This is a genomic window from Streptomyces sp. NBC_01006 (assembly GCF_045162725.1).
GTDB lineage: Bacteria > Actinomycetota > Actinomycetes > Streptomycetales > Streptomycetaceae > Streptomyces.
Window position 1 is genome coordinate 2,316,873 of sequence record NZ_CP108700.1, and the last position, 56,564, is coordinate 2,373,436.

Consider the following 56,564-nt stretch of genomic DNA (forward strand, 5'->3'; position numbering starts at 1 on the left):
GGATCAACTGGTAGTACGCGTGCTGCCCGTTGGTGCCGGGCGTGCCCCACACCACCGGACCGGTCTGCCAGTCCACCGGATTGCCGTCCCGGTCCACGGACTTGCCGTTGGACTCCATGTCCAGCTGCTGGAGGTACGCGGTGAAGCGGGAGAGGTAGTGGCTGTACGGCAGGACCGCGTGCGACTGCGCGTCGAAGAAGGCCCCGTACCAGATCCCCAACAGGCCCATCAGGAGCGGTGCGTTCTGCTCCGGCGGGGCCGTGCGGAAGTGCTCGTCCACCGTCCGGAAGCCGCCCAGCATCTCCCGGAAGGCGTCCGGCCCGATCGCGATCATCAGCGAGAGCCCGATCGCGGAGTCGAAGGAGTAGCGCCCGCCGACCCAGTCCCAGAACCCGAACATGTTGGCCGGATCGATGCCGAACGCGGTGACCTTCTCCGCGTTGGTCGACAGCGCCACGAAGTGCCGTGCCACGGCCGCCGTGTCACCGCCCAGACCCGCCAGCAGCCACTCCCGCGCCGACTCGGCGTTGGTGATGGTCTCGATGGTGGTGAAGGTCTTGGAGGCGATGACGAACAGCGTCCGCTCCGGGTCCAGGTCCCGTACGGCCTCGTGCAGGTCGGCGCCGTCCACGTTGGACACGAACCGTACGGTCAGCGCCCGGTCGGTGAACGCGCGCAGCGCCTCGTACGCCATCGCCGGGCCCAGGTCGGAGCCGCCGATGCCGATGTTGACCACGTTCGTGATGCGCTTGCCGGTGAAACCGGTCCACTCCCCCGACCGGACCTGGTCGGAGAAGGCCGCCATCTTGTCGAGGACGGCGTGCACCTCGGGGACGACGTTCTCGCCGTCCACCTCGACCACCGCGCCCTTCGGCGCGCGCAGGGCGGTGTGCAGGACCGCCCGGTCCTCGGTCGTGTTGATCTTCTCGCCGCGGAACATCGCCTCGCGCAGCTCGGCCACGCCCGTCGCTGCCGCCAGCTCGCGCAGCAACTCCAGCGTCTGGTCGGTCACCAGGTGCTTCGAGTAGTCGATGTACAGGTCCCCGACCCGCAGCGTGTAACCCGTTCCCCGGTTCGGATCCGCCGCGAACAGCTCACGCAGGTGCGTCTGCCCCAGCTCTTCGCGGTGCTTGCCGAGTGCCATCCACTCGGGCGTCCGGTTGAGCCTCGTACGGCTGTCTGCGTTCATCTCGGACATCAACCCGTTTCTTCCGTCCTGTCGTGCCCCGCCGATCACCAACTTAAGGGATCAAAGGGGGGTGTGCCGGACAGCGCCTTCGGCGCGGGGTACGCAAAGGGGCCCGGCCCGCTGGAGAAGACTCCTGCGGGTCGGGCCCGGTGTCACACCGTCACTCTTGCGTCCGTCAGATCTCGCCGCGGAGCTTGGCGAGCGCCTCGGCGAGGATGGCCTCGCCGTCGGCGTCCGACCGCCGCTCCCGCACGTACGCCAGGTGCGTCTTGTAGGGCTCGGTGCGCGGCGGCGCGGGCGGGTTGTCCCGGTCCTGGCCGGCCGGGAACCCGCAGCGCGGGCAGTCCCAGGTGTCCGGCACCTGCGCGTCGCTGGCGAAGCTCGGCTGCGTCTCGTGCCCGTTCGAGCACCAGAAGGAGATGCGCAGGCGGGGCGCGGACTCGCCGCGCTCGGCCTCACCCATCGGCCCCGCTCCGACCCGACTGCCACGGATCGCGTTGCCACTTGCCACGGTCGTAACTCCCTGCGTGATGGTGCCGCGAAGCGTGAGTGGATTCCGCTGCGGGCGCCCCAGTCTACGTAAGGCCCAACGCACGTCCATCACATGGAGTTACTCACTCCAGGCCGTGGACGCCGTCCTCATGATAGGCGGGGTGGAGCCGACCGGTCCGGCGGAATGGCCAGAACCGTCGGCTTCGCTACTTCAGCAGAATCCCGAGCGTCATGATGCAGGCGAACCAGAGCAGACCGACCACGACGGTGATCCGGTCCAGGTTGCGCTCCGCGACCGAGGAGCCGCCGACGGAGGACTGCATGCCGCCGCCGAACATGTCGGAAAGGCCGCCGCCCTTGCCCTTGTGCATCAGCACGAGCAGCATCAGCAGGGCGCTGAAGACGATCAGGGCGATCGAGAACCCCATAATCACGGCTGATTCCTACTTTCTGGCTTTTCTGGCTGTCCGGCTCTGCTTGACGTGCGCGGGGGCCAGTGGCTGGTGGTTCAGCCTCCTGGCCCCCGCAAGGGTACGACGGATCCGTCCTACCGCATACTCACTGCGACGATCACGCAGGTCACTGGTCGCGGAAGCGGACGATCTTCACGAATTCCTCCGCGTCCAGCGCCGCGCCGCCGATCAGGGCGCCGTCGACGTCGGGCTGGGCCATGATCGCCGCGATGTTGCCGGACTTCACGGAGCCGCCGTACTGGATGCGGACCTTGTCGGCCAGCTCCTGGGAGTACAGCTCGGCGAGGCGGGTGCGGATCGCCCCGCAGACCTCCTGCGCGTCCTCGGGGGTGGCGACCTCGCCGGTCCCGATCGCCCAGACGGGCTCGTACGCGATCACGATGGACTCGACCTGCTCGGCCGGAATGTCCTTGAGGCTGCCGTCGACCTGCGCGAGCGTGTACGGGACCTGCCGGCCGGCCTTGCGGACGTCCAGGCCCTCGCCGACGCACAGGATCGGGGTGATCCCGTGCTGGTAGGCGGCCTTGACCTTGGCGTTGCAGAGCTCGTCGCTCTCGCCGTGGTACTGGCGGCGCTCGCTGTGGCCGACGGCCACGTACGTGCACTTCAGCTTCGCGAGCATCGAGCCGGAGATCTCGCCGGTGTAGGCACCGGAGTCGTGCGCCGAGATGTCCTGGGCGCCGTACTTGATCTTCAGCTTGTCGCCGTCGACCAGGGTCTGGACCGAGCGCAGGTCGACGAAGGGCGGCAGGACCGCCACCTCGACGGCGTCGTAGTCCTTGTCGGCGAGCGCGAAGGCGAGCTTCTGGACGTGCGCGATGGCCTCAAGGTGGTTGAGGTTCATCTTCCAATTGCCCGCCATCAGCGGGGTACGCGTGGTCATACGGGTTCAGACCTCCAGTGCGGCGAGGCCGGGGAGCGTCTTGCCCTCGAGGTATTCGAGGGAGGCGCCGCCACCGGTCGAGATGTGACCGAATGCGTTCTCGTCGAAGCCGAGCGTGCGCACGGCCGCGGCGGAGTCGCCGCCGCCGACCACGGTGAACGCGTTGCTGTCGACGAGGGCCTGCGCGATGGCGCGGGTGCCTCCGGCGTAGTCGGGGTGCTCGAAGACGCCCACGGGACCGTTCCAGAAGACGGTCTCCGCGTCGGCGATCTTCGACGCGTACAGCTCACGGGTCTTGGGACCGATGTCCAGACCCTCCTTGTCGGCGGGGATCTTGTCCGCGTCGACGGTGATGAACTCGGCCGGGGTCTTGCCCTTGAGGTCGGGGAAGTCCGCCGAGGCCAGGATGTCGACCGGGAGGACCAGCTCGACGCCGCTCTTCTCGGCGCGCTCCATGTACTCCTTGACGACGTCCACCTGGTCCTTCTGGAGCAGGGAGATGCCGACCTCGTAGCCCTTGGCGTAGAGGAAGGTGTACGCCATGCCGCCGCCGATGAGGATGCGGTCGGCCTTGCCGAGCAGCTGGTCGATGACGGCCAGCTTGTCGGAGACCTTGGCACCGCCGAGGACGACCACGTACGGGCGCTTGACCTCGGCGGTCAGCTTCTTCAGGACGCCGACCTCGGTGGCGATCAGGTAGCCGGCCGCGTGCGGGAGGCGCGCGGGCAGGTCGAAGACCGAGGCGTGCTTGCGGTGGACGGCGCCGAAGCCGTCGCCGACGTAGACGTCGGCGAGCTCGGCGAGCTGGTCCGCGAAGGCGCCGCGCTCGGCGTCGTCCTTCGAGGTCTCACCGGCGTTGAAGCGCAGGTTCTCGATGACGGCGACCTGGCCGTCGGCGAGGGCGGCGACGGTCTCCTTGGCGGAGGAGCCGACGGTGTCGGTGGCGAACGCGACGTCCGCACCGAGCAGTTCACCGAGTCGCTTGGCGGCCGGAGCGAGTGAGAAGGCCGGGTCCGGGGCGCCCTTGGGGCGGCCCAGGTGCGAGGCGACGATCACGCGGGCGCCGGCTTCGGCGAGCTTCGCGATGGTCGGCTGCACGGCGCGGATGCGACCGTCGTCGGTGATCGTGTCGCCCGCGAGCGGCACGTTGAGGTCGGCGCGGACGAAGACCCGCTTGCCGGCCACGCCTTCGGCGAGCAGTTCGTCGATCGTCTTCATGTGTTTCTACTCCTTATCCCCATACACGGGTTCTGCCGGTGCGGGGCCGATCGGTGGAGGCAGACGACAGGGCCCGTGCAGCGCTCCATCGCGCTGACCGGACCCTGTCCTCACATCTTGGTGCCTGGCCCTGCTACCTGAGACTTAGAGCTGACCGCCGACGAAGACGGTCAGGTCGACGAGGCGGTTGGAGTAGCCCCACTCGTTGTCGTACCAGCCGACGACCTTGACCTGCGTACCGTCCTGAACCATGGTCAGGGAGGAGTCGAAGGTGCAGGAAGCCGGCCAGTTCACGATGTCGGAGGAGACGATCGCGTCCTCGGTGTAGTCGAGGATGCCCTTGAGCTGGCCCTCGGCGGCCTTCTGGAAGGCGGCGTTGATCTCTTCCTTGGTGGTCTCGCGAGAGAGCTCCAGGACGAGGTCGGTGACCGAGCCGGTCGGGACCGGGACGCGCATGGCGATGCCGTCCAGCTTGCCCTTGAGCTGCGGGAGGACCAGAGCGGTGGCCTTGGCGGCACCCGTCGAGGTCGGGATGATGTTCTCGGCGGCGGCGCGGGCGCGGCGCAGGTCCGAGTGCGGGAAGTCCAGGATGCGCTGGTCGTTCGTGTACGCGTGGACCGTGGTCATCATGCCCTTGACGATGCCGAAGTTCTCGTCGAGAACCTTGGCCATCGGCGCCACGCAGTTGGTGGTGCAGGAGGCGTTGGAGATGACGTGGTGGTTGGCCGCGTCGTACTTGTCCTGGTTGACGCCCATCACGATGGTGATGTCCTCGTCCTTGGCCGGAGCCGAGATGAGGACCTTCTTCGCGCCCGCGGCGATGTGCTTGGCGGCGTCGGCCTTCTTCGTGAAGATGCCGGTCGACTCGATGACGATGTCCGCGCCGAGCTCGCCCCAGGGCAGGTTCGCGGGGTCACGCTCGGCGAACGTCTTGAAGGTGTTGCCGCCGACGGTGATGGTGTCGTCGGTGTGGGAGACCTCGGCCTTGAGGCGGCCCAGGATGGTGTCGTACTTGAGCAGGTGCACCAGGGTCGCGTTGTCAGTCAGGTCGTTGACACCGACGATCTCGATGTCCGCTCCCTGCTCAAGGAGCGCCCGGAAGTAGTTGCGGCCAATTCGGCCAAAACCATTGATGCCTACGCGGATCGTCACGAACCGATCTCCTCGTTGGTGCGCCGGCCTGTCCCGCCGGCGAGCTGTATGGGATGTCCCCGACCGCTTACGACCCTACCTCTCCGTGAGCTTTTGAGTGACATCGGCCGGGACCTGACACTCCCCCTGCCACACGGGAGACCGCCGCCGGAGCCCGCACCCTGCGCTCGGCACGGGACCCCGGGGACTTTGACCCCCGTCACTCAGGGTGAGCGAAGAGGGCTCGAATGATCAGCGGTGCAGCGACCTGAGCGCCTTACCGACGAGTACGGCTCGGTCCGCCGCCGCCGGCAGGTGTTCGAGGCCGAAACCGAGGAGCACCGTGTTACGCGTAGTGACCGAGGCGTACGACTTGAACAGCTCGCCGGACCGGGCCCAATCGCCGGGAACGACAGGACTTCCGGCAGGTGCGCCCTGGGCGGTCCAGCCACCCAGGGAGGTCTCGAACCCCTCCACGGCCTGGTCGGCTCCGCCGACGGAGACGCGCGCGTCGTCCGCGAACAGGCCGCGGCCGCCGGAGCCGCCGTCCGAGACGTACGAGAGGGAGACCTCGACGGTCTTGCCCGCGTACGCGCTCAGGTCGAAGGCGACCTGCTTCCAGCCGTCGGAGGATCCGGTGAAGCTGTTCCACTGGCCGCTGGTGCCGTCGGCGGTGCAGCCGGCGCTGTCGAGGGTGAGGTAGTGCTTCAGGAACGGGTGGCCGTTGACGTAGAACCCGGCCTCGCACTCCGTCGGGACGGCGGCGGCGGTCAGGCCGCCCGCCTCGGGCAGCGTGGTCCAGTCCTCGGCCCCGGTGGTGTGGGCCTCCAGGATCGCGTGGTCGTAGCCCTGCTCGGTGTTCCAGTTGAGGGCCATCTTGAGCTGCGGCCGGTCGGCGGCGGTGACCTTGGTCAGGTCGATGGTGCGGGTCAGCCGCTTCCACTCGTCGTCCTCGTGGGTGGCCGCGGCCATCCCCGCACCGGAGTAGGGGGCGTACGGGTTCACGACCCCGGCGTACTGGCCGGCCTGCGCGCTCTTGAACTGCGGGAACTGCGCCGCGGGCAGGGAGTCGGAGGTGACCGCGTAGGAGCCGGGGGCGTTGAACGGGTTGCCCGCCGCGTCGCCCAGGCCGCCCTTGGCGCCGGAGAGGGCACCCGTACCGGTGAAGCCGGTCGCGCCGCGGGCGCTCGTACGGCTGTAAGCGCCGAGGTAGTACTGGCTGAAGTCGTCCGTCACGGCGCGGCCGACCTGGGCGTTGCCGCCCGCGAGCTCGCCGGCCTCGATCAGCTTGCCGCCCTCGTTGAGGAAGTCCCGTACGGCGAGCTGGGTGTCGCCGCCGGGGGTCTTGGCGCCGGTGTAGTGGACGGCCGTACGGAAGTGGGAGAGCACGCCGAGGTGGTGCGGGGCGCCCTGCGTGGCCACGTCCCAGACCGCCGCGGACTTCCCGTTGGCGCGCAGGGCGTCGACGTACTCCTGCGCGTGCTGGGCCTTGGCCCCCTCCTCGGCGATCACCAGCACGTCGGCGCGCGGCCGCTCGGCCACCGTGTACGTGAAGTGCTCGCTGGAGACCTGCCGGCCGGAGCCGTCGCGGCCGGTGAACCAGACCTCGACCTTGTCACCCGGCTTGGCGCCGTCGACCTTCGCCCGGTACTCGTCGAACCAGTTGTTGTCGTCGCCGCCGTAGACGTCGCCGCCCTTCCAGGCCCGCAGTCCGTCGTCGTGCGTACGGCCGCCGTTGATGCGGAACTTGAGCTGCTTGTCCTTCAGCGCCTTGCGGGCGGTGACGGAGACCGTCTGGTCCTCGCCCTTGGCCACGTAGGAGGTGGCGAAGGGGTCGAGGGTGAAGTCCGCGGCGCTCAGGCCGACGGAGGACTTCGGCTGGTCCGGGTGGGCGGCGCTCTCGCCGACGGCGAGGGCGAAGGGGACGTTCTTCGCGAACTCCGCCTGGATGAGCTTCTCGTCGTCCGGGAAGTTGAAGCCGGACCGGCAGTCCTCGGGCTTCCACCGGTCGTTCGGGTCGCTCGCGGAGGCCGTCTGGCAGGTGGTCATCTCCGGCGTGAACATCATGACGCCGTTGACGTTGGCGGCGTGGCCGTCGGCCTCGCCGTTGGTGGTGTAGAGCTCGGAGGAGATCTGGGGGTAGTAGCCCGGGATCGCGGAGTTCTCCGGGGTGCCGGCGAGCGCCTTGTAGGCGACGTCGTCGGGGGTCGGCGTGGCCACCTGCCAGCCCACGCCGTAGAGCAGCAGCTCGGAGGCGGAGTGGTAGTTGATGGCGTACTTGAAACCGATGCGCTTCTCGAACTTGTCGAGGGCGACGGTCTCCGGCTCGGAGGAGGGCTTGGTGCCGCGGTAGGTCTCACTCGACTGGTTCGGCGAGGAACCTTCGTTGTCGTAGCCCCACTTGTAGGCGAAGTTCCGGTTGAGGTCGACGCCGTCACCGGTGGTGATCTTGCCGTCGCCGTTGTTGTCGCGCAGGTTCTTGCGCCACAGCCGGTCGCCGTCCGGGGAGTGCGTGTAGTCGTACCCGTCCGGGTTGGCGGAGAGCAGGAACCACAGCTCGGTGGAGTCCACCAGCTTGGTGATCCGCTGGTCCTTGCCGTAGCTGTCGAGGGTGTGGTGCATCAGCCGCCGGGTCATCTCGGGGGTGATCCACTCGCGGGCGTGCTGGTTGGACATGTAGAGCACGGACGGCTTGCCGCCGTCCTTGGTGGTGCGGGCGTTCTTGGTGACCTTCACGGCCAGGATGTCCTTGCCCTGGACGGTCTTCCCGATGGAGACCACCTTGGCGAGGCCGGGGTTGGCCTGGGCCGTCTTGAGGATCTCCTCCTGGAGCCCGCCCTTGCCGCTGTACGGGCGGAAGACCCCGTCGCCGACGGCCTCGGAACGGGCCGCGTTCGCCGGGACCTTGCGCTCGGCGAGCTTGACGCCCCGGCCGGCGAGCTCCTTGGCCTGGCCGCCGGTGAGGAACAGCTCGACCTTGGCGGTCCCGGTCTCCGGGGCGCGCTCGGTGAGCTCGTGGGCGTCCTGGCCCGCGGCGAGGAGCAGCGGTACCTGCTCCTTGGTGACGTCCGCGTCGTAGACCCGGACCTCGTCGGCGCCGGGTGAGGCGTCTGCGGCGGGCCGGGCGTGGGCCGCCGGAAGGGCGGCCAGTGTGGTTCCGAAGACGAGTGCGCTTGCGGCGAGGATCGATCTCGCGCGGTGCCTCATGTGCCCCCCTGGGCGTCGTCTGCCACGAAAGCGTTCGGACGACAGGCTCACGATCAAGCGATGCTCATGTCAATGGGGCGTGTCTCAAAGGGGCCCGCACGTGTGACGTGCGGGCCCCTTTGGGACGTACGGAGTGAGGCGTACGGAGTACGAGGCGCCGGCCGGGCGTTCCGACGGGCGTCCCGGCGCGGCTAGCCCGCCATGTTGTCGGCCAGGTCCTCGCTCAGGTTCGACTCGGTGCCCGGGATGCCCAGGTCCTGCGCCCGCTTGTCGGCCATCGCCAGCAGACGGCGGATCCGGCCCGCGACCGCGTCCTTCGTCAGCGGCGGGTCGGCGAGCGCGCCCAGCTCCTCCAGGGAGGCCTGCTTGTGCTCCATGCGCAGCCGGCCGGCCGCCGCGAGGTGCTCGGGGACCTCCTCGCCGAGGATCTCCAGCGCGCGCTGGACCCGGGCCCCGGCGGCCACCGCGGCCCGCGCCGAGCGGCGCAGGTTGGCGTCGTCGAAGTTGGCGAGGCGGTTGGCGGTGGCGCGCACCTCGCGCCGCATCCGCCGCTCCTCCCAGGCCAGCACCGACTCGTGCGCGCCGAGCCGGGTCAGCAGGGCGCCGATCGCGTCGCCGTCGCGGACCACGACCCGGTCCACGCCGCGCACCTCGCGCGCCTTGGCGGCGATGGAGAGCCGGCGGGCGGCGCCCACCAGGGCCAGGGCGGCCTCCGGACCGGGGCAGGTCACCTCCAGGGAGGAGGACCGGCCCGGCTCGGTGAGCGAGCCGTGGGCCAGGAAGGCGCCGCGCCAGGCCGCCTCCGCGTCACAGGTGGCCCCGGAGACCACCTGCGGGGGAAGGCCCCGGATGGGGCGGCCACGGCCGTCCACGAGGCCCGTCTGGCGCGCCAGCTGGTCACCGCCGGCCACGACCCGGACGACGTACCGGCTGCCGCGGCGCAGCCCGCCGGGAGCCATGACCACCAGGTCCGAGGAATGGCCGAAGATCTCCAGGATGTCCTTGCGCAGGCGCCGGGCAGCGATCCCGGTGTCCAGCTCCGCCTCGATGACGATCCGCCCGCTCACCAGGTGCAGCCCGCCCGCGAACCGAAGAATCGCCGAGACCTCCGCCTTCCTGCAGCAGGTCCGGGTGACGGGGAGCCGGGAGATCTCATCCTTCACCGCTGGCGTCATCGCCATGGGCCGATCCTTCCATGCATCCGAAAAATACGGTCGTACGCGGCGGCGAGCAGCTCCGGGTCATGCTTCGGAGAGCCGTCTTCCCTGGCCACCGGCGCCAGCTCGACCGCGGCACCGAACCGTTTTGCGGCATCGGCGAGGGACTCGCGGTCGGGCACGGCGGCCTCGTCGGCCAGCACCACGTCCAGGGCGAGTTTAGGGGCGTGTCGGGCCAAAACCTCCAAATGACGCTGCGGAGAGAAGCCCTCTGTTTCGCCGGGCTGCGGCGCGAGGTTCAGCGAGAGGACCCTGCGGGCCTTGGTCTCGATCAGCGCGTCGAGCAGTTCCGGCACCAGCAGGTGCGGGATCACGGACGAGAACCAGGACCCCGGACCGAGCACCACCCAGTCCGCGTCCAGGACCGCCGCGACGGCCTCCGGCACGGCCGGCGGATCCCCGGGCACGACCTGTACGGAGAGCACCTCGCCGGGGGTCGTGGCCACCGTGGCCTGCCCCCGGACGGTGTCGACCTCGCCCGGGCGGGCGGGATCGTGGCCGCGGACCAGCGCCTGCAGCTCCAGCGGCACAGCCGACATCGGCAGCACCCGGCCCTGCGCCCCCAGCAGCTTCCCGACCAGGTCGAGGGCCTGGACGGGGTCGCCGAGCTGTTCCCACAAGGCGACGATCAGCAGGTTGCCGACCGCGTGCTCGTGCAGGGCGCCGGCCGACTGGAAGCGGTGCTGGATGACGCGGGCCCAGGTCTGGCCCCAGTCGTCGTCGCCGCACAGCGCGGCCAGCGCCTTGCGCAGGTCCCCGGGCGGCAGCACGCCGAGCTCCTCCCGGAGCCGGCCGCTGGAACCGCCGTCGTCGGCGACGGTGACGACGGCGGTGAGCTCACCGGTGATCCGGCGCAGGGCTGCCAGGGAGGCCGACAGGCCCATGCCGCCGCCGAGGGCGACGACCTTGGGCGCGACCACCTTGGGGGCTGCGCCGCGGCGCAGCCCGGTGCGGCCCGCGCCGTCCTCGTCCCGCCCCGAGGTGAGACGGCGCAGGCGGCGCAGCCGCAGGGTACGTCCGGTCACTCGCGCCCCATGTCCCGGTGGACTACGACGGTCTCGACTCCCTCGGAGGCGAGGCGGGCAGCGAGCTTCTCGGACATGGCCACACTGCGGTGCTTGCCGCCGGTGCAGCCGACCGCGATGGTCACGTACCGCTTGCCCTCCCGGCGGTAGCCGGTGGCGATGAGCTGGAGCAGCTCGGTGTAGCGGTCGAGGAACTCCTTGGCGCCGGGCTGGCTGAACACGTAGCCCGACACCTCCGGGTTGAGGCCGGTGAAGGGCCGCAGCTCGGGCACCCAGTGCGGGTTCGGGATGAAGCGGCAGTCGACGACGAGGTCGGCGTCGACGGGGAGGCCGTACTTGTAGCCGAAGGACATGACGGTCGCCCGCAGCTCGGGCTCCTCGTCGCCCGCGAACTGGGCGTCCATCTTCGCGCGCAGCTCGTGCACGTTCAGGCTGGAGGTGTCGATGACCAGGTCGGCGTCGCCGCGCAGCTCGCGCAGCAGGTCGCGCTCGGCGGCGATGCCGTCGGTGATGCGGCCGTCGCCCTGGAGGGGGTGCGGGCGGCGGACCGACTCGAAGCGGCGGACCAGCGCGTCGTCGGAGGACTCCAGGAAGACGATGCGCCGGGTGACGCCCTTGCTGTCGAGGTCGGAGAGGGACTCGCGCAGGGCGTCGAAGAACTGGCGGCCGCGGACGTCGACGACGACGGCGATCCGCGCCACGTTGCCCTGCGAGCGGGCGCCGAGCTCCACCATGGTGGGGATCAGTGCGGGCGGGAGGTTGTCGACGACGAACCAGCCGAGGTCCTCCAGACACTTGGCCGCCGTACTGCGGCCGGCCCCGGACATGCCGGAGATGATCACCAGCTCGGGGATGGCCGCCTCGGCGGTATCTCCGGGCTCCACTGTCGTGCCCGTACTCACCTGTGCTCCGTCTCGGTCGTGCTCGGTCGTGCGGTCGGTCGTCTGCTCGGCCGTCCGGCCGTTCGTCTGGTCGGTCTCGCGCTCGGTCATTGCTCGGTCCCCCGTTCGGACGATGTCTCCCGGCTGCCGCCGGGAGGTGCCCCCACCCGCGGGGGCGGGGTCTCATCCTCAATGATCTCTCCTGTCGCCGTGTTGACGGCAGGACCGGCGGGAACCGACCGGGCGAGCGCCGCGGCCACGGTCTCGGCCGTCTTACGGCCTATGCCCGGGACCTCGCAGATCTGGTCGATTGTCGCCTGTCTCAGCTTTTTCACCGAACCGAAGTGCTTGACCAGGGCCTGCCTGCGGCTTTCGCCGAGACCGGGCACCTCGTCGAGCGGGCCCGCCTTGAGCCGTTTTCCGCGCTTGTTCCGCTGGTACTGGATCGCGAACCGGTGGGCTTCGTCACGCACCCGCTGGAGCAGGTAGAGCCCCTCGCTGGTGCGGGGCAGCACGACCGGGTCGTCCTCGCCGGGCAGCCAGACCTCCTCCAGCCGCTTCGCCAGCCCGCAGACGGCCACGTCGTCGATGCCCAGCTCGTCCAGGGCCCGCTTGGCGGCGGCCACCTGCGGCTGCCCGCCGTCGACCACGACGAGCTGCGGCGGGTACGCGAAGCGCTTGGGGCGCCCGTCGTCCTCGGCGAGGGGGTTCTCCCCGGTGAGGGGGTTCTCCCCCTCCTCCCCGTCCTCCGGGGACCACTCGCCGGTCTTCAGCTTCTCCTGGAGGTAGCGGCGGAAGCGCCGCGAGACCACCTCGTGCATGGACCGGACGTCGTCCTGCCCCTCGAACGACTTGATCTGGAAGCGCCGGTACTCGCCCTTGCGCGCCAGCCCGTCCTCGAAGACGACCATCGAGGCCACCACGTCGTCGCCCTGGAGGTGCGAGATGTCGAAGCACTCGATGCGCAGCGGCGCGCTGTCCAGTTCGAGGGCCTCGGCGATCTCCTCCAGGGCCCGGGAGCGGGTGGTGAGGTCGCTGGCGCGCTTGGTCTTGTGCAGGGCAAGGGACTGCTGCGCGTTGCGGTGGACGGTCTCCATCAGGGCCTTCTTGTCCCCGCGCTGCGGGATGCGCAGGCTGACCAGGGAGCCGCGCCGCTCGGCGAGCCACTCCGCGAGGGCGGGCGTGTCCTCGGGCAGGGCCGGAACCAGCACCTCCTTGGGGACGGCCTCGCCGCTCTCCTCCCCGTAGAGCTGCTGGAGGGCGTGCTCGACGAGTCCGGCGGTGTCCACGGCCTCGACCTTGTCGGTGACCCAGCCGCGCTGCCCGCGCACGCGCCCGCCGCGTACGTGGAAGATCTGCACGGCCGCTTCGAGCTCGTCCTCGGCCACGGCGATGAGGTCGGCGTCCGTGGCATCGGCGAGGACCACGGCGTTCTTCTCCATGGCCCGGCGCAGCGCTCCTATGTCGTCGCGCAGCCGGGCGGCCTTCTCGTACTCCATCTCCTCGGCGGCCTCGTGCATCTGCCGCTCCAGCCGGGACAGGTACGTACCGGTCCGCCCGGCCATGAAGTCGCAGAAGTCCTCGGCGAGTTCCCGGTGCTCATCGGGGGTGACCCGGCCGACGCAGGGCGCGGAGCACTTGCCGATGTAGCCGAGCAGACAGGGCCGCCCGATCTGCGCGGACCGCTTGAACACCCCGGCGGAGCAGGTCCGCACGGGGAACACCCGCAGCATGAGGTCGACGGTCTCGCGAATCGCCCAGGCGTGCCCATAGGGCCCGAAGTACCGCACGCCCTTCCTCTTGGGCCCCCGCATGACCTGGACCCTCGGGTACTCCTCGTTCATCGTCACCGCGAGGGAGGGGTAGCTCTTGTCGTCCCGGTACTTGACGTTGAACCGGGGGTCGTACTCCTTGATCCAGGAGTATTCGAGCTGGAGCGCCTCGACCTCGGTGGAGACGACGGTCCACTCGACGGAGGCGGCGGTGGTCACCATGGTGGCGGTACGCGGATGCAGTCCGGCGAGGTCCTGGAAGTAGCTGGCCAGCCGCTGGCGCAGGCTCTTGGCCTTCCCGACGTAGATCACCCGGCGGTGCTCGTCGCGGAATCGGTAGACCCCCGGGGAGTCGGGAATCTGCCCCGGCGCGGGACGGTAGCTGGAAGGGTCGGCCATGCCAACCACCCTACTTGCGGGGGCTGACAACGGACCCCCGCCATCCCCCCTCCCCGGGGTGTCACTCCGGCCCCCCGCGCATCCGGCCCCGCCGGCGTTCGGGCACGGGGGCCGTTCCAGCGCCGCGGGCGTTTGAGGCGCGGGTCCGGGCAGCGCCCGGGGAACGGGGGAAGGGCGGGGAGGGGCCTCGCAGCCCGCAGGGCCCGGCGTCCGGGGGGACGGCCGGACCCTGCGGGGGTCACGGGGGTCAGCCCTGTGCAGCGGTGCGCCGGCGCAGCCGCAGCACGGCCACGAATCCGGCCGCGCCCAGCGCGAGCGCTCCTGCGGCTCCGGCCGCCACCGGCGTACCGGCGGAGCCCTCCGCCGGCGACGCGGTGTCGAATCCCCCGGCCTTGCCCCCCTTCGCGTACGCCGATCCCGGCAGCTTGTCCCCGTACGCCCGCGTCACCCGCGACCGGTACGCGGCGAGGCTGGTGCCCCCCGCGCCGACGGCGCGCTCGGCGTCCTCGTCCAGCGGCAGCACCCTGGCCCCCTCGGCCACGTACCACGCGTCGATCTGCGGTTCCCGGAACACCGTGCCGCCCGGCAGTTTCGCGGCGCCGAGCTGCGCGTAGCGGAACTCGTCGTCGCCGGTGGCGATGTTCACGACCTGCCACCCCGCCTCGGTCCGTGCGGTCCACAGCGCGGCCTGCTGCCCGTCCGAGGAGACTGCCCTGCTGGCGAGGTACTCCAGCCGGGCCACGCCTGCCCCGGCCTTGCCCGCGACGAAGTCCGGGGACAGGTAGCTGACCGGTATCGCCTCACCCTCGATCCGCGGCCGGGCCGCGGTCAGTGCGACCTTGCCCTCCCGGGCGAAGAAGCGGGACAGCGTGGCCAGGGTGTCGGGGGCGGCGGCCGCCTGGGCCGCCGCGGCCTTCGTCTCCGCGGTGACGGACTGCGGCTGCGGCACGGGCGCGGCCGCGGCGTGCGGGGCCGCCACGCCGACGAGGGCGACGGCGGTCACGGCGAGGAGCGCGGCGGAAACACGCTTGGACATGGCGCTCACGCCCCGATCCGGTAGAGCGAGTGGGTCCAGGAGAAGGTGCTGTTGTCCACGTACCAGGCGTGCGAGGCCCAGTTGTAGCGGTCGCTGGACGGCCACGGATCGCCCCAGTAGACCCAGCTGTTGGCGGTGTCGTAGCCGTAGATGACGTGCATGTGGCCGCCGCCGTTGGACCACTGGATCCGGGTCTCGACCGGCCGGTTGGCGTCGATCTCGCTCTGTACGGTGGGGTAGCGGAGCCAGCCGGTCACGTACGAGCCGGAGTTGATGCCGGCCCAGTTCAGGGCGGTCTGGACGTTGCCGAGGGTGGCCTGGTTGTTGGGGCAGTCGTAGCCCTGCTGGCGGTTGAAGGCGGCGTTGCAGAACTGGTTCTGCGTGTAGTTCCGGCCGAACCAGGTCGCGATGGTGTTGCCGCTCGCGGCCCAGCACCAGTTGGTCTTCGCTTGCGCCTGCATGGTGATGTCCAGGCGCTTGTACGCGAGGGCGGATTCGGCGGCGGCATCGCTCGTGGGGGCAGCGGTGGCGGCGGTGGTGGGCAGGGTGAAGAGCACGGCGGTCAGGACGGCGGCCAGGGAAAGCCGCCGCCGGATTCGGTTGCGCATCGCGTTCCTCCCGTGTGGGGATCTCCCCGGTGGGGCCGGGGAGGGTGGGGGTTGGAGGAGCGCGTCCGGACGCTGCTGAGGAGCATCAGGGTGTTGTCGCGATCAGGTCAACAGGCTTCAATACGCCGTGACATTGCAGTGTGAACGGCGGGACCGCGGTGTGAACGACTGCCGTCCTTTCACCTGGGCCCCGGGGGTCACCGGCGAGCTCTCCCGCCCCACCGCACGTGAATGTTCACAGGAGGAGCCGTCATGTGGTCGACCGGGGAGAGCGCAGGGGAGAGCGCAGCGGCGGGCTCGCAGGAGCTGGGGCACCTGCTGCTGGCCGGCCCCTTCCACCTCGCCCTGCGCGCCGCACTCAGCGCCCGCGGCCTCCCCCTGCACCGCGTGCAGCACCGGCTCGCGGCCCGCGGCATCAAGCTCGGCGTGACCAGCCTCAGCTACTGGCAGCAGGGCGCCCGGCGGCCGAGCCGCCCCGAGTCCCTGAAGGCCGTACGGGCCCTGGAGCAGATCCTGGAACTGCCCGAGGGGACGCTGCTGCGGCTGCTGGCCGCCCCGGAGGGCGCCGGGCCCGAGGCGGTCCGCCCGCCGGCCCGCTCGTACCGGGCCCTGATCAGCGTCGGCGCAGCCGTGGAGGGGCTGCTGGCCGGCATGGAGCTGCCCGCCGACGGCGGCCTGCACACGGTCGGCCACCACGAGCGGGTACGGATCGGGGCGGGCGGCGAGCTGCTGGGCCGCGAGTCGCAGCACGTCGTACGGTCCCACCGCGACGGGGTCGACCGGTACCTCGCCGTCCACCACGGGGATCCCGGCTGCGATCCGGCAAAGGTCCGCGTACGGGCGGACGAGAACTGCCGGACCGGACGCGTCCGCTGGCACCCGCAGGCCGAGGTGCTGGTCGCCGAGCTGCTCTTCGACGCCCGGCTGCGCGCCGGGGACACGTACGTCTTCGGGTACGGCTTCGAGGACGGGACCGGCGGCCGCTGCACCGAGTACGTGCGCGGGTTCAGCTACAGCGGCGGGCAGTACGTGCTCCAGGTCCGCTTCGACGAGGCGGCGCTGCCGGTGCGCTGTCGGCGGTTCAGCCGCTCCGGGCCGGGGGCGCCGCGCGGCGGGCTGGCGGACCTGACGCCGAGCGGGCGCCACCGCGCCGTGCACCTGGTGGAGCCGGAGGTACGGCGCGGGCTGCTGGGCATCGCCTGGGACTGGGCGTAGGTCTGCCGGATCAGCCGGCGATGAGCCTGCCGCCCTCGGCCTTGACCGGGACGGCGGGCAGCGGGTCGGTGGCCGGGCCGCGCAGCACCTTGCCGGTCGTCACGTCGAAGCGGCTGCCGTGGCAGGGGCAGTTGCCCTCGCCGTCGTCGATCTTGTCCAGGACGCAGCCGGCGTGCGTGCACTGGGCGCTGAACGCCTTGTACTGGCCCTCCGCCGGGCAGCTGACGACCAGCTTCTTCTCCCGGAACAGCTTCGACCCGCCGACGGGGACCTCGGACGCGGCGCCGAGCTCCACCGGGGCGGCCGGGACCGCCGGGGAGCCGGAGCCGCTGTTGCCCTCGGTGGAGCAGGCCGCGAGCGCCGCCCCGCCGCCGACGGCCCCGACGATCGCGGCGGCGCCCTTGAGGACGGTACGGCGGGCGGCGGGCTGCGACGCGGACATGCGGTTCTCCTGGCCTGGGGATTGGTGCTGGTGGTTCTGCCGGTTCAGCTGTTGCTGCTGGTTCAGCTGCTTCTGCTGGGCCCCCCGACGATACCGCTGCCGGGTTCCGCCGCCCGATGGGATACCTTCCCCCGCGTGATCGTCGTCGGTGGAGAAGCCCTGATCGACCTCGTGCCCGTGGCGCAGCCGCCGGGTGCGCTGGTGCCGCGGCCGGGCGGGGGGCCGTACAACACCGCGCTGGCGCTGGGCCGGCTCGGTGCGGAGGCCGCCTTCTGCTCCCGGGTCTCGGCGGACGGCTTCGGCGAGAGCCTGCTCGCCGGGCTGCGCGCGGCCGGGGTGGACCTCTCCCTGGTGCAGCGCGGGCCGGAGCCCACCACCCTCGCCGTGCCCTCGATCGCCCCGGACGGCTCGGCGGCGTACGGCTTCTACGTGGAGGGCACGGCCGACCGGCTGTTCACCCTGCCCGGGGTGCTCCCCGCGGGCACCCGGGCCCTGGCGCTCGGCACCTGCTCCCTCACGCTGGAGCCCGGCGCAAGCGCGTACGAGGCCCTGCTGCGCCGGGAGTCCGGGCGCGGGCTGCTGACCCTGCTGGACCCGAACATCCGCCCGGCGCTGATCGCGGATCCGGCGGCGTACCGGGCCCGGTTCCTGGGCTGGCTGCCGTACGTCTCCGTCCTCAAGCTGTCGGAGGAGGACGCCCGGTGGCTGGGCGGGCGGGTGTCCGACTGGCTGGCGGCCGGGCCCTCGGCGGTGGTGCTCACCCGGGGTGCGCAGGGGCTGGCGGTCCGGACCCGGGAGGGTGCGGAGTACGAGGTGCCGGCCCGCCGGGTCACGGTGGCGGACACGATCGGGGCGGGAGACACCGTCAACGCCGCCCTGCTGCACCGCCTGTCGGATCTCTCGGCCGGCGAGCCGGTGGACTGGCCCGGAGTCCTGTCCTACGCGGCCCACGCGGCGGCGCTGACCTGCACCCGGGCGGGCGCGGAGCCGCCGTACGCAGCGGAGCTCAGCGGATAGCGGCCCACAGGGTCCGGGCCACGGCGGGGGCGAACTCCTCGACCGGTTGCACCACTTCGGGGCCGGAGAAGTGCAGGAAGAAGGCCCGCTGGAAGCAGGCGCCCAGCAGCAGCGCGGCGGCCGCCTCCGGATCGGCGTCGGGGCGCAGCCGCCCCCGCTCCAGCTCACGGCGCAGCCGGCCGGTGAGTGCGTCGCGTACGACATGGGGGCCGGTGCCGATCTCCTGGACGCCCTCGCGGTGCCGGGTCAGCAGGGCGGGCTCGGCGAAGAGCGAGGCGGCCATGGGCACGGCGTCGGCGTAGAAGAACGAGGCGTGGCGGGCGATCGCGGCGAGCCCCTCCTCGACGGAGCGCTCGGCGTGGTCGCGGTCGAGCTCGGTCATGAGCGGCCCGGCGTTGGGGGTGCGCTCCATGAGGACGCGCACGAAGAGCTCCTCCTTGTTCGCGTAGTGCTTGTAGAGCGCCGCCTCGGAGCAGCCGGCCTCGCGGGCGATGGCCTTGGTGGTGGTGTTGGCGAGGCCGATGGTGCGCATGAGCTTCTCGGCGGCGTCGAGGAGCCGCTCGGGAGTGGGCCGGCTTGACTTCGGGGTGAGCATTCACTCACCCTAGCCGAGGAAGGGGTGAGTAAATACTCACCCACCCTTGGACGGGAGCCGGCGATGAAACTGACGGTGTTCGGAGCCACGGGCGGTGTCGGCCGCGAGGTCGTACGGCAGGCCCTCGACGCGGGCCACGAGGTGACGGCGGTGGTGCGCGACCCCGCCCGGCTGGACGTTCCGGCGCACGAGCGCCTGGTGGTGGCCGTGGTGCGCGATCTGACGGACGAGGACGCGCTGGTCCCGGTCCTCGCGGGCCGGTCGGCGGTGATCTCCGCGCTGGGCGCGGCGAGCAACAGGCAGGCCCGGCTGACGCCGGTCACCGGGCCGGCGCTGCGGTCCATCGTCTCGGCGATGGACCGGGCGGGCGTGAGCCGCCTGGCGGCTGTGAGCGCGGCCCCGGTCGGCCCGGACGTCGCCACCGACGGGTTCGTGGCCCGGAGGGTCTTCCTCCCCCTGCTGCGCCGGGCCCTGCGCGATCTGTACGCGGACCTGGCGGTCATGGAGGCGACGATCCGCGCGAGCGACACCGAGTGGACGGTGATCCGCCCGCCCCGCCTCCTGAACAAGCCGCACACCGGCAGCTACCGCCGGGTCATCGGCGCCAACGTGCCGGACGCGCGCACGATCTCCCGCGCCGACGTGGCGGACGCCCTGCTGGTGTCGCTGACGGACCCGTCGACCGCGGGCCGGGCGGTGGGCGTGGCGTCCTGACCGGCGGGGCTGATCTCAGCCCCGCCGGCAGCGGTCAGGCCTTGCGGGCCCGGGTCGTCGCCTTCTTGGCCGGGGCCGCGGCCTTCTTCGCCGGAGCCGCCGCCTTCTTGGCCGCGGTCCGCTTCGCGGCGGCCTTCTTCGGCGGGGCCACGAGCGACGCGGCATCCGAGACCCGCTCCGCCCCGAGGATGTCCCGCAGGAACTTGCCGGTGTGGCTCGCGCCCACCGAGGCGATCTGCTCCGGCGTGCCCTCGGCCACCACCAGGCCGCCCCCGTAGCCGCCCTCCGGGCCCATGTCGATGACCCAGTCCGCGGTCTTGACGACGTCCAGGTTGTGCTCGATGACGATCACCGAGTTCCCCTTGTCCACCAGCCCCGACAGCACCTTGATCAGCTTCGAGATGTCCTCGAAGTGCAGACCCGTCGTCGGCTCGTCCAGCACGTACACCGTCCGGCCCGTCGACCGCTTCTGCAGCTCCGACGCCAGCTTCACGCGCTGCGCCTCACCACCCGACAGCGTCGGCGCCGACTGGCCGAGCCGGACGTACCCGAGCCCCACCTCGTTCAGCGTCTTCAGGTGCCGCGCGATCGTCGGCACCGCCTCGAAGAAGTCCAGCGCCTCCTCGATCGGCATGTTCAGGACTTCGGCGATCGACTTGCCCTTGTAGTGGACCTCCAGCGTCTCCCGGTTGTACCGGTCGCCGTGGCAGACCTCGCACGGGACGTACACGTCCGGCAGGAAGTTCATCTCGATCTTGATCGTGCCGTCGCCGGAGCAGTTCTCGCACCGGCCGCCCTTCACGTTGAAGGAGAAGCGGCCCGGCAGGTAGCCGCGCACCTTCGCCTCCATCGTCTCCGCGAAGAGCTTGCGCACGTGGTCGAAGACGCCCGTGTACGTCGCCGGGTTGGACCGCGGGGTCCGGCCGATCGGCGACTGGTCGACATGCACGACCTTGTCGACGAGGTCGTCCCCGTCCACCCGCGTGTGCCGTCCCGGTACCGACCGGGCGCCGTTCAGCTCGCGCGCCAGGTGCGTGTAGAGGATGTCGTTGACCAGCGTCGACTTGCCCGATCCCGACACGCCCGTGACCGCCGTGAGCACGCCCAGCGGGAAGGACACGTCGATGTCCCGCAGGTTGTTCTCCTTGGCGCCGTGGACGGTCAGCTTCCGGTCCCCGTTCACGGGCCGGCGGACGTCCGGCACCGCGATGGACCGCTTCCCGGACAGGTACTGCCCGGTCATCGACTCGTCGTTCTTCAGCAGCTCCTTCAGCGAGCCGCTGTGCACGACCTTGCCGCCGTGCTCGCCGGCGCCCGGGCCGATGTCCACGACCCAGTCGGCCACCTTGATGGTGTCCTCGTCGTGCTCGACGACGATGAGCGTGTTGCCCATGTCCCGCAGCCGCACCAGCGTCTCGATGAGCCGGTGGTTGTCCCGCTGGTGCAGGCCGATGGAGGGCTCGTCCAGTACGTACAGCACGCCCACGAGACCGGAGCCGATCTGCGTGGCCAGCCGGATGCGCTGGGCCTCGCCGCCCGACAGGGTGCCGGCGGCGCGGTTCAGCGAGAGGTAGTCCAGGCCGACGTCGACGAGGAAGCGCAGCCGCTCGTTGACCTCCTTCAGGACCCGCTCGGCGATCTTCTTGTCGCGGGCGTCGAGCTTCATCCGCCCCAGGAAGTCCGCGCACTCGCTGATCGACATCGCGGCGACCTCGGCGATGGACTTCTCCATCACCGTCACCGCGAGGACGATCGGCTTGAGCCTGGTGCCCTCACAGGTCGGGCAGGGCACCTCGCGCATGTAGCCCTCGAAGCGCTCGCGGCTGGCGTCGCTCTCGGACTCCGCGTGCCGGCGCTTGACGAACGGCACGGCGCCCTCGAAGGCCGTCGTGTACGCCCGCTCCCGGCCGTACCGGTTGCGGTAGCGGACCTCGATCTGCGTCTTGTGCCCGTACAGCAGGGCCTTCTTCGCCCGCTGCGGCAGCCCGGCCCACGGGATGTCCGTACGGAAGCCCAGCTCCCCGGCGAGCGCGCCGACCAGCCTCTGGAAGTAGTCCTTGGTGTGGCCGAGGGACCACGGCGAGACCGCGCCCTCGTCGAGGGACTTGTCCTCGTCGGGGACGATCAGCTCCGGGTCCACCTCCATGCGCGTACCGATGCCGGTGCACTCGGGGCAGGCGCCGAAGGGGGAGTTGAAGGAGAAGGAGCGCGGCTCCAGCTCCTCGAAGGACAGGTCGTCGTACGGGCAGTAGAGGTGCTCGGAGTACATCCGCTCACGCTCGGGGTCGTCCTCGGCGAGGTCGACGAAGTCCAGGATCACCATGCCGCCGGAGAGGCCGAGGGCGGTCTCCACGGAGTCGGTGAGCCGGCGCTTGGCGCTGTCCTTGACGGTGAGGCGGTCGATGACCACCTCGATGGTGTGCTTCTCCTGCTTCTTCAGCGTGGGCGGCTCGGAGAGCTGGATGGTCTCCCCGTCCACCCGCGCCCGGCTGTAGCCCTTGGTCTGGAGGTCGGAGAAGAGGTCGACGAACTCGCCCTTGCGCTCGCGCACCAGCGGCGAGAGCACCTGGAAGCGGCTGCCCTCGGGGAGTGCGAGCACCTTGTCGACGATCGCCTGCGGCGACTGGCGCGAGATGGGGCGACGGCATTCGGGGCAGTGGGGCTTGCCGATGCGCGCGAAGAGCAGGCGGAGGTAGTCGTAGACCTCGGTGATGGTGCCGACCGTCGAACGCGGGTTGCGCGAGGTCGACTTCTGGTCGATCGAGACGGCCGGCGAGAGCCCCTCGATGAAGTCCACGTCGGGCTTGTCCATCTGCCCCAGGAACTGGCGGGCGTACGACGAGAGCGACTCGACGTAGCGGCGCTGGCCCTCGGCGAAGATCGTGTCGAAGGCCAGGGAGGACTTGCCCGAACCGGAGAGTCCGGTGAAGACGATGAGTGAGTCGCGGGGCAGGTCGAGCGAGACGTTCTTGAGGTTGTGCTCGCGAGCGCCACGAACGATGAGACGGTCGGTCACGCCGGTCCGCACCTTTCTTGAGAGAGCGGGGGCACGGGGCCCCCGACTGTCCAGCGTACGGCTGGCTGGGTGGGCGCCTCTGCGATGGAGAAGAGCTTGGACTTCGAGCGTATAGCACGCACATTCGATTTACGGCACTCGGCAGACGGGTTCACCCGTTCGTGTGGCCGAGGCTCCGCGGCACTAGGCTCGGATCCATGACTGATCATGTGCGCGACCTGCGATCTGTACGTGAAGCCACGGACCGAATGCTGACCGCTCTCGCGAAACTGGACAACGCGGCCCTGGCCGAAGAGTCACATCTGCCGGGCTGGACCCGCGGCCACGTACTGGCCCATCTGGCACGCAACGCGGACGCCCTCGTCAACGTCTTCGCCGGCCGCCCGATGTACGAGAGCGCCGAGGCCCGCGACTCCGACATCGAGCGCGACGCCCCGCGCCCGCTGGAGGTCCAGCTCGACGACGTGCGCGCGACCCACGCCGGCTTCCTGGCGCAGACCGAGCGGGACCAGGACTGGTCGCGCACCGTCGAGCTGCGCAACGGGGTCACCGACCTGGCTTCGAACGTGCCGTTCCGCCGCCTCGTCGAGGTGGAGCTGCACCACGTCGACCTGAACATCGGCTACGAGCTCTCCGACCTCCCGCAGGATTTCACCGCCCGTGAGATCGCCTTCCTCGCCGACCGCTGGTCCGGACGCCCGGAGGTCCCCCCGGTGACGCTCCGGCTCGAAGGCGACGGCGACTCCACCTGGCACACCGGCGGCACCGAGGGCGGCCCGGTCACCCTGCTCGGCACCGGAGCCGAGCTCCTCGGCTGGCTCGCCGGCCGCGGGGACAGGGGCGCACACCTCACTGTCGTCGGCGGCCCCCTCCCGACGCTCCCCCCGCTCTAGGATCAGGACATGACGTACAGCGGAGCAGTCAAGGTCGGCGGTCCGGCCGACGTGCACGAACTCCCGGACCTGATGATTTCCAAGGTCGCGGTGGGCCCCATGAACAACAATGCGTACCTGCTGCGCTGCCGGGCCACCGACGAGCAGCTGCTGATCGACGCGGCCGCCGAGCCGGAGACCCTGCTGAACCTGATCGGTGACGACGGCATCGCCTCCGTCGTCACCACCCACCGGCACGGCGATCACTGGGGCGCGCTCGCGGAGGTCGTCGGGGCGACCGGCGCCCGTACGTACGCGGGCGTCCACGACGCCGAGGGCATCCCGGTGCCGACCGACGTGCCGGTGGCGGACGGGGACACGGTCACCGTCGGGCGGGTCACGCTGACCGCCCGCCACCTGGTCGGCCACACCCCCGGCTCGATCGCCCTGATCTACGACGACCCGCACGGGCACGCGCACGTGTTCACCGGCGACTGCCTCTTCCCCGGCGGCGTCGGCAACACGTGGGGCGACCCGAAGGCCTTCGAGCAGCTGATCGACGACGTCCAGCACAAACTCTTCGAGCAGCTGTCGGACGAGACCTGGGTCTACCCGGGACACGGCAACGACACCACGCTCGGCGCCGAGCGGCCGCACCTGGCCGAGTGGCGCGAGCGCGGCTGGTAACAGCGGCTGGTAACAGGCGTCCGATCCTCGGCCGGTCGGAGCGGTCCCGGTCAACACCGCGACAGGAAGCACTCCTTCCGGTCGAAGATGACCGAACGCACGTCCTGGGGGTGTGGGGCGGGGTAGTTGCTGCACCATGCAACAAGACCCCTCCCCCGCCCTCCCCCGCCGGGCGGTCCCCCGCCCGCCCTCGATGCTGCGGCTGGCGACGGCCTCGCTCGCCGGCACCGCCATCGAGTTCTACGACTTCTTCGTCTACGGCACGGCGGCCGCCCTCGTGCTCGGCCCGCTGTTCTTCCCGTCCTTCTCCCCGCTCGCCGGGACCCTCGCCGCCTTCGGCACCTTCGGCATCGGCTTCCTCGCCCGCCCTCTGGGCTCGGTGCTCTTCGGACACATCGGCGACCGGTACGGCCGCCGCCCGGTCCTGCTCGGCTCCCTGCTGCTCACCGGCCTCGCCACGGTCGCCGTCGGCTGCGTGCCCACGTACGCGACGATCGGCATGGCAGCGCCCCTGCTCCTGCTCGTGCTGCGCTTCCTCCAGGGCCTCGGCCTCGGCGGCGAATGGGGCGGCGCGGTCCTGCTGACCGCCGAGCACGCCCCCGAGCAGCGGCGCGGGCTGTGGGCGAGCTTCCCGCAGATCGGTCCGCCGGTGGGCTTCCTGCTGGCCAACGGCATGATCCTCACCCTGTCCGCGACGCTGACCGACGCACAGTTCACGTCCTGGGGCTGGCGCGTGCCGTTCTGGGCGGCGGGCGTACTGGCCCTCGCCGGGCTGTGGCTGCGCCGCTCGGTGGAGGAGACCCCGCAGTTCCGCGCCCTCGCGGAGACCGGCCGGCGCTCCGACGCCCCGCTGTCCGAGGTCGTACGCGGGCACTGGCGGCTGGTCCTGCTGACCGGCGGGGCCCTGTCCGTCGGGTACGCGGTCTTCTACGCGGTCACCACCTGGTCCCTCGCGTACGCCACCGAGCACCTGAGGGTCGACCGCACGGTGATGCTGGCCTGCATCATGGCGGCCGTCGCGCTGAAGGCCCTGCTGACCCCGCTGGTGGCGGTGCTCGGCGACCGGTACGGCCGGCGGCCGCTCTGCCTGATCGGCAGCGCGATGTGCCTGGTGTGGATGTTCCCGTTCGTCGCGCTGCTGCGGACGGCGGACCCGCTGCTGATGACGCTGGGCTGCCTCGGCGGGCTGCTGGGCATGGTGACGATGTTCGCCGTGGTGGGCGCGTACGTGCCGGAGCTGTACGCCCCGCGGATCCGCTGCACGGGCGCGGCCGTGGGCTACAACCTGGGCGGGGTGCTGGGCGGGGCGCTGACCCCGATCGTGGCGACGGCGCTGGCGGGCGGCTCCGGTCCGCCCTGGGGCGTGGCCGTGTACCTGAGCGGGATCGCCCTGCTCAGCCTGGTCTGCTTCACGCTGCTGCCGGAGACGAACCCGGCGGTCGTGCGGGCGCGGGCGGGCGCGGACAAGGGAACGGGGGCGGCCGAAGCGGCCGCCCCCGCGTAGCCCCCCGGGGCCGGTGGTCCCTACGCGTCGATGCTCTCCGGGCGGGCGGCGGCTTCGGCGGCCGCCTGCCTCTTCGAGGCGATCAGGCTGGTGATCGTGGTGATCACGAGGACTCCGCAGATGACGCCGAGGGAGACCGGGATCGAGACGACCGGGACGTCCAGTCCGGACTCGTGCAGGGCGTGCAGCACCAGCTTGACGCCGATGAAGCCGAGGATGATCGACAGGCCGTAGCTCAGGTGGACCAGCTTCTTGAGCAGACCGCCGATGAGGAAGTACAGCTGGCGCAGACCCATCAGGGCGAAGGCGTTGGCCGTGAACACGATGTACGGGTCCTGGGTGAGGCCGAAGATCGCGGGGATCGAGTCCAGGGCGAACAGCACGTCGGTGGTGCCGATGGCGAGCATGACGACCATGAGCGGGGTCAGGACGCGCTTGCCGTTGTTCTCGATGAACAGCTTGGTGCCGTGGTACTTGTCGGCGACGCCGAACTTCTTCTCGACGGACTTGAGGAGGCGGTTCTCCTCGAACTCCTCCTCGTCCTCGTCCTTGCGCGCCTCCTGGATCAGCTTCCAGGCGGTGTAGATCAGGAAGGCGCCGAAGATGTAGAAGACCCACGAGAAGCTGGCGAGGATCGCCGCGCCGGCGGCGATGAAGATCGCGCGCAGCACCAGGGCGATCAGCACGCCCACCAGCAGGACGCGCTGCTGGAGGTGGGAGGGCACCGCGAACTTCGCCATGATCAGGACGAAGACGAAGAGGTTGTCGACGCTCAGGGACTTCTCGGTGATGAAGCCCGCGAAGAACTCCTGCGAGGCCTGCCCGTTGCCGAAGAACCACAGGCCGAGGCCGAAGAGTGCGGCGAGCACGATCCAGACGACCGTCCAGATGCCCGCTTCCTTGATCGATACGTCGTGCGGTTTGCGGCCGATGAAGAAATCGGCGCCGATCAGGATGCACAGACCGAGAATGGTCAGCACCCAGAGGGTCCACGAAACATCCACTGCTTATTCGCCTCCGGCAGATGGCTCAGCACACATGTCAGCGTCATCGCTGCCGGAGGTCTCTTCCACCCGGGCGGCCTGGAGGCCGTGGGCCGGCGCCCCGGGACCGACTGGTCCGTATTGACGGGTACGCCGTAGCAGGAAAGCAGGAATACTCCCCTCCGCGCGCCCAGGGTACCCGTCAGAGCAGGCAAAGGTAAAGGGAAGACCAAGGGACGGTCATGGGCGGGCATCGCGCCGGGTGGCGGCGATCCGCTCCAGGGTCTGTTCCAGCACCCGGCTGCCCGGCGGCGGCAGGTCCGGCTCGAAGGTCCAGGCGTGGCCGACCCACGGATCGGCGAGGTGGTTGTCCGGCACCGGCGACAGCCGCATCAGCGAGCGCCACAGCGGATCCAGCAGCGGCCCGTACGCCGAGGCCTCGTCACGGTCCGCCACCATCAGCAGGTGCACGCCGACCGCCGGACCCTCGTCGGCCAGGTAGCGCAGCCGGGTGACGGCCCGGTCGTCGAACCCGTGCGGGAAGTCGTGCACGATCAGCAGCTGGTCGGCGAGGTCCACATCGGGCGGCAGGTCCTCGGGGGCCCCGGCCCGCACGGCCATCTGTACGAGGTCCACCCGGCGGGTCAGCGCCTCCAGGGTCCCGGTGACCCCCAAGGCCCCGGCGGCGGGCGGCCCGGCCAGCACCCCGGCCGCGACGAGCGGCGCCAGCGAGGCGGCCCCCGCCCCGGCCGCGTCGATGACGTGCACGGAGAACCGGTCGCCGGGGTGGACCGCGAGCAGTCGGACCGCGTGGGCGACGGCCATGTCCATGGCGGCCCGGCGCAGCCGGTCGGTGTCCATGGTCATCGCGGCCTCGGAGCCGGTGCGGCCGTTGTCGATCCACAGCCCGCGCTCCAGCGGGGCCCGCACCAGCATGGGGATGCGCAGGTCGGGCCGCTCGGGCAGGTGCAGGTCGCCGAGGCGCAGGGCCATCGGGGCCTCCTCCGGTGCCCCGTGCCCGTGCCAGACGGGGTTGGCCCAGCGGGCGTACGGGGCCGGCAGCGCGGGCTCGACCACCTCGGACTCGGCGATCAGCTGCGTGAGGTCCCGGTCGAGCACGGCCTTGGCCTGGGCGACGAGCTCGTCGTGGCGGGCGCGGGCCGCGTCACGGGCGGCGTTGCCGGAGCCCGCGAGGCGGTGGCGGGGGTCGGACAGCGCCTCGTCGAGCTCGCGGTCCATCCGCGACTCGGCGAAGTCACAGGCGCTGCGGTAGGCGGCCACCGACCGGGCCAGGTCCTCGAACATGCCCCAGACCTGGTTGTAGAGCCGTTCCTCCAGGGACCAGCCGCTCGCGTCGCCCGCGACCGGGGCGGGGGGCCGGCCGGGCTCCGCGGGCTCGGCGGGCCGCGGCGCCGGTTCGGGCGGCTCGGTGGTGCTGCGGCGCCGGCGCGGGTGCACGTAGTTCAGTGTGGGTGCGTCGAGTGCGGGTGCGTTCGGTGCGGGTGCGCCCAGGGTCGGCGGGCCCTCGCCGCCGTCCCCGGCCGCGGGGCCCGGCGCAGCGGCGTACGGGGCTCCGGAGACCGGGACCACGGGGACGGCGCCGGTGGGCACGGGCGCGGTGGCGAGCGCGGCCTCGTCCCGCGCGGCCGCTCCCACGACGGCGGCGGCCAGGGCGACTGCGGCCGGTGCGGCCAGCCCGGCGTCGGCCAGCAGCGCGCCGAGCCCGTCGGCGTACCCCTGGCCCACCGCGCGGACCTTCCAGGCGCCCTGGCGCCGGTAGAGCTCCAGGGCCACGACGGCGGTCTCGGCGTCCAGCCCGGTCAGCGTGTACCCGGCGAGCTCGGCGCCCTCCGGATCGGCCACGGCCACGTACGACGCGGGGGCCGCGCCGAACCGCGCCGGCCCGCCGGGCGGCAGGACGAGGACCACCCCGAGCCGGTGCACGGCGGGCGCGACGGCATCGAGGTCGACGGCGAAGCGGTGCTCGGCCGCCACCGCCCCCGGCACCTGAAGTCCGGGCAGGCTCCGGGCGCCGGGGTGGGCCACCGACTCGGGGCCGGCCAGCCGGCCGGCGTCATCGCAGGCCGAGGCCAGGGCCAGCACGGGCGTGCCCGCCGAGACCCTGATCTCCACCCGCGTCCGGGACAGGGGGCGGTTCTGCCCCCGGACCAGTTCGGCCGTCATCGTGCAGCCCTCCCCCGTGCCCTTGCTCGTCTGTTCTGTTCTGCTCTGTTCCGGTGCCGCTTACAGGTGCGGCAGGATCGACGGCATCAGGTCCTGGAAGGTCCGCCCGTTGGCCGGGTTGCCGAGGGCCGTCATCTGCCAGCCGCTGCCGGCGCGCGACACCTTCGCCATGATCTGCGCGGTGTACTGGCCGCCGCCGTCCAGCGTGTAGCGCGCCAGCTCCTGGCCGTTGGTCTCGTCGACGATGCGGCAGAACGCGTTCTGCACCTCCTGGAACGTCTGGCCGGTGAACGAGTTCACCGTGAAGACGATCTGGTCGATGTGCACCGGCACGCGCTGGAGGTCGACGAGGATCGACTCGTCGTCCCCGCCCTGGCCGGCGCCGCCGACGAGGTTGTCACCGGTGTGCCGGACCGAGCCGTCGTCGCTCTGCAGGTGGCGGAAGAACACCACGTCCACCGGCTGCTTGTCGGCGAAGAGCACCGCCGACGCGTCCAGGTCGATCTCCCGGGTCCGCGAGCCGAACAGTCCGCGGCGCTTGGCGGCCTGCCAGCCGAGGCCCATCCGGACCGCGGTCAGCGTGCCCCCGTCCTGCTTCTGCAGACTGATGGCCTGACCCTTGGTCATGTTGACCGTCACGCGCTGTCCCCTCTCCCTAGCCCGCCCCCGATGTGGGTGCGCATGTGTACCTGCGGCTGCTGCCAACCCTACTGACCGGCTCCGGGTCAGGCGAGGCCCGCTTCCCTCATCTGTCGCAGCTCCTTCTTCAGCTCGCCCACCTCGTCGCGGATCCGGGCCGCGACCTCGAACTGGAGCTCGGCGGCCGCTCCGCGCATGCGCTCGGTCATCTGCTCGATGAGCGCCGCGAGTTCCTCGGCCGGACGGTCCGTCAGCACGGCGGCTTCCTTGGCCGCCCTGGCCGCCTTGGCGCCCTTGACCGCCTTGCCGCCCACGGTGACCTGGCCGGCCTTGACCACGCCGAGCGCGGGCACGGGAGCCTTGGCGCCCTTGCCGTCCTTCCCCTGGCGGTACCCGGTGCCGAGCAGCTGTTCGGTGTCCAGCTCCTCGCGGGCGATGGTGGCGACGATGTCGTTGATCTTCTTGCGCAGCGGCTGCGGGTCGATCCCGTTCGCCGTGTTGTAGGCGACCTGCTTCTCCCGGCGGCGGTTCGTCTCGTCGATCGCCTGCGCCATGGCCGGGGTGATGCTGTCCGCGTACATGTGGACCTGGCCGGAGACGTTGCGCGCCGCGCGGCCGATGGTCTGGATCAGCGAGGTGCCGGAGCGCAGGAAGCCCTGCTTGTCGGCGTCCAGGATCGCCACCAGGGACACCTCGGGCAGGTCGAGGCCCTCGCGCAGCAGGTTGATGCCGACCAGGACGTCGTACTCGCCGGCGCGCAGCTCGCGCAGCAGCTCGATGCGGCGCAGCGTGTCGACGTCGCTGTGCAGGTAGCGCACCTGGATGCCGAGCTCCAGGAAATAGTCCGTGAGGTCCTCGGCCATCTTCTTGGTGAGGGTGGTGACCAGGACGCGCTCGTCCTTCTCCACCCGCTGCCGGATCTCGTGGACCAGGTCGTCGATCTGCCCCTCGGTGGGCTTGACCACGACCTCGGGGTCGATGAGGCCGGTGGGGCGGATGATCTGCTCGACGAAGCCGTCGCCGCGGGAGAGCTCGTACTTGCCGGGGGTCGCCGACAGGTAGACCGTCTGGCCGATCCGCTCCTGGAACTCCTCCCACTTCAGCGGCCGGTTGTCGAGCGCGGAGGGCAGCCGGAAGCCGTGGTCGACCAGGGTCCGCTTGCGCGAGGCGTCGCCCTCGTACATCGCGCCGATCTGCGGCACGGTGACGTGCGACTCGTCGATGACGAGGAGGAAGTCCTCGGGGAAGTAGTCGATGAGGGTGTTGGGCGCGGAGCCGCGCTCGCGGTCGTCCATGTGCAGCGAGTAGTTCTCGATGCCGGAGCAGGACCCGATCTGGCGCATCATCTCCAGGTCGTACGTGGTGCGCATGCGCAGCCGCTGGGCCTCCAGCATCTTGCCCTGCTTCTCCAGCTCGGCGAGGCGCTCGGCCAGCTCCGCCTCGATCCCGCGGACCGCCTTCTCCATGCGCTCGGGGCCGGCGACGTAGTGGCTGGCGGGGAAGACGTACAGCTCGCGGTCCTCGCTGATGACCTCGCCGGTCAGCGGGTGCAGGGTGGACAGGGCCTCGATCTCGTCGCCGAACATCTCGATGCGGACGGCCAGTTCCTCGTAGACCGGGAAGATCTCGATGGTGTCGCCGCGCACGCGGAAGGTGCCGCGGGTGAAGGCCACGTCGTTGCGCGTGTACTGGATGTCGACGAAGCGGCGCAGCAACTGGTCCCGGTCCATCTCCTCGCCGACCTTGAGGGGGACCATCCGGTCGACGTACTCCTGCGGGGTGCCGAGGCCGTAGATGCAGGACACGGAGGCGACGACGATCACGTCGCGCCGGGTGAGGAGCGAGTTGGTCGCGGAGTGGCGCAGCCGCTCCACCTCCTCGTTGATCGAGGAGTCCTTCTCGATGTAGGTGTCCGACTGCGGTACGTACGCCTCGGGCTGGTAGTAGTCGTAGTACGAGACGAAGTACTCGACGGCGTTGTTCGGCAGGAGCTCGCGGAACTCGTTCGCCAGCTGGGCGGCGAGCGTCTTGTTCGGCGCCATCACCAGGGTCGGGCGCTGGAGCTTCTCGATCATCCAGGCGGTGGTCGCCGACTTGCCGGTGCCGGTCGCACCCAGCAGGACGACATCCTTCTCACCTGCACGGATGCGCTTCTCCAGCTCGGCGATGGCCGCCGGCTGGTCGCCGCTGGGCTGGTAGGGGCTGACGACCTCGAAAGGCGCCACCGTGCGTTCGATCTTCGATACGGGCCGCATGAGTCCACCGTACGACCCCCCACTGACACTCACGCAGCCGCGCCGGTCCGGGGCGCTGAGGCAGGTCCGGCCGGGCGCGTCCGGCGGACGGGGCGGAAGTCCTCCTTTCTGGTCCGTTTGTCGTAGTTCGGTGGCGGCCCGGTGATCTTCAACCGCATGATCGCCGTAGAGGTCCCCCGTGTGGTGCATCGCCGCAACGTCTGTCAGTCCGCACGCGTCTGACGCAGGAACAGGGCTCCCGAAACGAGGAGAACGCACATGTACGTCCGACCCGCCGCCGCGGCCGCCGCCGCATTCCTGGGCTTCACCCTGACCCTGCTGGGCGGAACGGCCTCGTCCGCCGCCACCGGCCCCTCCATCCCCTCCTCCCCCTCCGGCTCCGCGGGCCCCGCCGGCGTCCCAGGGCTGCTGGGCCCCGTCGTGTACGCCCACCGGGGGGCCTCCGCGTACGCCCCCGAGAACACGCTCGCGGCGATCGACCTCGCGATGCGGCTGGGCTTCGACTGGGTCGAGAACGACGTCCAGCGCACCAAGGACGGCGAGCTGGTCGTGGTCCACGACGACACCCTGGCCCGGACCACCGACGTCGAGCAGGCGTTCCCGGACCGGAGCCCCTGGCGGGTCAAGGACTTCACGGCGGCGGAGATCGCCACGCTCGACGCGGGCAGCTGGTTCGGTGAGGAGTTCGCGGGCGAGCGCGTTCCGACCCTGCGGGAATACCTCGACCGGGTACAGCGCAACCGGCAGCGGCTGCTCCTGGAGATCAAGAAGCCCGAGCTCTACCCGGGCATCGAGAAGCAGACCCTCCAGGTGCTGGACGAGGCCGGCTGGCTCGACGCCGACCACGCGCAGCGCCGCCTGGTCGTACAGAGCTTCAGCGCCGACTCCGTACGCCTCGTGCACGGCATGCACCCGGACCTCGTGACGGCCTTCCTGGGCACCCCGACCGTCGCCGACCTGCCGAAGTACGCCCAGTTCACGGACCGGATCAACCCGTGGCACACCACCATCTCGGCCGACTGGGTGGCGGCGGTGCACGGCCTGCTGGGCGCCCACGGCAAGGCGATGGAGGTGGACACCTGGATCGTCGACGACGCGGCGACGGCCCGGAAGGTGCAGGGGATGGGCGTGGACGGGATCATCACCAACGCCCCGGACGTCGTGCAGCAGGCGGTGCTCGGGGCCCTCGCGTACTAGGGGGACACCCCCCGGGGTGTCGGACCCTCCCCGTACGGTGGAGGGGTGGACAGCACCGAGCGGCCCCGCGGGCCGCACCTCGAATGGACCGTCGTCCCCAGCGACATCGGCCCCCTGCTCCTGGCCGCGACCCCGGAGGGTCTGGTCCGGGTCGAGTTCCATGCCGGGCCGGACCGGGTCGACAAGATGATCGGCTCCCTCGTCTCCCGGCTCGGCGCCGACGCCTGGCATCCGGCACCGGGCGAGGAGGTGCTGCTGGCCGAGCCGATACGCCAGCTGAAGGCGTACTTCGGGGGCACGCTCAAGCGCTTCGAGCTGCCGCTGGACTGGCGGCTCAGCTCCGGCTTCAACCGGCAGGTGCTCCAGGAGCTGGACCGCTCGGTGCCGTACGGGGCCGTCGTCGGGTACGGGGAGCTCGCGGCCCGGGTCGGCCAGCCGGGCGGGGCCCAGGCCGTGGGCAACGCCATGGGGTCGAACCCGCTGCCGCTGGTGGTGGCCTGCCACCGGGTCGTGGAGAACGACGGCGGAATCGGCGGCTTCGGCGGCGGGGTGGAGACCAAGCGCACCCTGCTGGCCCTGGAGGGCGTCCTGCCGCAGCCTCTGTTCTAGGGAATGCCGGGGGGTGTCGGGGGGTGTCAGGGGTGCATCCCCCGTTCCGTCCGGCGGTAAGGGGTGGGAAACTGCCGCGGTGACTACTGCCACCGCCTGCGGCCGCACTGCGCCCGTACACCGCCCCGTGCCGCCGCGACGGGGGTGCACGGCATGACCGCGATTCCCGGCACCGACCGCCCCGCCCCGCCCGTGAGCCCGGCCGACCTGCCCCGGCTCCAGCGCCGTGTCTCCGGGGTGCTGATCGCGAGCCAGATGCTGGGCGGCCTCGGCGTGCCGATCAGCATCGCCCTGGCCCCCGTCCTCGCGACGCAGGTCAGCGGCACCGAATCGCTGTCCGGCTTCGCCTCCACCGCCGCCGTGATCGGCACCGCGGCGGTCTCGCTCCCGCTCGCCGCCCTGATGACCGCGCGCGGCCGGCGGCCGGGACTGGTCCTCGGGTACGGGATCGGCGCCGTCGGCGCGGGCCTGGTGGTCCTCGCCGCCGCGATCAAGAGCTTCCCGCTGCTGATGCTCGGCATGGCCGCCTTCGGAGCCGCCTCCTCCGCCAACCTCCAGGCCCGCTTCGCCGCCGCCGACCTCGCAGCTCCGGACCGCCGGGCCCGGGCCGTCGCCGTCGTCGTCTGGGCGTCGACCCTCGGTGCGGTGCTCGGCCCCAACCTCTCCGCCCCGGCCGGCCGCAGCTTCGCCGGTACCTCCATACCCGAGACGGCGGGCCCCTTCGTCTGGGCCGGCGCCGTCTTCGTCCTCACCGGCACGATGATCGGCCTGTTCCTGCGGCCGGACCCGCTGCTGACGGCCCGGGCGCTGGCCTCGCCCGCGGAGCAGGCGAAGGGGGGCCGCTCGCTGCGCGCCGGGTTCGCGGCCGTCAAGGCCTCCCCGCGGGCGCGGCTGGCCCTGGTCACCGTCGCCGTGTCACACACCGCCATGGTCTCGATCATGGTGATGACCCCGGTCGACCTGGGCCACCACGGCGCCACGCTGGAGCTCGTCGGCCTGGTGATCAGCGGTCACATCGCCGGCATGTTCGCCTTCTCGCCGGTCATGGGCTGGCTCGCGGACCGGGTCGGCCGGCTGGCCGTGATCGGCCTGGCGGCCGGCCTGCTGTCGGTGGCCGCCCTGCTCGCCGGCACCGCCGGGCCGAGCCACGCACAGAGCGCGATCGGCCTGTTCCTGCTGGGTCTCGGCTGGTCCGCCGGCATGGTCTCCGGCTCGGCCCTGCTCACCGACTCGGTCCCGCAGGCCGCGCGGGCCGCCGTACAGGGCCTGAGCGACCTCACGATGAACACCTGCGCGGGCGTGGGCGGCGCGGCCGCCGGCCTGGTCATGTCCCACGCCGGCTACGGCTGGCTGAACGCGATCGGCGCGGCCCTGCTGCTGCCGATGGCGGCGCTGGCCCTGTTCACGGCGCGCCGCCACCCCGTCCCCTCGCCCGCCGCCCCTGCCTCTAGTAGCTGATGTGGTACGCCTTGCGCAGCGTCTCGTGGACGGTCCAGGTGGTCTTGTCGCCCTCCCGGAGCACGCAGGCGGAGCCGGGGCCCACCTCCAGGGTCTCCCCGCCCTCGACCTCGATCGTGGCGCGGCCGCTGACCACGACGAACAGCTCGTTCGCCTCGGTGTCGGTGACCACGCCCGGGGTGATCTGCCAGATGCCGCGCACCTGAGTACTGTCGGGGGACTCCCACAGCACCTTGCCCGTCACGACGGGCTCGCCGGAGAGGATCTGGCCGGGATCGAGGTCCTCGACCTCAAGTTCGGCGTCCGGTACGGATACGGCGAACGAGGCGGGACCGTGCTCACTGGTGCTCATGCCGAGTCACCCTAATCCGCCCTCCGACGCGGCGCGCTGACCACAACGTCCACGCTCCGCCCGCCGGACAGGTCAACCTGTCCAGCCGGTCCCCGGCTCCCACCCGGCCGCGGCGAGTTCTTCGTGGAAGGCGCGCGCGTCCCGGGAGTTCACGGAGGAACGCGACTCGGACACGTTCGCAACGGTGGGCGGGCGGGCGTTTGGGGGCGGGGATCCCGTGCCATGGATGGGACATGCACACATCACCCGAGGTCCCCGTCCTGTCCGAAGAGGTCCGCGAGGCGCTGGAGCGGCGCCGTCCCGTCGTGGCCCTGGAGTCGACGATCATCGCGCACGGCCTGCCCCGCCCCCGCAATCTCGCCGTGGGCGTGGAACTTGAGGCGCTGGTGCGCGCCGAGGGTGCGGTTCCGGCCACGATCGCCGTCGTCGACGGTGTGGCGTACGCCGGCCTCGACAAGGCGCAGCTGGAGCGGATCGCCGGCGGCGAGGGGGTGCGCAAGCTCGGCCACCGGGATCTGGCGCCCGCGCTCGCGACGGGCGCGACCGGTGCGACGACGGTGTCCGCGACGGCGTTCCTGGCCGCCCGGGCCGGGCTGCGGGTGTTCGCCACGGGCGGGCTGGGCGGCGTACACCGCGAGTACGCGCAGACGCAGGACGAGTCGGCGGACCTGGCACTGCTGGCGCGGACCCGGATCACGGTGGTGTGCGCGGGGGTGAAGTCGATCCTGGACGTGCCGGCCACGCTCCAGCGGCTGGAGACGCTCGGGGTGGGGGTGCTGGGGTACGGGACGGAACGTTTCCCCGGGTTCTACCTGGCCAGTTCCGGCGAGCCGGTCGACTGGACCGTGCACCGGCCGGAGGAAGTGGCGGCGGTGATGGCCGCTCAGGACGCGCTCCGCGGCCCGGAATCGGCGCTGCTGGTGGCCAATCCGGTGGCGGAGGCGGAGCAGTTGGATCCGGTACTGCACGACCGGGTCCTGGCCGAGGCGCTGGAGGAGTGCCACGCGCGCGGGATCACGGGGCAGGCGGTGACCCCGTTCCTGCTGGGGTTCCTGGTACGGGCGACGGGCGGAGCCTCGCTGGAGGCCAACCTGGCGGCGGTACGGGGCAACGTGGCGCTCGGGGCCAGGATCGCGGGGGCCTGGGCGGCGCGTCCGTGACGGGGCCCGCGACCCCGGCGGCTCCCGGGGCGCTGCTGGTCGTCGGGGACGTGGTGACGGACGTCGTGGCGGTGCATCCGCAGCCGCTGACTCCGGCCACGGACACGGCCGCGCGGATCCGGACCCTGCCGGGCGGCGCCGGCGCCAACGCGGCCTGCTGGGCCGCCCACTCGGGGGTGGCGGAGGTACGCCTCCTGGCGCGGGTCGGCACCGAATCGGCCCGGTGGCACGAGCAGTGTCTGCGGGACTCGGGGGTGCGGCCGCGGCTGGTGATCGATCCGGCCGAGCCGACCGGGACGGTCGTGGCGCTGGTCGGCGGGGACGCGGAGCGCACCTTCCTGACCGACAGCGGCGCCGCGCTGCGGCTCACCCCGGAGGACTGGGCTCCGGCCCTGCTGGAGGGGGCCGCCCATCTGCACCTGTCCGGTTACCTCTTCTTCGCCGACAGCAGCCGCGAGCTGGCCCTGGTCGCGCTGCGGGCGGCCCGGGCCCGGGGGGTGCCGGTGAGCGTGGACCCGGCCTCGGCGGGGTTCCTGGCCGGGCTGGGTCCGCAGCGCTTCCTCGATGCCGTGGCGGGGATCGGCGTACTGCTGCCCAACGAGGACGAGGCGCGGCTGCTGGCCGGGCTGCCGGAGCCGGCCGGGGCGGCCCGGGCGGCGGCGGAACTGAGCCTGCGGGTACCGCTGGTGGTGGTCACCCGGGGTGCCGCCGGGGCGCTGGTGGCGGAGGGGGGCCGGGTGACCGCCGAGGTGTCCGCGGAGTCGGCCGAGGCGGTGGACTCGACGGGTGCCGGGGACGCGTTCACCGGCGGGTTCCTGGCGGCGCGGCTCGCGGGCGCGGCCCCGGTGGACGCGGCCCGCGCCGGGTGCCGCACGGCCGCCCGGGCGGTGACCCGGCTGGGCGGGCGTCCGTAGCGACGGCCATGGCCGTCGCGGGCGGCTACGGCCGTACCAGGGGCTACGAGGTGTACTCCTCCTGGCCGAGGGTGTCGATCACGCCCGCCTTGTTCACGTTGTAGTGGAACACCAGGCCCTTGTTCGGATGGGTTTCCAGCCACGAGGTGAGCTCGTGCGTGGTGATCGGCTTGTTCGCGGAGCCGGAGAGGATCGGGGCGTGGGCGCCGATCTTGGCGTCCTCGGCGATCGGGATGTAGGTCTCCTCGCCGACGGTCACGAAGGGGGTGGCACCGCCCGCGACGGGGCAGCCCCAGTGGCCGCGCTTGACGATCAGGCTGTATTGGCCGCCCTCGGGGGTGTAGCGGTAAACGGCGATCTCGTCCGGCGAGACCGCGTCCTTGGAGGCGCAGGCGGGTCCGGGGGCGGGCGGCTTGGGCTTGGCCGGAGGGGTCGTGGTGGGGGCCGGCTTCTTCGAGGACCCCGCGGAGGCGGACGGTGCCGCCCCACCTGGCGCGGCGGAGGAGGCCGTGGCCGACGGGCTTGCCGGGCTCGCGCCGGGGCTCGTACCGGCGGCGCCCGCGTCACCGCCGTTGCCGTCGCCGTTGCAGGCCGTGAGGGTCAGGGCTCCGCAGAGCACCAGCGCGGCGGCCGCGTGCCGCCGCAGCCGTCTCGGACCCTGAACCGCCGTACCGCGTCCGCCCATTGCCGTCTCCCTCTGCCAAGGCGCCACCGGGTGGCCACCGTCGAAGCGTGGCCTCAACGTAGTGCGCGGCTGCGGCCGGGGGCGATGGCCGGATCTCGTTCGTCACCGGCCCGCGATGGCGTTGTTGCGGATCCCGGACGTCCGTGACGGGACGGGGCCGCGGGAGCTCAGCCGGTGGGGCCGGTGAGACCGGTCCAGGCGGGGTGGCGGGGGTCGTCGGCCCGGACCACCGCGTCGGCCCGGGCCGCGGGGTCGGTCTCCGCCTCGTAACGGGCGAAGGCGGGCAGGGTCCAGCGGGCGGATTCCTCGGTGCGGCGGGCCAGCGCCCCCGGGGAGAGCCGGATGTGCACGCTGAGGTCGAAAGGGAACCAGTGGCCCAGCAGCAGCGGGCCGTGCACGATCACGACGCCGCCCGGCGGGAGTTCGGTGTACGGGCTGCGGGTCGCCCGGTCGGTCGCCGGGTCCCAGAGGTCGGGCAGGACGCGGCCGGTGCCTCCGGGGTCGGTCGGACCGAACACCTCGCGCCACAGGGCGGCGGTGTCGTACCAGCCGCCGAGGTAGGAGTCCACGTCCTCGCGGCCGAACTCGAAGCGGAGGGAGGCCGGGCGCAGGAATCCCCCGGCCGCGACCACCAGGACCGGGCGGCCGCGCAGGCGCAGCGCGTCGGCGAGGTGGCCGGCCAGTACGCCGGTGCCGGCGGCGGGCGCGCCGTCGATGCCCACCCGCTGCCACGTTCCCCGCTCTGCCGGTGACCCGTGTTCGTCGAGGTGGCCGGCGAGCCGCTCGGCCATCCGCTGCCATGTGATCGCTTCCAGCTGCACAGGCCCATTGTCAGTGGTGGGCCGTAGCGTTTTTCACGAGGGATCACCGGCGGGAAAGAGCCGTTGGCCCGGCCTTGGGGAGGGGTCTGTCATGGCTCGCGAGACGACGTATCTGGAGCTGTCGCAGGATGGCGGCGGCGCGCACAAGTTCTACGAGGTGACCGTGGACGGCACGGCCGTCTCGGTGCGGTACGGGCGCATCGGCGCGGACGGCCAGTTGCAGAGCTCCTCGTTCCCGACCGTCGAGAAGGCCCGGGCCGCGGCCGCCAAGAAGATCGGGGAGAAGGTCCGCAAGGGGTACGCGCCGGCGGTGGCGGGGCAGCGCGCGGCCCGGTCGGTGTCGCGCCGGCAGGTCACGTCGGCGCCGTCGACGGCACGTGCGGTGGCCCCGGTGCTGTGGCGGTTCCGTACGGGCTCCTCGGCGTTCGGGATCCATGTGGACGAGGACCGCTGCTGGGTGGGGAACCAGGCGGGGGACGTCTACACGCTGAGCCACGGGGGCGAGGTGCTGGCCCGGTACTCGCTGCCGGACGGTGTGAAATGCCTGGTGGCGGACGAGTTCTGGATATACGCGGGCTGTGACGACGGCACGGTGTACGACCTGTCGTCGAAGGTGCCGTTCGGGGCCTACGACATCGCGGCGGATGTGGACATCTTCTGGCTCGACATCCACGAGGGTGTGCTGAGCGTCTCCGACCGCAGCGGCGGGCTGACGGTCATCGACCACGAGGACGAGTTCCAGTGGTCGCGGCGGTCGCCGGGGTCGAACGCGTGGATGGTCCGGGCGGATGAGCGGTCGGTCTACCACGGGCACAGCAACGGTGTGACGGCGTACGCGGCCGACGGCGGGGCGCAGTTGTGGCACACGCCGACCAACGGCTCGGTGCTGTTCGGCTGGCAGGAGGACCGGACGGTGTATGCCGCCACCGGGCGTCACACCGTGCAGCGGCTGGCGAAGGCGACGGGCGCCGTGGAGGCCTCGTACAAGTGCGATGCCGCCGTGTACGCGTGCGCGACCTCGCCGGACGGCCGCCATGTGTTCGCCGCCGACTACGCCTCCTCGGTGTACTGCTTCGACGCCGACGGGCAGCGGTTGTGGAAGCTGGGCACCGGCGGCGGTTCGGCCCTGTCCATGCAGTATCTGGACGAGCGGCTGTACCTGGTCACCACGGACGGGTCCCTGATCTGCATGGACGCGAGCGAGGCGGCGATCCTCGCGGCCCAGCGGGGCTCGGTCCCGACGGCCGTGGACGTGAAGTCGGCTGCCGCGCTGCCGGTGTTCACCCCGGCGGCCTCCGCTTCGGCGGTCGCGACCGTCTCGGTGGCGGCGGCTCCGGCGGGCGGTGTGGTGGTGGAGTGCGTGCAGCAGGGCGGCAGGATGCGCGTGCAGGTGGTGTCGGGCGGCTTCGAGCCCTCGTGGAACGTGCAGTTCCCGCGCGGGATCCGGGAGCCGGGTGCCCGGTACGTGGTCGACGGGCTGCATGCGGCCTCGGGTGGGTTCTACCGGGTGCGCGGGGAGATACGCCGCCTGGTCTGAGCGGGAGGGTCTCCGGCGGGCCGGGTCACGGAAGGCGGCTCGGGCAGGTGCACGGTTCGGCGCCGGGCGGGGCGTCCGCGGGTATGGAGAAGGCCTCGTCCTCGGCGAGCGTGCAGGTCACGTACAGCACGACCGGTACGGTGCCCAGGTTGCGGCCCAGGTGGAGGTGCTCGACGCCGGGCGGTTCGACGAAGCTGGTGCCGGGGCGGTGCACGACGACCGAGTTGTCGTGCAGGATCCGGGTCAGCGTCCCGGACTTGACGAGCGCGATCAGCGGAACGCGGTGGAAGTGCCAGCCGGTGCAGCCGCCGGGCTCTATGACGACCTCCCGGCCCGCGAGGTCCTCCGCACCGCCTTCCACGGCTCGTATGAGCCGCGCCGTCGGCTGCCATCCACCCATGTACGCACTCCTCCCCCATGGGCATCACGGCCATACCGCAGCCCCAACGCCCCACGGTAGAGGGACATCCGGACAACCGGAAAAGGTGGCGAAACCTCAACCGCCATTTTCGGCAAGGTGATAAGCGGACCGGACAGCGGTATCACATCGTCATGAGCCTCGTGGTGTTCGAGTCGCTGAAGCAGATCCACTGCGCGGAGTGCCGCCAGGGGCCGCTCCGGCATCTCGTCCGGGAGGCCGGCGTACCCCGCTGCCTGGACTGCGCCGACCTCGGACACCTGGTCTACCTGCCGCGCGGGGATGCCGCCCTCACCCGGAGGGCCCGCGAGGCGAGTTCGCTCTCGGCCGTCGTCGTCCGCTTCAACAAGCGGCGTCGCCGCTACGAGCGCCAGGGGCTCCTGGTCGAGGAGCCCGCCCTGGCCCTCGCCGAGCGCGCCTGCCTCGCGGACGCCGAGGCGCGGGCCCGCCGCCGGGAGCGCGACCGGCTGCGCCGCGCCGCCCAGGACACCCGGTTCACGGCGGCCTTCGCCGCCGAGATCGTGCGGCTGTTCCCGGGGTGTCCGGCAGACCGGGCGGTGGCGATAGCCACCCATGCCTCGCTGCGCGGGAGCGGCCGGGTGGGCCGTACGGCGGCCGGCCGGGCCCTCGACGAGCAGGCGGTGTCGGTGGCGGTCCGGGCGGCGGTGCGGCACATCGACACCGAGTACGACGCCCTGCTGATGGCGGGCGTCCCGCGGTTCGCGGCCCGGGCCCGGCTGGCACCCCGGATCGACGCGATCCTGGACGCCTGGCGCACGCCCCCGCCGCCGTCGTCGCCGTCGTCGCCGGCTTCGACTTCGTCTTCCGCCGGAGAGGCGTAGTCCCGCCTCTCTAGCCGAGGCGGAAGCGGCGGTAGAGCAGCACCCCGCCCAGCAGCAGCGCCCCGCCGCCGGGCAGCAGGTAGCCGACTCCGTCGGCCCCGGTGTGGGCGAGGGCCGGGCCGTGCTGCGGCGGCGTGGGCGGGGTGACGGGATGCTCGACGACGGGCGGCTGCGACGGCTTGCCGCCGCTGGGCACGTCCCCGTTGACGGAGGTGTTGCCGGTGGAGCCGTTGCCGACCCCGACGACGTTCACCGAGTTGCCGCTGATGTTGACCGGGACATCGACCGGAAGCTGGATCCCGTTGCCGGACAACAGCCCGGGCGAATCCTTTCCTCGCCCATCGGCATGGGCTCCCCCGCCCGTGTGGGACTGCGTACCGGCCGCGGTCCCGGGTTTCGAAGGGTGCGAGGGCGCCGACCCCGGATGCCCGTCGCCACCGCCCCCCGTGTTGGCACAGCGGTTGCCCGCGGCCGGGTTGAGCAGGCCGACCACGCTCACGGTGTTGCCGCACACGTTCACCGGGGTGTGCACCGGCAGCTGCACCAGATTCCCGGACAGCAGACCCGGCGAACCCTCGGCCTTCCCGCCCGCGTCCGCATCGGCGTAGGCGAATCCGCTGACACCCGCGACCGCCAGTCCACCTCCCGCAACCACCGCCGCGATCAAGCCATTCCGACGACTGTGACGCATCAGTTTCCCTGCCTTCCGGAGGAGTTCACGGGAGCTGCACCCGCACCGGAAACAACGCGGCAAACCCGTTCGGGTTATAGAGCCGGTAGGCATTTCACTCCATCGTGTACTGGGTAATGCCTACTTCATGACTGAACGCCCGCTGCTGCTCCTCGACGTGGACGGCCCCCTCAACCCGTTCCGGTCCCGGCTCGCCGGGCTCCGCGGGTACACGAGTCACCGGATGCGTCCGGCGGACTGGATGTCCCACCGGGACCCCGAATCCCGCAGCGCCCGGCGCGGGCTGCGGGTCCGCCTGCACCCCGCGCACGGGGCCCGCCTGCTGGCCCTGCCGTTCGAACTCACGTGGGCCACCGCCTGGATGCACCAGGCCAACACGATGATCGCCCCGCACATCGGACTACCCGGCGATCTTCCTGTCATCGAGTGGCCGGAACTCTTCGCCCACGACCCCGACGGTCTCTTCTGGAAGACCCGCCCGCTCCTCGACTGGGCGGCGGGGCGTCCCTTCGCCTGGGTCGACGACATGATCACCCCGCAGGACCGCGCCTGGATCGCGGCCCACCACCCCGCTCCGGCGCTCCTCCTCACCATCCACGCCCGCCACGGCCTGCGCGACCGCGACTTCACCACGTTGACGCGCTGGGCGGCGGAAGTCAGTGGCCCAGGGCGGTGAGGGGGTCCGGGGACGGGGTGCCCGTGGGCCACCAGTCCTCGGTGTCCGCGCGGGACTCGTAGGCGTACCAGAGGCCGTCGCGGCCCAGGCGGAGCTGGCGGGTGCGCGCGGTGAGGCGGTTTCGCTCGGGGCGGAAGGCACCTTGGGAGGCGGCGAGGAGGACCGGGCGGGCCCGGTCGAAGGGGCCGGCCGGGGGGTCCCAGGGCTCTTCGAGGGCGGCGAGCGCGGGCCGACCGCCCTGGCGCCAGGCCGCGGCGGCGCGGGCCAGGTCGGTGGTGGTGCGGCCGGTGGCGCGGGCCAGGTCCCGGTAGAGGGTGCGGGCCGCTCCGGTGAGGCCGGCCGTGTGGTGCGCGGAGGCCAGGCGGACGGCGTCCTGCCAGAGCGTGAGCCCGGCGATCGGGTCCTCGGTGGTGGTGAGCAGGGCGAAGGCGCGGGCGGCTGCGTCCGTGGCGAGCTGGTCCAGGGCCAGCGGGTCGGGAGCCGCAGGGTCCGCCGGGTACGCGGGCGGGAGTCCCACCGCCGCGGGCGCGGGCAGCGGGGCCGGCAGCGGCGGCAGGACGGCGCGGGCCAGTGCGGCGCGGGCCGGGACCCCGGGGAAGTCCGGTGCGGCGTCGGGCTGTTCGCGGGCGGCGTGGGCCGCGTTGCGGCGGGTCAGCTCGTCGAGGAGCTCCCGCTCGCCCCGGCCGCGCAGGAGCAGCAGGACGAACGGGTCCTCGTCGAGGAGGCGGGCCGCCCGGTAGCAGAGGGCCGCGGCGTGCTTGCAGGGCGGACGAGCGGTGTCCGGGCAGGAGCAGCGCGCGGCGAGCTCACCCGCGCCGGGCAGGACCGTCCCCGCCAGGGACTGCGGAACCTCCCGCTCCAGCAGGCTCGCGAGGGCCGTGGGATCCGCGGCCACCGTCTCCAGGAGTTCGCTCCACTCGGCGTCCGGGAAGGGGCTCAGGACCAGTTCGGTGCGGTACGGGCGGGCCCGGCTGCCCCGTACGTAGGCCACGATCCGGCCCGGGGTGACCGTGACCGCGTCGACATGCCCCTCGGCCGCGTACGCGTGGCCCCGGGCCAGGCGGGCCGGGTCGCCGGACGCCTCTTCGAGCGCGGACACCCAGGCCCGGCCCCACCAGCTGACGGCCTCCGCCCCGGCGGGCACGGTCTCGAAGGTGCGCCGGCGGTCGTCCCGTGCGGTGATCACGCCGGCCTCCCCACCGTGGTCATGCGGGCCTCCGCAGGGAGACGAGGTCGGCCAGCTCGCGGTCGGTCAGCTCCGTGAGCGCCGACTCCCCCGAGCCGAGCACGGCATCGGCCAGGGCCCGCTTGGCCTCCAGCATCTCGGCGATCCGGTCCTCCACGGTGCCCTCGGCGATGATCCGGTGGACCTGGACGGGCTGCGTCTGGCCGATCCGGTATGCGCGGTCGGTGGCCTGCTCCTCCACCGCCGGGTTCCACCAGCGGTCGAAGTGGATCACATGGCCGGCCCGCGTGAGGTTCAGCCCGGTGCCCGCCGCCTTCAACGAGAGCAGGAAGACCGGGACTTCGCCGGACTGGAAGCGGTCCACCAGCTCCTCGCGGCGCGCCACCGGCGTCCCGCCGTGCAGGAGCTGGTGGGAGATCCCCCGGGCCGCCAGGTGCCGCTCGATGATCCGGGCCATCGTCACGTACTGGGTGAAGACCAGCACCGAGCCGTCCTCCGCGAGGATCGTGTCCAGCAGCTCGTCCAGCAGGGCCAGCTTGCCCGAGCGGTGCGGGATCCTGGGCGGATCCTCCTTCAGGTACTGCGCGGGGTGGTTGCAGATCTGCTTGAGCGAGGCCAGCAGCTTCATGATCATGCCGCGCCGCTCGATGCCCTCGCTCGCCCCGATCACGGCCATCGCCTCCTCCACCGCGGCCTGGTAGAGCGAGGCCTGCTCGCGCGTGAGGGAGACCGGATGGTCGGTCTCCGTCTTCGGCGGCAGCTCGGGGGCGATCCCCGGGTCGGACTTCTTGCGCCGCAGCAGGAACGGCCGTACGAGCGCGGCCAGCCGGGCCACCGCCGCCTCGTTGCCCCCGTCCTCCTCCTGCTGGTGCTCCACCGGGCGGGCGTGCCGGGCCCGGAACGCCGTCAGCGGCCCCAGCAGCCCGGGCGTGGTCCAGTCGAGCAGCGCCCACAGCTCGGAGAGGTTGTTCTCGACCGGGGTGCCGGTCAGCGCCACCCGGGCCGGCGCCGGGATCGTGCGCAGCGCCTTCGCGGTCGCCGAATGCGGGTTCTTCACGTGCTGCGCCTCGTCGGCGACGACCATGCCCCAGGGCTGTTCGGCCAGCCGGGCCGCGCTCGCGCGCATCGTCCCGTACGTGGTGAGGACGAATCCTCCGGCCAGCCCGTCGAGGCTGCGGCTGCCGCCGTGGAAGCGGCGCACGGCGACCCCGGGCGCGAACTTCTCGATCTCCCGCTGCCAGTTGCCCAGCAGCGAAGCCGGGCAGACGACGAGCGTCGGCTCGGGGCGGTCGCGGTGCAGGTGCAGCGCGATCAGGGTGACCGTCTTGCCCAGGCCCATGTCGTCGGCGAGGCAGCCGCCGAGGCCGAGCGAGGTCATGAGGTCCAGCCACGCCAGGCCGCGGGCCTGGTAGTCGCGCAGGGTGGCCTTCAGCCCGACGGGCTGTGGCAGCGGGGCCAGCTCGCCGGTCAGCCGCTCCCTCAGAGCGGCCAGCGCGCCCACCGGAACCGCCGCCACCGGCTCCCCGTCCACCTCGGCCGTCCCCGTCAGTACGGCGGCCAGCGCATCCACCGGGTCCAGCAGGCCCAGCTCCCGCTTGCGCGCCTTGCGCACCAGCTCGGGATCGACCCGCACCCACTGGTCCCGCAGCCGCACCACCGGCCGGTGCGCCTGCGCCAGCGCGTCCATCTCCCCGGGGGTGAGCCGGTCGCCGCCCAGCGCGAGCTCCCAGGAGAAGGCGAAGAGGTGGTCCGCGTCGAAGAAGGCGGTCCCGTCGGTGGCGGAGCCGGGCGCGGTGGACCGTACGACCGCGGTCGCGGACAGCGTACGAGCCAGCTCGCGCGGCCAGTGGACCAGGACCCCGGCGGCCGCCAGCCGGTTCGCGGCCCTGCCGAGGAGGTCTTCGAGCTCCGGATCGGAGAGGGCGAGGACATCGGGGACGGGCTGGTCCAGCAGCCGCAGCAGCGGCGGCCACACCCGGGCGGCCCGGCGCAGCGCCAGTACGGCGTCGATCCGGGCTCGCGGCCCGAACCCGGCGGCGGCCGCACCGGCCCACAGCAGTCCGGCGTCGGTGACGAGGGTGGGGTCGGCGAGGCTGTGCACCTGCACGACGGCGGCGCCGGCGCGGCGGGTCTCCGCGGTCTCCGTGCCCTCCGGGCCCTCCGTGTCCTGCGCCGGGTCGAAGAGGCGGAACGAGGACAGGTCGAGCCGCAGCGAGATCCCCACGCCGGCATCGGCGCCGGCCGCGACCTGCGCGGCCCAGTCCTGTATCCCGGGCACCCGCTGCGGCTCCTGCGCGGCGAAGGGCCGTCCGGCGGCCAGCGGCCCGGCCGGGGTACGGGGCAGGCTGTCGGCGACGGCATCGAGGAACGCCCGGACCAGCGCCTCCGGTTCGGGCAGTTGGAGGGGGCGGCGGCCGGTCAGCGGGGTGGCGTACCCCTCGTACGGGAGGGCGGCGGCCACCGCGCGGAGGTGGCCCACGTCCTCGGCGTCGAGCGGGCCGGCCCGCCAGGCATCGACCCCGTCGGGGGTGACGCCGGGCAGGAGGCGGCCGCGGGCGACGAGCGCGAGGGCGTGGAGGGCGGCGGTGCCCCAGGCGCGGGTGGCGGGGTGCGCGGCGGGGCTGCGGGGGGCACGGGCGAGGAGCGGGAGGGCGTCGGTGACGGAGAGGGTCAGGGAGGGGACGGTACGGGTGCGGATCCCCTGGCCGTGGGGGCGCACGACGGCGAGCGGGCCCGGGGTCCCGGCCGGGAGCTCGGGGAGTACGTCCCCGTCGGGGGCCCAGAAGGCGATGCGGGCCTCGCGGGGGACGGCGGCGGGGAGGAAAACGGCGGCGTGGCGCAGCAGGCCGGCGGCCTGCGCGGGCTGGTGCGGCTGCGGTGTCACGGTGTCGCCTCCTCTCCCCTCGGTGTGGTCACGGGCGTGGTCACAGGTGTGGTCACATCAGACGGATCCCGTCTGCCGTCGAGTCTAGGTGCGGGCACTGACAACGCCGCTGAGCTGGGCACATACCGGCTCCCGACCCGCTGCGCGGGGAAGGCGTTTTGCGGTGGCACGGGGTGGGGACGGCTCACAGCACCGCACTACCCGCCACATGGGGAGAAACCGCCATGCTCCAGGGCCTCGCCGCCGTCATCGCGCTCGCGCTCACCGCCCCCGGATTCCTCGGCGCCGCCGATCTGCCGCCGCATCCCACCTCGCCCTGGCATGCCGGGAAGGTCACCAAGGGGCTGCCCGAAACGGCGCCGTTCTGCCTGGACGGGGTGATTCCGGCCGCCGGGAGCTGGCACCGGAACTTCGGGACCGACCTCGACACCGGCGCCGTGCAGGTCTCCGTACGGGCCTCCTCCGACTCGGCGGCCGCCCGGCTGACCCGGAACCTGGAGCGGCAGGTCGCCGCCTGCGCCGCCGACTGGCTGCGGGCGCACCCGGACGGGACGGCCGACGCGAAGGACTACGGCACCCTCCCCGTAGAGGAGGGCGCCCACGTCTACGGCGTGCACGTCTCGATCCCGGATTCCGAACCCGGCGTGCACCTCTTCGGCATCGGACGCGACGGTTCCACCGTGACCGTCGTCCAGTGGGGCCAGATGGGCGACCTGAGCGACGCCCCCGTCCCCGCCTTCAAGCGGACGACCACGACCGCCGTGAACCGCCTGATTCCATGACATGCGAGGACATCAGCTGACATACCATGGTTCTGAGGCGATGGTCATGCGTTCCGGAAACGAGCCGGTGACCGCCCGCAGTCCGCTGCGGCTGCGGTTCTGGCTGAGTCTGTGGGGGTTCGTCTGGGCCGCCGCCGGGACCGCCGCGTTCTCCCTGGTCGGCCGTCCCGGGTGGGCGGCCGCCTGCGGGGTGGTCGCCGTACTCGCGCTCGTCGACCTGGGCGTGGTCCTCCACCACATCCACCAGGGCCCGCACTACCAGCCGGGCCCGGACGTGCCCCCGTACGAGCCCCCGCACCAGCGCTGACGCGGCCCGCTACTCCTCGAAGCGGGCCGCCGCCAGGTAGTCGGGCTGGGGGTCCAGCGCGGCCGCCAGGCGGAAGTGCTTGCGAGCCTGTTCGGGACGGCCGGAGCGCTCGTGGGTACGGGCCAGGGCGAAGTGCGCGAAGGCGTTGTCCGGCTCCCGCTCCAGCACCAGCTCGAACTCCATGGCCGCCGGACGCAGTTGGGCGGCGGCGAAGAACGCGCGGGCCCGCAGCAGCCGGGCCGCCGTGTTCTCCGGGTGCGCGGCGATGACCGAGTCGAGGAGCTTCACGGCGCCCCGCGGGTCGCGCGCGGCCAGCAGCTGCTCGGCGGCCCGGTAGTCGATGACGTGCGTCTCGGGCGATGAGCCGGACGGCGAAGGCGGCTGCGCCGGTATGGACGGCGGCATGGTGTCGGACACGGTCTGTTCCTTCCCTCTGCGGGCGCGTTCAACGCCCCGCGCCCCGCCTGCTATTCCATGCACACGTCAGGCACCGGCAGCGCCCGCCGCCGCCTCCCGCTCCTTGAGCTCCGTCCACACCTTGCGCACCTGCGGCTCCAGCGCCTCCAGCGGCCCGTCGTTGTCGATCACGAGCGTGGCCACCGCCAGCCGCTGCTCCCGCGTGGCCTGCGCGGCCATCCGGGCCCGCGCCTCCTCCTCGGCCATCCCGCGCAGCGCGGTCAGCCGGGCCAGCTGCGTTCCGGGCGCCGCGTCCACCACGACCACCAGGTCGTACAGCGGCGCCAGACCGTTCTCCGCGAGCAGCGGTACGTCGTGCACCACGATCGCGTCGGGCCCGGCAGCGGCCTCCAGTTCGGCCGACCGGGCCCCGACCAGCGGGTGCACGATCGCGTTGAGGGTCTGCAGCTTCGCCGGGTCGGCGAACACGATGGAGCCCAGCTTCGGCCGGTCCAGCGTCCCCTCGCCGGTCAGCACGGACTCCCCGAAAGCCGCCACGACGGCCGCGAGCCCCGGCGTACCCGGCTCCACGACCTCCCGCGCGATGCGGTCGGCGTCCACGACGACCGCCCCGTACCCCGCCAGCAGCCGCGAGACCTCGCTCTTGCCGGCACCGATTCCGCCTGTCAGGCCAACCTTCAACATGCCCAGCAGACTAGACCCCGCGCCCGGGCCCCCGTACAGCCCCCTGCTTCCCGACCCGGCGACCCGGCGATCACGGGGCCCGTCAGCGCAGTCAGCCCAGTCAGCGCTGTCAGTCCCGTCAGCCCTCGCCCTCGCGCTCCGCCAGGAACCGCTCGAACTCGCGGCCGATCTCGTCCGCCGACGGGATCTCCTGCGGCTCCGCGATCATGTTGCCCCGCGTCTCGGCTCCGGCCGCCGCGTCGTACTGGTGCTCCAGCCCCTGGACCAGGGCGACCAGTTCCTCGTCGCCCTCGCGGATCTGCCGGTCGATCTCCGTCTGCGTCCGGTGCGCCTCCGTGCGCAGCGCGTGCGCCACCGCCGGCAGGACCAGCCCGGTCGCCGCCGTGATCGCCTCCAGCGCCGTCAGGGCGGCGTCCGGGTACGCGGAGCGCGCCACGTAGTGCGGTACGTGCGCGGCGACGCCCAGCACGTCGTGCCCGGCCTGGCCGAGGCGGAACTCCACCAGGGACTCCGCGCTGCCCGGCACCTGTGCCTCGTCGAACGGGCTGCGGTGGCCCGGCATGAGGTCGGTCCGGTTGCCGTGCGGGGTGATCCCGACGGGCCGGGTGTGCGGGACGCCCATGGGGATGCCGTGGAAGTTGACCGAGAGCCGGACGCCGAGGCGCTCGACGATCTGCCGGACGGCGACGGCGAAGCGCTCCCACTCCACGTCCGGCTCGGGGCCGGAGAGCAGCAGGAACGGGGCGCCCGTGGCGTCCTGGACGAGGCGCACCTCAAGGCGCGGCTCCTCGAACTCGGCCCAGTGGTCGCGCTGGAACGTCAGCAGCGGGCGCCGGGCGCGGTAGTCGACCAGGCGGTCCGCGTCGAACCGGGCCACGACCTGGTGGGGCAGCGTGTCGAGCAGCCGCTCGACGATCTGCTCCCCGGCCTCACCTGCGTCGATGTACCCCTCGAAGTGGTAGAGCATGACCAGCCCGGCCGAGTCCTGGGCAAGCGCCAGATCAGCCACTGCCAGGCCCTTGGCATCCCATTCGTACAAACCCTGTGGATCAAGCACCGTCACCACTCCTCCTCGCCGTCTACGTTGCGCACAACGTCCAAGGCGGCTGCTCCATTCCCCAGTTGACCTCTTTCACAGGAATGCAACAAGGCCCGCCCCCCTGAGGGGACGGGCCTTGTCGTTCAGCTCAGCTACAGCTCACACCGAGGTGCGATGCGCTGCGATCAGCTCTGGCCGCCGGCCAGCTTCTCGCGGAGCGCGGCCAGGGCCTCGTCGGAGGCCAGGGCGCCCGAGGTCTCGTCCGACTCCGAGGAGTAGGAACCACCCGAGATGCCCGCACCGGCGTTGCCACCGGCGGCCGGGGCGGCAGCGCCCTCGGCAGCGGCGGCCTCGTCGGCCTCGCGGCTCTTGATGACCTGCGCCTGGTGCTGCTCGAAGCGGACCTGCGCCTCGGCGTACTGGCGCTCCCACGTCTCGCGCTGGGTGTCGAAGCCCTCGAGCCAGTCGTTGGTCTCGGGGTCGAAGCCCTCGGGGTAGATGTAGTTGCCCTGGTCGTCGTAGGACGCGGCCATGCCGTACAGGGTCGGGTCGAACTCGACCGACGCCGGGTCGGCACCGAAGGACTCGTTGGCCTGCTTCAGGGACAGCGAGATCCGGCGACGCTCGAGGTCGATGTCGATGACCTTGACGAAGATCTCGTCGTTGACCTGGACGACCTGCTCCGGGATCTCCACGTGGCGCTCGGCCAGCTCGGAGATGTGGACCAGACCCTCGATGCCCTCGTCCACGCGGACGAACGCACCGAACGGAACCAGCTTGGTGACCTTACCCGGGACGACCTGACCGATCTGGTGCGTACGGGCGAACTGCTGCCACGGGTCCTCCTGCGTCGCCTTCAGCGACAGGGAGACACGCTCGCGGTCCATGTCCACGTCGAGGACCTCGACGGTGACTTCCTGGCCGACCTCGACAACCTCGGACGGGTGGTCGATGTGCTTCCAGGACAGCTCGGAGACGTGGACGAGACCGTCGACGCCACCCAGGTCCACGAAGGCACCGAAGTTGACGATCGAGGAAACGACGCCGGAGCGGACCTGACCCTTCTGCAGGGTGGTGAGGAACGTCTGGCGAACCTCGGACTGGGTCTGCTCCAGCCAGGCGCGGCGGGACAGGACCACGTTGTTGCGGTTCTTGTCCAGCTCGATGATCTTCGCCTCGAGCTCCTTGCCCACGTAGGGCTGGAGGTCGCGGACGCGGCGCATCTCGACGAGGGAGGCCGGCAGGAAGCCGCGGAGGCCGATGTCGAGGATGAGACCACCCTTGACGACCTCGATGACGGTACCGGTGACGATGCCGTCTTCTTCCTTGATCTTCTCGATCGTGCCCCAGGCGCGCTCGTACTGGGCGCGCTTCTTGGACAGGATCAGGCGGCCTTCCTTGTCCTCCTTCTGGAGAACCAGGGCCTCGATCTCGTCGCCGACCTTGACGACCTCGTTCGGGTCGACGTCGTGCTTGATCGAGAGCTCACGGCTCGGGATCACGCCTTCGGTCTTGTAACCGATGTCGAGCAGGACCTCGTCCCGGTCGACCTTCACGATGACGCCGTCGACGATGTCGCCGTCGTTGAAGTACTTGATCGTCTCGTCGATCGCGGCGAGGAAGGCTTCCTCGTTACCGATGTCGTTGACCGCTACCTGCGGGGTGGTAGAGGTGGTCTCGGTGCTGCTCGTCATGTGGGAAAGGGCTCCGGTTACGGACAGAAAGTCGTAGGTACTGCTACGCCGGGAGCCCTTATCGGCATCTGCCGAAGAAGCCGGACAGCCAAGGAAGCCCATGCTCCGCCGTGAAGCGGACCGGGCCTCGAAAACCGAGGGGACATCAACAGATGCAAGCGCAGCCTGCTAGGTCTGAGGAGCACAGGCTCGCAGCGCAACTTGTAGCATACGGGGGCAGCCGGGCAGGGTCAATGCGCGAAGGCGCACACCCCGGGCGGATCACCGCATAACCGGCACAATTCGTGGGCGGGCGGGCGCTGATGGCCCTTACCTGCCTTGTTACGACTCTTTCCGACTCTTTCCGCAGACTACGACGACGGGCCCCATGAACCAAGAGGACTACGCCCCCGAAGAAGCGTACGAAGCCGATGGCCCCGGCCACGGCGGCGGCGAGGACGCCGGCGACGACGCGGAGGCCACCCGGCGTGACGCCGGCGACGCGGAGAGCAGCCGGGCCAGCCGGAGCTGGTGGGACCGCAACGCCGACGAGTACCAGATGGAGCACGGGGCCTTCCTCGGCGACGACCGCTTCGTCTGGGGGCCGGAGGGCCTCGACGAGGCGGATGCCGCGCTGCTCGGCCCCGCCGACTCCCTGAAGGACAAGGACGTCCTGGAGATCGGCGCCGGCGCCGCCCAGTGCTCGCGCTGGCTGGCCGCCCAGGGCGCCCGCCCCGTCGCCCTCGACCTCTCCCACCGCCAGCTCCAGCACGCGCTGCGCATCGGCGACGACGTCCCCCTGGTCGAGGCCGACGCCGGCCGGCTCCCCTTCCGCGACGGCTCCTTCGACCTGGCCTGTTCCGCGTACGGAGCCGTCCCCTTCGTCGCCGACCCCGTGGCCGTCATGCGCGAGGTCCACCGCGTGCTGCGCCCCGGCGGCCGCTGGGTCTTCTCCGTCACCCACCCCATCCGCTGGGCCTTCCCGGACGAGCCCGGCCCGGAGGGGCTGTCGATCGCCGCCTCCTACTTCGACCGGACCCCGTACGTCGAGCAGGACGAGCAGGGCCGCGCCGTCTACGTGGAGCACCACCGCACCCTCGGCGACCGGGTCCGGGACGTGGTGGCGGGCGGGTTCCGCCTGATCGACCTCGTGGAGCCGGAGTGGCCCGCGTGGAACGCCCAGGAGTGGGGCGGGTGGTCCCCGCTGCGCGGCAACCTGATCCCCGGCACCGCGATCTTCGTCTGCGAGCGCCCCTGACGTGATCCGTACCGCCGACCTCGACGCCCTTCCCGTACGGGAGGCCCTGCCCGCGCTGGTGTCCGCGCTGGACGCCCACGGCACGGCGGTGCTCTGCGCGCCGCCGGGCACCGGCAAGACCACGCTGGTGCCGCTGGTGCTGGCGGGGCTGGTGGGGGGCGGACCTCGCCGCAGGGTGATCGTCGCCGAGCCCCGGCGGATCGCGGCCCGGGCGGCGGCGCGGCGGATGGCCTGGCTGCTGGGCGAGCAGGTCGGCGGCTCGGTGGGCTTCACGGTGCGCGGCGAGCGGGTGGCGGGACCGGGCACGGTGGTCGAGGTCGTGACCACCGGCGTTCTGCTCCAGCGGCTCCAGCGGGACCAGGAGCTCGCCGCGGTCGACGTGGTGATCCTGGACGAGTGCCACGAGCGGCACCTCGACGCCGACACGGTCGCCGCTTTCCTCCTGGACGTACGGGAAACCCTGCGCCCGGAGCTTCGGCTCGTGGCGGCGTCGGCGACGACCGACGCGGCCGGCTGGGCCCGGCTGCTGGGGCACGCGCCGGTGGTGGAGGCCGCGGGGGTCTCGTACCCGGTGGAGACGGTCTGGGCCCCGCCGGCCCGTCCGGTGCGGCCCCCGCACGGCATGCGGGTGGACCCGGCGCAGCTGGCGCACGTGGCCTCGGTGGTGCGGCGGGCGCTGGCGGAACGCTCCGGCGACGTGCTGTGCTTCCTGCCCGGCGTCGGGGAGATCGCCCGGGTCGCGGGGCAGCTGGGTGGGGTGGCGGCCGAGGTGCTCCAGCTCCACGGGCGCGCCCCGGCGGAGGTGCAGGACGCGGCGCTGTCCGCCCGGCCGCACCGCCGGGTGATCCTGTCCACCGCGGTGGCGGAGTCCAGCCTGACCGTGCCGGGCGTACGGGTGGTCGTGGATTCCGGACTGGCCCGCGAACCCCGGGTGGACCACGCACGGGGGCTGGGCGCGCTGGCGACCGTACGGGCGTCCCGCGCGGCCGGGCGCCAGCGGGCGGGCCGGGCCGGGCGCGAGGCGCCGGGGGCGGTGTACCGCTGCTGGTCGGAGGCGGAGGACGGCCGCCTCCCGGCGTTCCCCTCCCCCGAGATCCGGATCGCGGACCTGGCGCAGTTCGCACTCCAGGCTGCGTGCTGGGGCGATCCGGACGCGTCCGGGCTGGCGCTGCTGGATCCGCCGCCGGCCGGGGCGATGGCCGCGGCGCGTGAGGTGCTGGTCGCGGTGGGCGCGGTGGACCCGGCGGGCGCGGTCACCGCGCGCGGGCAGCGGATGGCCCGGCTCGGGCTGCACCCGCGCATGGCCCGCGCCCTGCTGGACGGCTCCGCCGCGCTGGGACCCCGCCGGGCGGCGGAGATCGTCGCCCTGCTGAGCGAGGAGCCGCCGCGGGAGTACGGGGACGACCTCGCCGCCGCCCGGCGCCGGGCCCGCGCCGGCGGCGACGGCTACGCGGCACGCTGGCGGGCGGAGGCCAAGCGGCTGGAACGCGCCGCCGCTGCGGGGAACCCTGCGGGGCCGTCTCTCACCGGAGCGGGGGAACGCTCCCTCTCCGACGACGCGGCCGCCGGGCTCGTCGGGGCCCTCGCGTTCCCCGAGCGCGTCGCCAAGGCCAAGGGCCAGGGGGCCTTCCTCATGGCCAACGGCACGGGAGCCGAGCTCGCCGACGGGTCGGCGCTGCGCAGCGCGCCGTGGGTGGCCGTCGCGGTCGCCGACCGGGGGCCGCATTCCGCCTCCGCCAGGGTCCGGCTGGCCGCCGCCATCGACGAGGACACCGCCCGCGACGCGGCCGCACACCTGCTGACCTCCGGGGACGAGGTGCGCTGGGAGGACGGCGACCTCGTCGCCCGCTCCGTGGAACGGCTCGGCGCGATCGAGCTCGCCGCGCGGCCGCTGCGGAACCCCGATCCGGACCTCGTCCGGGCCGCCCTCCTCGACGGCCTGCGCAGTGACGGGCTCGGCCTGCTGCGCTGGTCCCCGGACGCGCAGATGCTCCGGGCCCGGCTCGGCTTCCTGCACCGCACGCTCGGCGGCGGCTGGCCCGACGTACAGGACGACGACGCCCTGCTGGACCGCGCCGACGACTGGCTGGAGCCCGAGCTGTCCCGGGCCCGCCGCCGCGCCGATCTCGGGCGGATCGACGCCGGGCAGGCGCTGAACCGGCTGCTGCCGTGGGCCACCGGCGAGGCCGCCCGCCTCGACGAGCTGGCCCCGGAGCGGATCGAGGTGCCGAGCGGCTCCCGGATCCGGGTGGACTACTCCGCCGAGCACGGGCACGGGCAGCCGGTCCTCGCCGTGAAGCTGCAGGAGCTGTTCGGGCTGGCCGAGACCCCGAAGGTGGCCGGGGTGCCCGTACTCGTACACCTGCTGTCCCCGGCCGGACGGCCCGCCGCCGTGACCGCCGACCTGGCCTCCTTCTGGCAGGGCGGCTACCGCGCCGTGCGCGCCGAGCTCCGCGGCCGCTACCCCAAGCACCCCTGGCCGGAGGATCCGGCGACCGCCGAGCCCACCCGGCACACCAACGCCCGGCTCAGGCGACAGCCGTGAGCCTCGTGGTGAGCCCCTCCCCGTCCTCCGCCTCGCCGCGGCGGCCGCGGGCCTCCAGCCACAGCGCCAGCCCGAGCAGGACGAGGGCGCCGGCCGCCAGGCCGATCGGGGCGTACGTGTGCAGGGCGAGCACCTTCGTACGGTTCGACTTGACCAGGTCGACGGTGTACGCGGCGTAGTCCTCGCGCATCTTCACGTGCCCGGCGAAGACGGTGAGCCTGCCGTCGGGCGCGCCGGCCGCGATGCCGCCGCGCATCTCCTGCTCGATGACCTGCTCGGCGTTGACGGGCGCCCCGGTCACGGGGTCGACCCAGAACATCGCCTTGGCCTGGTACCAGAGGCTGGTGCCGGTGCTCTGCTCGAATGTCTTCGGGTCGATGCCCTCGATCGGCATCTTCTTCGGCAGGGCGACCTTGGTCCACGGCAGGGTCTGCTCGTAGTAGTAGACGTCCATCCCGCGGTACGTGCGCGGGCCGACGTAGTGGATGGGCGAGGCGGTGCGGGTCTGCGCGTCGAAGTAGAGGTAGTCGCGCGGCTCGGTGAAGAACGGCCACTTGAACTCGATGCCCTCGCGTTTGACCGGGTCGCCGTCGACCATCTCGCCGGTGGCGTGCACCGGGTCCTGGCTGTGGGCGTCGAAGATGTAGCGCTCGGGGATCTGGGAGACCATCTTCCCGTCCGGGCCCATGATGTACGTGAGGGTGTCCCAGACGACGACGTCCTTGCCGGCGCTCGCCTCGATCTCCTTCGACGCCTCGACGTTGCCCTTCAGGGT

General features: G+C 72.2%; 50 protein-coding genes (2 of these 50 cut by a window edge). 18 read left to right on the top strand and 32 right to left on the bottom strand.

Annotated features, from left to right (window positions below):
* From pgi to OG509_RS10545, 13 genes are all read right to left on the bottom strand, one after another.
* Positions 1 to 1,189: the 5' portion of a glucose-6-phosphate isomerase gene (gene pgi, locus OG509_RS10485; RefSeq protein ID WP_406187529.1), read on the bottom strand. It extends 467 nt beyond the left edge of the window; 1,189 of the gene's 1,656 nt are visible here — the first part of the coding sequence; the start codon lies at positions 1,187 to 1,189; the stop codon falls past the left edge of the window.
* 175 nt (positions 1,190 to 1,364) lie between these two features.
* Positions 1,365 to 1,700 carry an RNA polymerase-binding protein RbpA gene (locus OG509_RS10490; RefSeq protein ID WP_010352468.1) on the bottom strand — a complete coding sequence of 112 codons (336 nt, stop codon included), beginning with the start codon at positions 1,698 to 1,700 and terminating at the stop codon, positions 1,365 to 1,367.
* Between the two features lie 187 nt (positions 1,701 to 1,887).
* A complete protein-coding gene (gene secG / locus OG509_RS10495; RefSeq protein WP_406187530.1) occupies positions 1,888 to 2,109 on the bottom strand; it encodes a preprotein translocase subunit SecG in 222 nt (73 codons plus the stop codon).
* Positions 2,110 to 2,260: 151 nt separating this feature from the next.
* Positions 2,261 to 3,037: a triose-phosphate isomerase gene (gene tpiA, locus OG509_RS10500; RefSeq protein WP_406181945.1), complete on the bottom strand. Its 777-nt coding sequence runs from the start codon at positions 3,035 to 3,037 to the stop codon at positions 2,261 to 2,263.
* A 6-nt stretch (positions 3,038 to 3,043) separates the two neighbouring features.
* Entirely contained in the window at positions 3,044 to 4,255 is a 1,212-nt protein-coding gene (locus OG509_RS10505; protein WP_406181947.1) for a phosphoglycerate kinase, read from the bottom strand.
* 144 nt (positions 4,256 to 4,399) lie between these two features.
* Complete coding sequence (gene gap, locus OG509_RS10510) at positions 4,400 to 5,407, bottom strand: type I glyceraldehyde-3-phosphate dehydrogenase (RefSeq protein WP_030160344.1); 1,008 nt, start codon at positions 5,405 to 5,407, stop codon at positions 4,400 to 4,402.
* Positions 5,408 to 5,638: 231 nt separating this feature from the next.
* Positions 5,639 to 8,593: a M14 family zinc carboxypeptidase gene (locus OG509_RS10515; RefSeq protein WP_406181950.1), complete on the bottom strand. Its 2,955-nt coding sequence runs from the start codon at positions 8,591 to 8,593 to the stop codon at positions 5,639 to 5,641.
* Positions 8,594 to 8,784: 191 nt separating this feature from the next.
* Complete coding sequence (gene whiA / locus OG509_RS10520; RefSeq protein WP_030160342.1) at positions 8,785 to 9,774, bottom strand: DNA-binding protein WhiA; 990 nt, start codon at positions 9,772 to 9,774, stop codon at positions 8,785 to 8,787.
* Positions 9,765 to 10,835, bottom strand: coding sequence for a uridine diphosphate-N-acetylglucosamine-binding protein YvcK (yvcK, locus tag OG509_RS10525; protein ID WP_366102487.1), 1,071 nt, complete (start codon positions 10,833 to 10,835; stop codon positions 9,765 to 9,767). Before yvcK ends, whiA begins: the two co-directional genes overlap by 10 nt.
* On the bottom strand, positions 10,832 to 11,827 hold the full coding sequence (gene rapZ / locus OG509_RS10530) for an RNase adapter RapZ (protein WP_385581598.1): 996 nt from the start codon (positions 11,825 to 11,827) through the stop codon (positions 10,832 to 10,834). The genes yvcK and rapZ overlap by 4 nt, the downstream gene beginning before the upstream one ends.
* The gene (uvrC, locus tag OG509_RS10535; protein WP_406181953.1) at positions 11,824 to 13,887 is read right to left on the bottom strand and encodes an excinuclease ABC subunit UvrC; all 2,064 of its coding nucleotides are present in this window, start codon (positions 13,885 to 13,887) and stop codon (positions 11,824 to 11,826) included. Before uvrC ends, rapZ begins: the two co-directional genes overlap by 4 nt.
* Before the next feature lie 247 nt (positions 13,888 to 14,134).
* Positions 14,135 to 14,932 (bottom strand): hypothetical protein, encoded by a 798-nt coding sequence (locus OG509_RS10540; RefSeq protein ID WP_406181955.1) that lies wholly within the window; start codon positions 14,930 to 14,932, stop codon positions 14,135 to 14,137.
* A complete protein-coding gene (locus tag OG509_RS10545) occupies positions 14,929 to 15,531 on the bottom strand; it encodes a papain-like cysteine protease family protein (protein WP_406181957.1) in 603 nt (200 codons plus the stop codon). Before OG509_RS10545 ends, OG509_RS10540 begins: the two co-directional genes overlap by 4 nt.
* 252 nt (positions 15,532 to 15,783) lie before the next feature.
* On the opposite strand from OG509_RS10545, the gene OG509_RS10550 reads away from it, so the two are divergent.
* A complete protein-coding gene (locus OG509_RS10550) occupies positions 15,784 to 16,746 on the top strand; it encodes a hypothetical protein (protein WP_406181959.1) in 963 nt (320 codons plus the stop codon).
* A 10-nt stretch (positions 16,747 to 16,756) separates the two neighbouring features.
* Here OG509_RS10550 and OG509_RS10555 read toward each other — a convergent pair whose 3' ends face one another.
* On the bottom strand, positions 16,757 to 17,188 hold the full coding sequence (locus OG509_RS10555) for a Rieske (2Fe-2S) protein (protein ID WP_406181961.1): 432 nt from the start codon (positions 17,186 to 17,188) through the stop codon (positions 16,757 to 16,759).
* A gap of 135 nt (positions 17,189 to 17,323) precedes the next feature.
* On the opposite strand from OG509_RS10555, the gene OG509_RS10560 reads away from it, so the two are divergent.
* Positions 17,324 to 18,205, top strand: coding sequence for a carbohydrate kinase (locus OG509_RS10560; RefSeq protein ID WP_406181962.1), 882 nt, complete (start codon positions 17,324 to 17,326; stop codon positions 18,203 to 18,205).
* Here the strand turns inward: OG509_RS10560 and OG509_RS10565 are convergent.
* On the bottom strand, positions 18,195 to 18,800 hold the full coding sequence (locus tag OG509_RS10565; RefSeq protein WP_406181964.1) for a TetR/AcrR family transcriptional regulator: 606 nt from the start codon (positions 18,798 to 18,800) through the stop codon (positions 18,195 to 18,197). The two genes, OG509_RS10560 and OG509_RS10565, sit on opposite strands and share 11 nt — an antisense overlap.
* A gap of 63 nt (positions 18,801 to 18,863) precedes the next feature.
* Here OG509_RS10565 and OG509_RS10570 point away from each other — a divergent pair, with 63 nt between their 5' ends.
* Positions 18,864 to 19,514, top strand: a complete 651-nt coding sequence (locus OG509_RS10570; RefSeq protein ID WP_406181966.1) for an NAD(P)-dependent oxidoreductase — start codon at positions 18,864 to 18,866, stop codon at positions 19,512 to 19,514.
* Between the two features lie 34 nt (positions 19,515 to 19,548).
* Here OG509_RS10570 and uvrA read toward each other — a convergent pair whose 3' ends face one another.
* Positions 19,549 to 22,530, bottom strand: a complete 2,982-nt coding sequence (uvrA, locus tag OG509_RS10575) for an excinuclease ABC subunit UvrA (RefSeq protein ID WP_406181968.1) — start codon at positions 22,528 to 22,530, stop codon at positions 19,549 to 19,551.
* A gap of 197 nt (positions 22,531 to 22,727) precedes the next feature.
* On the opposite strand from uvrA, the gene OG509_RS10580 reads away from it, so the two are divergent.
* From OG509_RS10580 to OG509_RS10590, 3 genes are all read left to right on the top strand, one after another.
* A complete protein-coding gene (locus OG509_RS10580; protein WP_406181970.1) occupies positions 22,728 to 23,423 on the top strand; it encodes a maleylpyruvate isomerase family mycothiol-dependent enzyme in 696 nt (231 codons plus the stop codon).
* Positions 23,424 to 23,432: 9 nt separating this feature from the next.
* Complete coding sequence (locus tag OG509_RS10585) at positions 23,433 to 24,089, top strand: MBL fold metallo-hydrolase (RefSeq protein WP_385581628.1); 657 nt, start codon at positions 23,433 to 23,435, stop codon at positions 24,087 to 24,089.
* A gap of 136 nt (positions 24,090 to 24,225) precedes the next feature.
* Positions 24,226 to 25,593 (top strand): MFS transporter, encoded by a 1,368-nt coding sequence (locus OG509_RS10590; RefSeq protein WP_406181972.1) that lies wholly within the window; start codon positions 24,226 to 24,228, stop codon positions 25,591 to 25,593.
* Positions 25,594 to 25,613: 20 nt separating this feature from the next.
* On the opposite strand, the gene OG509_RS10595 is transcribed toward OG509_RS10590, so the two are convergent.
* From OG509_RS10595 to uvrB, 4 genes are all read right to left on the bottom strand, one after another.
* Positions 25,614 to 26,597, bottom strand: coding sequence for a TerC family protein (locus OG509_RS10595; protein WP_406181974.1), 984 nt, complete (start codon positions 26,595 to 26,597; stop codon positions 25,614 to 25,616).
* Positions 26,598 to 26,816: 219 nt separating this feature from the next.
* Complete coding sequence (locus OG509_RS10600) at positions 26,817 to 28,760, bottom strand: TerD family protein (protein WP_406181975.1); 1,944 nt, start codon at positions 28,758 to 28,760, stop codon at positions 26,817 to 26,819.
* Positions 28,761 to 28,820: 60 nt separating this feature from the next.
* Positions 28,821 to 29,399 (bottom strand): TerD family protein, encoded by a 579-nt coding sequence (locus tag OG509_RS10605; RefSeq protein WP_403734659.1) that lies wholly within the window; start codon positions 29,397 to 29,399, stop codon positions 28,821 to 28,823.
* Positions 29,400 to 29,485: 86 nt separating this feature from the next.
* Entirely contained in the window at positions 29,486 to 31,654 is a 2,169-nt protein-coding gene (gene uvrB / locus OG509_RS10610) for an excinuclease ABC subunit UvrB (protein WP_385581637.1), read from the bottom strand.
* Positions 31,655 to 31,912: 258 nt separating this feature from the next.
* Here uvrB and OG509_RS10615 point away from each other — a divergent pair, with 258 nt between their 5' ends.
* The 3 genes from OG509_RS10615 (at position 31,913) to OG509_RS10625 (ending at position 34,918) form a co-directional block, all read left to right on the top strand.
* Positions 31,913 to 32,851 (top strand): glycerophosphodiester phosphodiesterase, encoded by a 939-nt coding sequence (locus OG509_RS10615; protein WP_406181976.1) that lies wholly within the window; start codon positions 31,913 to 31,915, stop codon positions 32,849 to 32,851.
* Between the two features lie 45 nt (positions 32,852 to 32,896).
* Positions 32,897 to 33,460, top strand: coding sequence for a methylated-DNA--[protein]-cysteine S-methyltransferase (locus OG509_RS10620; protein ID WP_406181978.1), 564 nt, complete (start codon positions 32,897 to 32,899; stop codon positions 33,458 to 33,460).
* A 153-nt stretch (positions 33,461 to 33,613) separates the two neighbouring features.
* Positions 33,614 to 34,918, top strand: coding sequence for an MFS transporter (locus OG509_RS10625; RefSeq protein ID WP_406181980.1), 1,305 nt, complete (start codon positions 33,614 to 33,616; stop codon positions 34,916 to 34,918).
* Here the strand turns inward: OG509_RS10625 and OG509_RS10630 are convergent.
* Positions 34,908 to 35,270, bottom strand: coding sequence for a cupin domain-containing protein (locus tag OG509_RS10630; protein ID WP_406181981.1), 363 nt, complete (start codon positions 35,268 to 35,270; stop codon positions 34,908 to 34,910). The two genes, OG509_RS10625 and OG509_RS10630, sit on opposite strands and share 11 nt — an antisense overlap.
* 233 nt (positions 35,271 to 35,503) lie before the next feature.
* On the opposite strand from OG509_RS10630, the gene OG509_RS10635 reads away from it, so the two are divergent.
* Positions 35,504 to 36,430, top strand: coding sequence for a pseudouridine-5'-phosphate glycosidase (locus tag OG509_RS10635; RefSeq protein WP_406181983.1), 927 nt, complete (start codon positions 35,504 to 35,506; stop codon positions 36,428 to 36,430).
* On the top strand, positions 36,427 to 37,344 hold the full coding sequence (locus tag OG509_RS10640) for a carbohydrate kinase family protein (protein WP_406181985.1): 918 nt from the start codon (positions 36,427 to 36,429) through the stop codon (positions 37,342 to 37,344). Before OG509_RS10635 ends, OG509_RS10640 begins: the two co-directional genes overlap by 4 nt.
* A gap of 43 nt (positions 37,345 to 37,387) precedes the next feature.
* On the opposite strand, the gene OG509_RS10645 is transcribed toward OG509_RS10640, so the two are convergent.
* Both OG509_RS10645 and OG509_RS10650 read right to left on the bottom strand, forming a co-directional pair.
* Positions 37,388 to 38,029: a hypothetical protein gene (locus tag OG509_RS10645; RefSeq protein WP_406181986.1), complete on the bottom strand. Its 642-nt coding sequence runs from the start codon at positions 38,027 to 38,029 to the stop codon at positions 37,388 to 37,390.
* Positions 38,030 to 38,196: 167 nt separating this feature from the next.
* Positions 38,197 to 38,850, bottom strand: a complete 654-nt coding sequence (locus tag OG509_RS10650; RefSeq protein ID WP_406181987.1) for a uridine kinase — start codon at positions 38,848 to 38,850, stop codon at positions 38,197 to 38,199.
* A 91-nt stretch (positions 38,851 to 38,941) separates the two neighbouring features.
* Between OG509_RS10650 and OG509_RS10655 the strand changes: the two genes are divergently transcribed.
* Positions 38,942 to 40,387 (top strand): WGR domain-containing protein, encoded by a 1,446-nt coding sequence (locus tag OG509_RS10655; RefSeq protein WP_385590822.1) that lies wholly within the window; start codon positions 38,942 to 38,944, stop codon positions 40,385 to 40,387.
* A gap of 25 nt (positions 40,388 to 40,412) precedes the next feature.
* Here OG509_RS10655 and OG509_RS10660 read toward each other — a convergent pair whose 3' ends face one another.
* Positions 40,413 to 40,787: a cupin domain-containing protein gene (locus tag OG509_RS10660; RefSeq protein WP_406181989.1), complete on the bottom strand. Its 375-nt coding sequence runs from the start codon at positions 40,785 to 40,787 to the stop codon at positions 40,413 to 40,415.
* Between the two features lie 152 nt (positions 40,788 to 40,939).
* On the opposite strand from OG509_RS10660, the gene OG509_RS10665 reads away from it, so the two are divergent.
* The gene (locus OG509_RS10665) at positions 40,940 to 41,647 is read left to right on the top strand and encodes a DUF2293 domain-containing protein (protein WP_406181991.1); all 708 of its coding nucleotides are present in this window, start codon (positions 40,940 to 40,942) and stop codon (positions 41,645 to 41,647) included.
* 10 nt (positions 41,648 to 41,657) lie between these two features.
* Here OG509_RS10665 and OG509_RS10670 read toward each other — a convergent pair whose 3' ends face one another.
* Positions 41,658 to 42,302, bottom strand: a complete 645-nt coding sequence (locus tag OG509_RS10670) for a chaplin (RefSeq protein ID WP_406181993.1) — start codon at positions 42,300 to 42,302, stop codon at positions 41,658 to 41,660.
* A 163-nt stretch (positions 42,303 to 42,465) separates the two neighbouring features.
* Here OG509_RS10670 and OG509_RS10675 point away from each other — a divergent pair, with 163 nt between their 5' ends.
* A complete protein-coding gene (locus tag OG509_RS10675; protein ID WP_406181995.1) occupies positions 42,466 to 43,014 on the top strand; it encodes a hypothetical protein in 549 nt (182 codons plus the stop codon).
* Here the strand turns inward: OG509_RS10675 and OG509_RS10680 are convergent.
* On the bottom strand, positions 42,995 to 44,200 hold the full coding sequence (locus tag OG509_RS10680) for an SWIM zinc finger family protein (RefSeq protein WP_406181997.1): 1,206 nt from the start codon (positions 44,198 to 44,200) through the stop codon (positions 42,995 to 42,997). The genes OG509_RS10675 and OG509_RS10680 overlap by 20 nt on opposite strands.
* A 19-nt stretch (positions 44,201 to 44,219) precedes the next feature.
* On the bottom strand, positions 44,220 to 47,084 hold the full coding sequence (locus OG509_RS10685) for a DEAD/DEAH box helicase (RefSeq protein WP_406181999.1): 2,865 nt from the start codon (positions 47,082 to 47,084) through the stop codon (positions 44,220 to 44,222).
* Between the two features lie 224 nt (positions 47,085 to 47,308).
* Between OG509_RS10685 and OG509_RS10690 the strand changes: the two genes are divergently transcribed.
* Both OG509_RS10690 and OG509_RS10695 read left to right on the top strand, forming a co-directional pair.
* Positions 47,309 to 47,866 carry a hypothetical protein gene (locus OG509_RS10690; RefSeq protein WP_406182001.1) on the top strand — a complete coding sequence of 186 codons (558 nt, stop codon included), beginning with the start codon at positions 47,309 to 47,311 and terminating at the stop codon, positions 47,864 to 47,866.
* A 46-nt stretch (positions 47,867 to 47,912) separates the two neighbouring features.
* Positions 47,913 to 48,173, top strand: a complete 261-nt coding sequence (locus OG509_RS10695) for a DUF6343 family protein (RefSeq protein WP_385590836.1) — start codon at positions 47,913 to 47,915, stop codon at positions 48,171 to 48,173.
* A gap of 9 nt (positions 48,174 to 48,182) precedes the next feature.
* On the opposite strand, the gene OG509_RS10700 is transcribed toward OG509_RS10695, so the two are convergent.
* The 4 genes from OG509_RS10700 to rpsA all read right to left on the bottom strand — a co-directional run bounded on the left by OG509_RS10700 (position 48,183) and on the right by rpsA (position 52,007).
* Positions 48,183 to 48,578, bottom strand: coding sequence for a tetratricopeptide repeat protein (locus OG509_RS10700; RefSeq protein ID WP_406187531.1), 396 nt, complete (start codon positions 48,576 to 48,578; stop codon positions 48,183 to 48,185).
* Positions 48,579 to 48,656: 78 nt separating this feature from the next.
* A complete protein-coding gene (gene coaE, locus OG509_RS10705) occupies positions 48,657 to 49,274 on the bottom strand; it encodes a dephospho-CoA kinase (RefSeq protein ID WP_406182002.1) in 618 nt (205 codons plus the stop codon).
* 118 nt (positions 49,275 to 49,392) lie between these two features.
* Positions 49,393 to 50,331: a PAC2 family protein gene (locus tag OG509_RS10710; protein ID WP_385590842.1), complete on the bottom strand. Its 939-nt coding sequence runs from the start codon at positions 50,329 to 50,331 to the stop codon at positions 49,393 to 49,395.
* Between the two features lie 167 nt (positions 50,332 to 50,498).
* On the bottom strand, positions 50,499 to 52,007 hold the full coding sequence (rpsA, locus tag OG509_RS10715) for a 30S ribosomal protein S1 (RefSeq protein WP_383347250.1): 1,509 nt from the start codon (positions 52,005 to 52,007) through the stop codon (positions 50,499 to 50,501).
* Between the two features lie 367 nt (positions 52,008 to 52,374).
* On the opposite strand from rpsA, the gene OG509_RS10720 reads away from it, so the two are divergent.
* Together OG509_RS10720 and hrpB are read left to right on the top strand one after the other, a co-directional pair.
* A complete protein-coding gene (locus tag OG509_RS10720) occupies positions 52,375 to 53,244 on the top strand; it encodes a class I SAM-dependent methyltransferase (protein WP_406182005.1) in 870 nt (289 codons plus the stop codon).
* Between the two features lies 1 nt (position 53,245).
* On the top strand, positions 53,246 to 55,789 hold the full coding sequence (hrpB, locus tag OG509_RS10725) for an ATP-dependent helicase HrpB (RefSeq protein ID WP_406182007.1): 2,544 nt from the start codon (positions 53,246 to 53,248) through the stop codon (positions 55,787 to 55,789).
* Here the strand turns inward: hrpB and OG509_RS10730 are convergent.
* On the bottom strand, positions 55,773 to 56,564 hold the 3' portion of the coding sequence (locus OG509_RS10730) for a DUF3068 domain-containing protein (RefSeq protein ID WP_406182009.1). The gene runs 210 nt beyond the window's last position; the window shows 792 of its 1,002 coding nt (coding positions 211-1,002); its start codon lies off the right edge, out of view; it ends in the stop codon at positions 55,773 to 55,775. The genes hrpB and OG509_RS10730 overlap by 17 nt on opposite strands.

Bases quoted from the DNA above. Each gene is read 5' to 3' on its own strand.
- OG509_RS10700 (WP_406187531.1), bottom strand. From the start codon at position 48,578: ATGCCGCCGTCCATACCGGCGCAGCCGCCTTCGCCGTCCGGCTCATCG.
- OG509_RS10570 (WP_406181966.1), top strand. From the start codon at position 18,864: ATGAAACTGACGGTGTTCGGAGCCACGGGCGGTGTCGGCCGCGAGGTC.
- OG509_RS10505 (WP_406181947.1), bottom strand. From the start codon at position 4,255: ATGAAGACGATCGACGAACTGCTCGCCGAAGGCGTGGCCGGCAAGCGG.
- secG (WP_406187530.1), bottom strand. From the start codon at position 2,109: ATGGGGTTCTCGATCGCCCTGATCGTCTTCAGCGCCCTGCTGATGCTG.
- OG509_RS10565 (WP_406181964.1), bottom strand. From the start codon at position 18,800: ATGCTCACCCCGAAGTCAAGCCGGCCCACTCCCGAGCGGCTCCTCGAC.
- OG509_RS10660 (WP_406181989.1), bottom strand. From the start codon at position 40,787: ATGGGTGGATGGCAGCCGACGGCGCGGCTCATACGAGCCGTGGAAGGC.
- rpsA (WP_383347250.1), bottom strand. From the start codon at position 52,007: ATGACGAGCAGCACCGAGACCACCTCTACCACCCCGCAGGTAGCGGTC.
- OG509_RS10675 (WP_406181995.1), top strand. From the start codon at position 42,466: ATGACTGAACGCCCGCTGCTGCTCCTCGACGTGGACGGCCCCCTCAAC.
- uvrB (WP_385581637.1), bottom strand. From the start codon at position 31,654: ATGCGGCCCGTATCGAAGATCGAACGCACGGTGGCGCCTTTCGAGGTC.
- OG509_RS10615 (WP_406181976.1), top strand. From the start codon at position 31,913: ATGTACGTCCGACCCGCCGCCGCGGCCGCCGCCGCATTCCTGGGCTTC.
- OG509_RS10515 (WP_406181950.1), bottom strand. From the start codon at position 8,593: ATGAGGCACCGCGCGAGATCGATCCTCGCCGCAAGCGCACTCGTCTTC.
- tpiA (WP_406181945.1), bottom strand. From the start codon at position 3,037: ATGACCACGCGTACCCCGCTGATGGCGGGCAATTGGAAGATGAACCTC.
- uvrC (WP_406181953.1), bottom strand. From the start codon at position 13,887: ATGGCCGACCCTTCCAGCTACCGTCCCGCGCCGGGGCAGATTCCCGAC.
- OG509_RS10580 (WP_406181970.1), top strand. From the start codon at position 22,728: ATGACTGATCATGTGCGCGACCTGCGATCTGTACGTGAAGCCACGGAC.
- whiA (WP_030160342.1), bottom strand. From the start codon at position 9,774: ATGGCGATGACGCCAGCGGTGAAGGATGAGATCTCCCGGCTCCCCGTC.
- OG509_RS10555 (WP_406181961.1), bottom strand. From the start codon at position 17,188: ATGTCCGCGTCGCAGCCCGCCGCCCGCCGTACCGTCCTCAAGGGCGCC.
- OG509_RS10720 (WP_406182005.1), top strand. From the start codon at position 52,375: ATGAACCAAGAGGACTACGCCCCCGAAGAAGCGTACGAAGCCGATGGC.
- OG509_RS10625 (WP_406181980.1), top strand. From the start codon at position 33,614: ATGACCGCGATTCCCGGCACCGACCGCCCCGCCCCGCCCGTGAGCCCG.
- OG509_RS10665 (WP_406181991.1), top strand. From the start codon at position 40,940: ATGAGCCTCGTGGTGTTCGAGTCGCTGAAGCAGATCCACTGCGCGGAG.
- OG509_RS10630 (WP_406181981.1), bottom strand. From the start codon at position 35,270: ATGAGCACCAGTGAGCACGGTCCCGCCTCGTTCGCCGTATCCGTACCG.
- rapZ (WP_385581598.1), bottom strand. From the start codon at position 11,827: ATGACCGAGCGCGAGACCGACCAGACGAACGGCCGGACGGCCGAGCAG.
- OG509_RS10590 (WP_406181972.1), top strand. From the start codon at position 24,226: ATGCAACAAGACCCCTCCCCCGCCCTCCCCCGCCGGGCGGTCCCCCGC.
- OG509_RS10550 (WP_406181959.1), top strand. From the start codon at position 15,784: ATGTGGTCGACCGGGGAGAGCGCAGGGGAGAGCGCAGCGGCGGGCTCG.
- OG509_RS10600 (WP_406181975.1), bottom strand. From the start codon at position 28,760: ATGACGGCCGAACTGGTCCGGGGGCAGAACCGCCCCCTGTCCCGGACG.
- OG509_RS10545 (WP_406181957.1), bottom strand. From the start codon at position 15,531: ATGCGCAACCGAATCCGGCGGCGGCTTTCCCTGGCCGCCGTCCTGACC.
- coaE (WP_406182002.1), bottom strand. From the start codon at position 49,274: ATGTTGAAGGTTGGCCTGACAGGCGGAATCGGTGCCGGCAAGAGCGAG.
- OG509_RS10645 (WP_406181986.1), bottom strand. From the start codon at position 38,029: ATGGGCGGACGCGGTACGGCGGTTCAGGGTCCGAGACGGCTGCGGCGG.
- OG509_RS10585 (WP_385581628.1), top strand. From the start codon at position 23,433: ATGACGTACAGCGGAGCAGTCAAGGTCGGCGGTCCGGCCGACGTGCAC.
- OG509_RS10695 (WP_385590836.1), top strand. From the start codon at position 47,913: ATGCGTTCCGGAAACGAGCCGGTGACCGCCCGCAGTCCGCTGCGGCTG.
- OG509_RS10690 (WP_406182001.1), top strand. From the start codon at position 47,309: ATGCTCCAGGGCCTCGCCGCCGTCATCGCGCTCGCGCTCACCGCCCCC.
- OG509_RS10635 (WP_406181983.1), top strand. From the start codon at position 35,504: ATGCACACATCACCCGAGGTCCCCGTCCTGTCCGAAGAGGTCCGCGAG.
- OG509_RS10655 (WP_385590822.1), top strand. From the start codon at position 38,942: ATGGCTCGCGAGACGACGTATCTGGAGCTGTCGCAGGATGGCGGCGGC.